This window comes from Salmonella sp. 3C, assembly GCF_025426275.1.
GTDB lineage: Bacteria > Pseudomonadota > Gammaproteobacteria > Enterobacterales > Enterobacteriaceae > Salmonella > Salmonella enterica.
Genome location: NZ_CP104858.1, coordinates 1,787,437 through 1,845,107 on the forward strand (window position 1 = coordinate 1,787,437; position 57,671 = coordinate 1,845,107).

Annotated in this window: 51 protein-coding genes, 7 tRNA genes, 3 rRNA genes and 3 pseudogenes (2 of these 64 only partly in view); 48 read left to right on the forward strand and 16 right to left on the reverse strand. The window is 53.4% G+C overall.

The window, feature by feature from the left end:
• The 5 genes from rbsA to rbsR form a co-directional block, all read left to right on the forward strand.
• Positions 1–195 carry the final stretch of a ribose ABC transporter ATP-binding protein RbsA gene (gene rbsA, locus N7E69_RS08485; RefSeq protein ID WP_000339359.1) on the forward strand. The gene continues 1,311 nt to the left of window position 1, outside the view, so the window shows 195 of its 1,506 coding nt (coding positions 1,312–1,506); the start codon falls outside the window, past its left edge; its stop codon occupies positions 193–195.
• 5 nt (positions 196–200) lie between these two features.
• Positions 201–1,166: a ribose ABC transporter permease gene (gene rbsC / locus N7E69_RS08490; RefSeq protein WP_000211345.1), complete on the forward strand. Its 966-nt coding sequence runs from the start codon at positions 201–203 to the stop codon at positions 1,164–1,166.
• A gap of 24 nt (positions 1,167–1,190) precedes the next feature.
• Positions 1,191–2,081, forward strand: a complete 891-nt coding sequence (gene rbsB, locus N7E69_RS08495) for a ribose ABC transporter substrate-binding protein RbsB (RefSeq protein WP_001056263.1) — start codon at positions 1,191–1,193, stop codon at positions 2,079–2,081.
• 132 nt (positions 2,082–2,213) lie between these two features.
• Positions 2,214–3,143 (forward strand): ribokinase, encoded by a 930-nt coding sequence (rbsK, locus tag N7E69_RS08500; RefSeq protein ID WP_000844728.1) that lies wholly within the window; start codon positions 2,214–2,216, stop codon positions 3,141–3,143.
• A gap of 3 nt (positions 3,144–3,146) precedes the next feature.
• Positions 3,147–4,145, forward strand: coding sequence for a ribose operon transcriptional repressor RbsR (rbsR, locus tag N7E69_RS08505; protein WP_000224487.1), 999 nt, complete (start codon positions 3,147–3,149; stop codon positions 4,143–4,145).
• Here rbsR and mdtD read toward each other — a convergent pair.
• Both mdtD and N7E69_RS08515 read right to left on the reverse strand, forming a co-directional pair.
• On the reverse strand, positions 4,111–5,538 hold the full coding sequence (gene mdtD, locus N7E69_RS08510; protein WP_000202071.1) for a multidrug transporter subunit MdtD: 1,428 nt from the start codon (positions 5,536–5,538) through the stop codon (positions 4,111–4,113). The genes rbsR and mdtD overlap by 35 nt on opposite strands.
• An 11-nt stretch (positions 5,539–5,549) precedes the next feature.
• Positions 5,550–6,254 (reverse strand): FadR/GntR family transcriptional regulator, encoded by a 705-nt coding sequence (locus tag N7E69_RS08515; RefSeq protein WP_001131148.1) that lies wholly within the window; start codon positions 6,252–6,254, stop codon positions 5,550–5,552.
• A gap of 480 nt (positions 6,255–6,734) precedes the next feature.
• On the opposite strand from N7E69_RS08515, the gene N7E69_RS08520 reads away from it, so the two are divergent.
• From N7E69_RS08520 to N7E69_RS08545, 6 genes are all read left to right on the forward strand, one after another.
• A 16S ribosomal RNA gene (locus tag N7E69_RS08520) occupies positions 6,735–8,276 on the forward strand.
• An 85-nt stretch (positions 8,277–8,361) separates the two neighbouring features.
• Positions 8,362–8,437, forward strand: a tRNA-Glu gene (locus tag N7E69_RS08525).
• Positions 8,438–8,630: 193 nt separating this feature from the next.
• Positions 8,631–11,538 (forward strand): 23S ribosomal RNA (locus N7E69_RS08530).
• Between the two features lie 196 nt (positions 11,539–11,734).
• Positions 11,735–11,850, forward strand: a 5S ribosomal RNA gene (gene rrf, locus N7E69_RS08535).
• The 16S, 23S and 5S rRNA genes sit together here with 3 tRNA genes alongside, the layout of an rRNA operon.
• A 54-nt stretch (positions 11,851–11,904) precedes the next feature.
• Positions 11,905–11,981, forward strand: a tRNA-Asp gene (locus tag N7E69_RS08540).
• A gap of 8 nt (positions 11,982–11,989) precedes the next feature.
• Positions 11,990–12,065: transfer RNA gene (locus N7E69_RS08545), tRNA-Trp, on the forward strand.
• Between the two features lie 101 nt (positions 12,066–12,166).
• On the opposite strand, the gene hdfR is transcribed toward N7E69_RS08545, so the two are convergent.
• Positions 12,167–13,015: an HTH-type transcriptional regulator HdfR gene (gene hdfR, locus N7E69_RS08550; protein WP_001575186.1), complete on the reverse strand. Its 849-nt coding sequence runs from the start codon at positions 13,013–13,015 to the stop codon at positions 12,167–12,169.
• Positions 13,016–13,121: 106 nt separating this feature from the next.
• Here hdfR and maoP point away from each other — a divergent pair, with 106 nt between their 5' ends.
• Positions 13,122–13,460, forward strand: coding sequence for a macrodomain Ori organization protein MaoP (maoP, locus tag N7E69_RS08555; RefSeq protein ID WP_000840996.1), 339 nt, complete (start codon positions 13,122–13,124; stop codon positions 13,458–13,460).
• A 24-nt stretch (positions 13,461–13,484) separates the two neighbouring features.
• On the opposite strand, the gene N7E69_RS08560 is transcribed toward maoP, so the two are convergent.
• Positions 13,485–15,005, reverse strand: coding sequence for a YifB family Mg chelatase-like AAA ATPase (locus tag N7E69_RS08560; RefSeq protein WP_000050219.1), 1,521 nt, complete (start codon positions 15,003–15,005; stop codon positions 13,485–13,487).
• Positions 15,006–15,356: 351 nt separating this feature from the next.
• On the opposite strand from N7E69_RS08560, the gene ilvL reads away from it, so the two are divergent.
• The 9 genes from ilvL to N7E69_RS08605 all read left to right on the forward strand — a co-directional run bounded on the left by ilvL (position 15,357) and on the right by N7E69_RS08605 (position 22,943).
• Positions 15,357–15,455 (forward strand): ilv operon leader peptide, encoded by a 99-nt coding sequence (gene ilvL / locus N7E69_RS08565; RefSeq protein WP_001311244.1) that lies wholly within the window; start codon positions 15,357–15,359, stop codon positions 15,453–15,455.
• Positions 15,456–15,541: 86 nt separating this feature from the next.
• The gene (gene ilvX, locus N7E69_RS08570; protein ID WP_192930503.1) at positions 15,542–15,592 is read left to right on the forward strand and encodes a peptide IlvX; all 51 of its coding nucleotides are present in this window, start codon (positions 15,542–15,544) and stop codon (positions 15,590–15,592) included.
• 2 nt (positions 15,593–15,594) lie between these two features.
• Positions 15,595–17,241, forward strand: a complete 1,647-nt coding sequence (gene ilvG / locus N7E69_RS08575) for an acetolactate synthase 2 catalytic subunit (RefSeq protein WP_001012569.1) — start codon at positions 15,595–15,597, stop codon at positions 17,239–17,241.
• On the forward strand, positions 17,238–17,501 hold the full coding sequence (gene ilvM / locus N7E69_RS08580; RefSeq protein ID WP_000983260.1) for an acetolactate synthase 2 small subunit: 264 nt from the start codon (positions 17,238–17,240) through the stop codon (positions 17,499–17,501). Before ilvG ends, ilvM begins: the two co-directional genes overlap by 4 nt.
• Before the next feature lie 17 nt (positions 17,502–17,518).
• Entirely contained in the window at positions 17,519–18,448 is a 930-nt protein-coding gene (gene ilvE, locus N7E69_RS08585) for a branched-chain-amino-acid transaminase (protein WP_000208532.1), read from the forward strand.
• Positions 18,449–18,607: 159 nt separating this feature from the next.
• The gene (gene ilvD / locus N7E69_RS08590) at positions 18,608–20,458 is read left to right on the forward strand and encodes a dihydroxy-acid dehydratase (RefSeq protein ID WP_001127431.1); all 1,851 of its coding nucleotides are present in this window, start codon (positions 18,608–18,610) and stop codon (positions 20,456–20,458) included.
• Between the two features lie 2 nt (positions 20,459–20,460).
• Positions 20,461–22,005, forward strand: a complete 1,545-nt coding sequence (ilvA, locus tag N7E69_RS08595; protein ID WP_001675535.1) for a threonine ammonia-lyase, biosynthetic — start codon at positions 20,461–20,463, stop codon at positions 22,003–22,005.
• Positions 22,006–22,287: 282 nt separating this feature from the next.
• Positions 22,288–22,605: a type II toxin-antitoxin system RelE/ParE family toxin gene (locus N7E69_RS08600; protein ID WP_000535852.1), complete on the forward strand. Its 318-nt coding sequence runs from the start codon at positions 22,288–22,290 to the stop codon at positions 22,603–22,605.
• Positions 22,602–22,943 (forward strand): helix-turn-helix domain-containing protein, encoded by a 342-nt coding sequence (locus N7E69_RS08605; RefSeq protein ID WP_000560824.1) that lies wholly within the window; start codon positions 22,602–22,604, stop codon positions 22,941–22,943. The genes N7E69_RS08600 and N7E69_RS08605 overlap by 4 nt, the downstream gene beginning before the upstream one ends.
• Positions 22,944–22,945: 2 nt before the next feature.
• On the opposite strand, the gene ilvY is transcribed toward N7E69_RS08605, so the two are convergent.
• Positions 22,946–23,833: an HTH-type transcriptional activator IlvY gene (gene ilvY, locus N7E69_RS08610; protein WP_000365797.1), complete on the reverse strand. Its 888-nt coding sequence runs from the start codon at positions 23,831–23,833 to the stop codon at positions 22,946–22,948.
• Between the two features lie 164 nt (positions 23,834–23,997).
• Between ilvY and ilvC the strand changes: the two genes are divergently transcribed.
• Positions 23,998–25,473, forward strand: coding sequence for a ketol-acid reductoisomerase (gene ilvC / locus N7E69_RS08615; protein ID WP_000024940.1), 1,476 nt, complete (start codon positions 23,998–24,000; stop codon positions 25,471–25,473).
• Between the two features lie 91 nt (positions 25,474–25,564).
• Here the strand turns inward: ilvC and ppiC are convergent, their stop codons facing one another.
• Positions 25,565–25,846, reverse strand: a complete 282-nt coding sequence (gene ppiC / locus N7E69_RS08620; RefSeq protein WP_001096806.1) for a peptidylprolyl isomerase PpiC — start codon at positions 25,844–25,846, stop codon at positions 25,565–25,567.
• Between the two features lie 193 nt (positions 25,847–26,039).
• On the opposite strand from ppiC, the pseudogene N7E69_RS24475 reads away from it, so the two are divergent.
• The 3 genes and pseudogenes from N7E69_RS24475 to rep form a co-directional block, all read left to right on the forward strand.
• Positions 26,040–26,195, forward strand: a pseudogene (locus N7E69_RS24475) (Crp/Fnr family transcriptional regulator); the annotation flags it as partial.
• Positions 26,147–26,284: pseudogene (locus N7E69_RS08625) on the forward strand (nicotinamide riboside transporter PnuC); the annotation flags it as partial. The pseudogenes N7E69_RS24475 and N7E69_RS08625, both read left to right, overlap by 49 nt.
• Before the next feature lie 99 nt (positions 26,285–26,383).
• Complete coding sequence (gene rep / locus N7E69_RS08630) at positions 26,384–28,408, forward strand: DNA helicase Rep (protein WP_001238842.1); 2,025 nt, start codon at positions 26,384–26,386, stop codon at positions 28,406–28,408.
• Between the two features lie 39 nt (positions 28,409–28,447).
• On the opposite strand, the gene gppA is transcribed toward rep, so the two are convergent.
• Both gppA and rhlB read right to left on the reverse strand, forming a co-directional pair.
• Positions 28,448–29,929 carry a guanosine-5'-triphosphate,3'-diphosphate diphosphatase gene (gene gppA, locus N7E69_RS08635; RefSeq protein WP_001089454.1) on the reverse strand — a complete coding sequence of 494 codons (1,482 nt, stop codon included), beginning with the start codon at positions 29,927–29,929 and terminating at the stop codon, positions 28,448–28,450.
• 136 nt (positions 29,930–30,065) lie between these two features.
• Complete coding sequence (rhlB, locus tag N7E69_RS08640; RefSeq protein WP_000047531.1) at positions 30,066–31,331, reverse strand: ATP-dependent RNA helicase RhlB; 1,266 nt, start codon at positions 31,329–31,331, stop codon at positions 30,066–30,068.
• A 143-nt stretch (positions 31,332–31,474) separates the two neighbouring features.
• Between rhlB and trxA the strand changes: the two genes are divergently transcribed.
• From trxA to N7E69_RS08740, 20 genes are all read left to right on the forward strand, one after another.
• Positions 31,475–31,804, forward strand: a complete 330-nt coding sequence (gene trxA, locus N7E69_RS08645) for a thioredoxin TrxA (RefSeq protein ID WP_001280776.1) — start codon at positions 31,475–31,477, stop codon at positions 31,802–31,804.
• Positions 31,805–32,051: 247 nt separating this feature from the next.
• Complete coding sequence (locus tag N7E69_RS08650; protein ID WP_134820045.1) at positions 32,052–32,135, forward strand: rho operon leader peptide; 84 nt, start codon at positions 32,052–32,054, stop codon at positions 32,133–32,135.
• Between the two features lie 87 nt (positions 32,136–32,222).
• The gene (gene rho, locus N7E69_RS08655; protein WP_001054532.1) at positions 32,223–33,482 is read left to right on the forward strand and encodes a transcription termination factor Rho; all 1,260 of its coding nucleotides are present in this window, start codon (positions 32,223–32,225) and stop codon (positions 33,480–33,482) included.
• Positions 33,483–33,711: 229 nt separating this feature from the next.
• Positions 33,712–34,815: a UDP-N-acetylglucosamine--undecaprenyl-phosphate N-acetylglucosaminephosphotransferase gene (gene wecA, locus N7E69_RS08660; RefSeq protein ID WP_000771937.1), complete on the forward strand. Its 1,104-nt coding sequence runs from the start codon at positions 33,712–33,714 to the stop codon at positions 34,813–34,815.
• Between the two features lie 11 nt (positions 34,816–34,826).
• Complete coding sequence (gene wzzE / locus N7E69_RS08665) at positions 34,827–35,873, forward strand: ECA polysaccharide chain length modulation protein (protein WP_000193413.1); 1,047 nt, start codon at positions 34,827–34,829, stop codon at positions 35,871–35,873.
• Between the two features lie 55 nt (positions 35,874–35,928).
• Positions 35,929–37,059, forward strand: coding sequence for a non-hydrolyzing UDP-N-acetylglucosamine 2-epimerase (gene wecB / locus N7E69_RS08670; protein ID WP_000866685.1), 1,131 nt, complete (start codon positions 35,929–35,931; stop codon positions 37,057–37,059).
• The gene (gene wecC / locus N7E69_RS08675) at positions 37,056–38,318 is read left to right on the forward strand and encodes a UDP-N-acetyl-D-mannosamine dehydrogenase (protein ID WP_000011238.1); all 1,263 of its coding nucleotides are present in this window, start codon (positions 37,056–37,058) and stop codon (positions 38,316–38,318) included. The genes wecB and wecC overlap by 4 nt, the downstream gene beginning before the upstream one ends.
• Positions 38,318–39,385, forward strand: a complete 1,068-nt coding sequence (rffG, locus tag N7E69_RS08680) for a dTDP-glucose 4,6-dehydratase (protein ID WP_000822143.1) — start codon at positions 38,318–38,320, stop codon at positions 39,383–39,385. The genes wecC and rffG overlap by 1 nt, the downstream gene beginning before the upstream one ends.
• Positions 39,328–39,642 carry a sugar phosphate nucleotidyltransferase gene (locus N7E69_RS08685; protein ID WP_223151143.1) on the forward strand — a complete coding sequence of 105 codons (315 nt, stop codon included), beginning with the start codon at positions 39,328–39,330 and terminating at the stop codon, positions 39,640–39,642. Before rffG ends, N7E69_RS08685 begins: the two co-directional genes overlap by 58 nt.
• Positions 39,620–40,297 carry a dTDP-4-amino-4,6-dideoxy-D-galactose acyltransferase gene (rffC, locus tag N7E69_RS08690; protein ID WP_001145156.1) on the forward strand — a complete coding sequence of 226 codons (678 nt, stop codon included), beginning with the start codon at positions 39,620–39,622 and terminating at the stop codon, positions 40,295–40,297. Before N7E69_RS08685 ends, rffC begins: the two co-directional genes overlap by 23 nt.
• 4 nt (positions 40,298–40,301) lie before the next feature.
• Positions 40,302–41,432, forward strand: a complete 1,131-nt coding sequence (gene rffA, locus N7E69_RS08695; protein ID WP_000612080.1) for a dTDP-4-amino-4,6-dideoxygalactose transaminase — start codon at positions 40,302–40,304, stop codon at positions 41,430–41,432.
• 1 nt (position 41,433) lies between these two features.
• A complete protein-coding gene (gene wzxE / locus N7E69_RS08700) occupies positions 41,434–42,684 on the forward strand; it encodes a lipid III flippase WzxE (RefSeq protein ID WP_000050305.1) in 1,251 nt (416 codons plus the stop codon).
• Complete coding sequence (locus tag N7E69_RS08705) at positions 42,681–43,760, forward strand: TDP-N-acetylfucosamine:lipid II N-acetylfucosaminyltransferase (protein ID WP_000217198.1); 1,080 nt, start codon at positions 42,681–42,683, stop codon at positions 43,758–43,760. The genes wzxE and N7E69_RS08705 overlap by 4 nt, the downstream gene beginning before the upstream one ends.
• Entirely contained in the window at positions 43,757–45,115 is a 1,359-nt protein-coding gene (gene wzyE, locus N7E69_RS08710) for an ECA oligosaccharide polymerase (protein WP_000055605.1), read from the forward strand. Before N7E69_RS08705 ends, wzyE begins: the two co-directional genes overlap by 4 nt.
• Positions 45,112–45,852, forward strand: coding sequence for a lipopolysaccharide N-acetylmannosaminouronosyltransferase (gene wecG / locus N7E69_RS08715; RefSeq protein ID WP_000183621.1), 741 nt, complete (start codon positions 45,112–45,114; stop codon positions 45,850–45,852). Before wzyE ends, wecG begins: the two co-directional genes overlap by 4 nt.
• Before the next feature lie 206 nt (positions 45,853–46,058).
• On the forward strand, positions 46,059–47,444 hold the full coding sequence (gene thrP / locus N7E69_RS08720; protein ID WP_001751838.1) for a bifunctional threonine/serine APC transporter ThrP: 1,386 nt from the start codon (positions 46,059–46,061) through the stop codon (positions 47,442–47,444).
• Positions 47,445–47,546: 102 nt separating this feature from the next.
• A tRNA-Arg gene (locus N7E69_RS08725) sits at positions 47,547–47,623 on the forward strand.
• A 54-nt stretch (positions 47,624–47,677) separates the two neighbouring features.
• Positions 47,678–47,753, forward strand: a tRNA-His gene (locus N7E69_RS08730).
• Between the two features lie 20 nt (positions 47,754–47,773).
• A tRNA-Leu gene (locus N7E69_RS08735) sits at positions 47,774–47,860 on the forward strand.
• Between the two features lie 42 nt (positions 47,861–47,902).
• Positions 47,903–47,979: transfer RNA gene (locus N7E69_RS08740), tRNA-Pro, on the forward strand.
• Between the two features lie 581 nt (positions 47,980–48,560).
• On the opposite strand, the gene hemY is transcribed toward N7E69_RS08740, so the two are convergent.
• The 4 genes from hemY to hemC are packed head-to-tail and all read right to left on the reverse strand — an operon-like array spanning position 48,561 to position 52,629.
• Positions 48,561–49,757, reverse strand: coding sequence for a protoheme IX biogenesis protein HemY (hemY, locus tag N7E69_RS08745; RefSeq protein ID WP_001546072.1), 1,197 nt, complete (start codon positions 49,755–49,757; stop codon positions 48,561–48,563).
• A 2-nt stretch (positions 49,758–49,759) separates the two neighbouring features.
• Positions 49,760–50,929 (reverse strand): uroporphyrinogen-III C-methyltransferase, encoded by a 1,170-nt coding sequence (gene hemX, locus N7E69_RS08750; protein ID WP_000138949.1) that lies wholly within the window; start codon positions 50,927–50,929, stop codon positions 49,760–49,762.
• Positions 50,930–50,950: 21 nt separating this feature from the next.
• Positions 50,951–51,691 carry a uroporphyrinogen-III synthase gene (hemD, locus tag N7E69_RS08755; protein ID WP_000025494.1) on the reverse strand — a complete coding sequence of 247 codons (741 nt, stop codon included), beginning with the start codon at positions 51,689–51,691 and terminating at the stop codon, positions 50,951–50,953.
• A complete protein-coding gene (hemC, locus tag N7E69_RS08760; RefSeq protein WP_001521319.1) occupies positions 51,688–52,629 on the reverse strand; it encodes a hydroxymethylbilane synthase in 942 nt (313 codons plus the stop codon). Before hemC ends, hemD begins: the two co-directional genes overlap by 4 nt.
• Positions 52,630–53,005: 376 nt before the next feature.
• On the opposite strand from hemC, the gene cyaA reads away from it, so the two are divergent.
• Positions 53,006–55,552, forward strand: a complete 2,547-nt coding sequence (gene cyaA, locus N7E69_RS08765) for a class I adenylate cyclase (protein ID WP_000281718.1) — start codon at positions 53,006–53,008, stop codon at positions 55,550–55,552.
• A 77-nt stretch (positions 55,553–55,629) separates the two neighbouring features.
• Here the strand turns inward: cyaA and cyaY are convergent, their stop codons facing one another.
• From cyaY to N7E69_RS08785, 4 genes and pseudogenes are all read right to left on the reverse strand, one after another.
• On the reverse strand, positions 55,630–55,950 hold the full coding sequence (gene cyaY, locus N7E69_RS08770; protein WP_000999925.1) for an iron donor protein CyaY: 321 nt from the start codon (positions 55,948–55,950) through the stop codon (positions 55,630–55,632).
• A 69-nt stretch (positions 55,951–56,019) separates the two neighbouring features.
• Positions 56,020–56,409, reverse strand: a complete 390-nt coding sequence (locus N7E69_RS08775; RefSeq protein ID WP_001125566.1) for a DUF3021 family protein — start codon at positions 56,407–56,409, stop codon at positions 56,020–56,022.
• Positions 56,397–56,699 (reverse strand): annotated as a pseudogene (locus tag N7E69_RS08780) (hypothetical protein); the annotation flags it as partial. The pseudogene N7E69_RS08780 and the gene N7E69_RS08775, both read right to left, overlap by 13 nt.
• A complete protein-coding gene (locus N7E69_RS08785; RefSeq protein ID WP_001594384.1) occupies positions 56,669–56,920 on the reverse strand; it encodes a hypothetical protein in 252 nt (83 codons plus the stop codon). The pseudogene N7E69_RS08780 and the gene N7E69_RS08785, both read right to left, overlap by 31 nt.
• 185 nt (positions 56,921–57,105) lie before the next feature.
• Here N7E69_RS08785 and lptM point away from each other — a divergent pair, with 185 nt between their 5' ends.
• Positions 57,106–57,309 carry an LPS translocon maturation chaperone LptM gene (gene lptM / locus N7E69_RS08790; protein ID WP_000799903.1) on the forward strand — a complete coding sequence of 68 codons (204 nt, stop codon included), beginning with the start codon at positions 57,106–57,108 and terminating at the stop codon, positions 57,307–57,309.
• Positions 57,310–57,345: 36 nt separating this feature from the next.
• Positions 57,346–57,671 carry the 5' end (the start) of a diaminopimelate epimerase gene (gene dapF / locus N7E69_RS08795; RefSeq protein ID WP_001160674.1) on the forward strand. Its footprint extends 499 nt past the window's final position, so only the first 326 of its 825 coding nucleotides appear in the window; its start codon is at positions 57,346–57,348; the stop codon falls past the right edge of the window.

The window sequence follows — 57,671 nt, forward strand, 5'->3', positions numbered from 1 at the left end:
ATCAACCAGTTTAAGGCCGACGGCCTGAGCATCATTCTGGTCTCATCTGAGATGCCAGAAGTATTAGGCATGAGCGATCGCATCATCGTCATGCATGAAGGGCATCTCAGCGGTGAATTTACTCGCGAGCAGGCCACCCAGGAAGTGTTAATGGCTGCCGCAGTGGGCAAGCTTAATCGCGTGAATCAGGAGTAAAAAAGATGACAACCCAGGCTGTTTCTGGTCGCCGTTATTTCACTAAAGCGTGGCTTCTTGAGCAGAAGTCGCTCATTGCCCTGCTGGTGTTGATCGCGATTGTTTCGACGTTGAGCCCCAACTTTTTTACCGTTAATAATCTGTTCAATATTCTTCAACAGACCTCCGTCAACGCCATTATGGCGGTGGGGATGACGTTGGTGATTCTGACATCGGGGATCGATCTGTCCGTCGGTTCCCTGCTGGCGCTCACCGGCGCGGTTGCCGCTTCAATCGTCGGCGTTGAAGTGAATGCGCTGGTCGCGGTTGCCGCCGCGCTGGCGCTGGGCGCTGCGATTGGCGCCGTCACTGGCGTTATCGTCGCGAAAGGCCGCGTACAGGCGTTTATCGCTACGCTGGTGATGATGCTGCTACTGCGCGGTGTAACGATGGTTTACACCGACGGTAGCCCGGTCAACACCGGCTTTACCGATAACGCCGATCTGTTTGGCTGGTTCGGTATCGGCCGTCCGCTGGGCGTTCCTACGCCGGTCTGGATCATGGCTATCGTCTTTATCGCCGCCTGGTATATGCTGCATCACACCCGTCTGGGACGCTATATCTACGCGCTGGGCGGTAACGAAGCGGCGACGCGCCTGTCTGGCATTAGCGTGAGCAAAGTGAAAATTATCGTCTATTCACTTTGCGGCCTGACAGCGTCGCTGGCGGGCATCATTGAAGTGGCGCGCCTCTCTTCCGCGCAGCCGACGGCGGGTACCGGCTATGAGCTGGATGCTATTGCCGCCGTGGTGCTGGGCGGCACCAGCCTTGCAGGCGGTAAAGGACGCATTGTTGGGACATTGATCGGCGCATTGATTCTCGGCTTCCTTAATAATGGTTTGAATTTGTTAGGTGTTTCCTCCTATTACCAGATGATCGTCAAAGCGGTGGTGATTTTGCTGGCGGTACTGGTAGACAACAAAAAGCAGTAACAACGACTACAGGACATCTGAAATATGAACATGAAAAAACTGGCTACCTTGGTATCTGCTGTTGCGCTGAGCGCCACCGTGAGCGCGAATGCAATGGCGAAGGACACCATTGCGCTGGTGATCTCTACCCTCAATAATCCCTTCTTCGTGTCGTTAAAAGACGGGGCGCAAAAAGAGGCGGATAAACTGGGTTATAACCTGGTGGTGCTGGACTCCCAGAACAACCCTGCCAAAGAGCTGGCGAACGTGCAGGATTTAACCGTTCGCGGGACCAAAATTTTGCTGATCAACCCGACTGACTCCGATGCGGTGGGTAACGCGGTGAAGATGGCTAACCAGGCGAAGATTCCGGTTATCACGCTTGACCGCCAGGCAACCAAAGGCGATGTCGTCAGCCATATCGCGTCTGATAACGTGCTGGGCGGTAAGATCGCTGGCGACTATATCGCGAAAAAAGCTGGCGAAGGCGCCAAAGTGATTGAGTTGCAAGGCATTGCCGGAACATCTGCGGCGCGTGAGCGTGGCGAAGGTTTCCAGCAGGCGGTAGCCGTCCACAAATTTAATGTCCTGGCCAGCCAGCCTGCCGATTTCGACCGTACTAAGGGTCTGAACGTCATGCAGAACCTGCTGACCGCGCATCCGGATGTTCAGGCTGTCTTCGCCCAGAACGATGAAATGGCGCTGGGCGCACTGCGCGCGCTGCAAACTGCCGGTAAAGCAGATGTGATGGTGGTTGGATTTGACGGTACGCCGGATGGCGAAAAGGCCGTAAAAGATGGCAAACTGGCAGCGACTATCGCTCAGTTACCGGATCAAATCGGCGCCAAAGGCGTTGAAGTGGCGGATAAGGTGCTGAAAGGCGAAAAAGTTCAGGCCAAATATCCGGTTGACCTGAAACTGGTCATCAAGCAGTAATAAACGACACGGGTCAACTATGGCCTGATGGCGACAGAAATACGCGAGCCTCCGCTGAGGTGAACGTAAAAAAAGAAAAGCAGGGCACGCGCCACCCTAACCGGTGGCGCACTTTGACGTGGAACCCCGAATATGAAAACCGCAGGTAATCTCATCGTCCTTGGCAGCATTAATGCCGATCATATCCTTAATCTTGAGTCCTTCCCTACCCCGGGTGAAACGGTAACCGGTAGCCATTATCAGGTCGCGTTTGGCGGGAAAGGCGCGAATCAGGCGGTTGCTGCGGGACGTAGCGGGGCAAATATTGCGTTTATCGCCTGCACGGGCGATGACGATATTGGCGACAGTATTCGTAAACAATTAGTCAGCGATCGTATTGATATCGCGCCAGTTAGCGTTATTAAAGGCGAGTCTACCGGGGTGGCGCTGATTTTCGTTAACGGCGAAGGCGAGAACGTCATCGGTATTCATGCCGGAGCGAATGCCGCGTTATCGCCGGCGTTGGTTGATGCGCAACGTGAACGTATCGCGCAGGCGGATGCGTTACTGATGCAGCTGGAATCGCCGCTGGAAAGCGTACTGGCGGCGGCGAAAATCGCCCATCAACATCATACTACTGTTGCGCTGAACCCGGCGCCTGCCCGTGAGCTACCGGATGAACTGCTGGCGCTGGTGGACATCATCACGCCAAATGAAACGGAAGCTGAAAAGCTGACGGGCGTGCGTGTGGAAAATGACGACGATGCCGCGAAAGCTGCGCAGGTTTTGCATGATAAAGGCATTCGAACCGTATTAATTACCTTAGGAAGCCGTGGCGTCTGGGCCAGCGTAGACGGCGAGGGCCGCCGCGTTCCTGGATTTAGCGTTGAGGCTGTCGATACCATTGCCGCCGGAGATACGTTTAACGGCGCCTTTATCACCGCGATACTGGAGGAGACGCCGTTGCCGGAAGCGATTCGCTTTGCCCATGCCGCCGCCGCGATTGCCGTAACGCGTAAAGGCGCGCAACCTTCCGTTCCGTGGCGCGAAGAGATAGAAGCGTTTTTACATCAGCAGGGGTAACGCTTGGCTACTATGAAAGATGTTGCCCGCCTGGCGGGAGTCTCTACATCGACGGTCTCTCACGTTATTAACAAAGATCGCTTTGTGAGTGAGACGATTACTGAAAAAGTTGAAGCGGCGATTAAATCACTTAACTATGCGCCTTCCGCGCTGGCGCGAAGCCTCAAGTTAAACCAGACCCGCACGATTGGTATGCTAATTACCGCCAGTACCAACCCTTTTTATTCCGAACTGGTGCGCGGCGTTGAGCGAAGCTGTTTTGAGCGCGGTTATAGTCTGGTGCTGTGCAATACCGAAGGCGACGAGCAACGGATGAACCGCAACCTGGAGACGCTGATGCAAAAACGGGTAGACGGTTTACTGCTGCTGTGTACCGAAACGCATCAGCCTTCTCGTGAAATCATGGAGCGTTATCCGTCTATTCCTACCGTCATGATGGACTGGTCGCCGTTTGATGGTGAGGGCGATAGCGATCTCATTCAGGATAATTCGTTGTTAGGCGGTGATCTTGCCACCCAACACCTTATCGATAAAGGATTTACCCGAATAGCCTGTATTACCGGCCCGCTGGACAAAACGCCAGCGCGTTTGCGGCTGGAAGGGTATCGGGCGGCGATGAAACGCGCAGGGCTGGCTATTCCGCAAGGCTATGAGATCACCGGCGATTTTGAATTTGGCGGCGGCTTTGACGCCATGCAGGCGTTACTCGCCCATCAACAGCGACCGCAAGCGGTTTTTACCGGAAACGATGCGATGGCTGTCGGCGCCTATCAGGCGCTATATCAGGCGGGGCTTCGTATCCCGCAGGATATGGCAGTCATTGGCTATGATGATATTGAGCTGGCGCGCTATATGACGCCGCCGCTGACGACTATCCATCAGCCGAAAGATGAATTGGGCGAGCTGGCTATTGATGTGTTGATTCATCGGATGGCGCAGCCCGCCTTGCAACAACAGCGACTTCAGCTTACTCCGGTTTTGACGGTGCGTGGGTCGGTTTAGATTTATGCCGTTCTTTAATCAGATTGTTGCCGTCTTTGGCTCTTAGCAGCATAAACATCAGCGCGGACACGATAGTGATCGCCCCCATCGTGATAAAGGTATAGTGGAACTGTTCCACGGTACTGGTGCCCGCAAAACCTTCATAAATACGTAACACCGCCGCGCTGATCGCCACGCCTAAACTGATAGACAATTGCTGCGTAACCGCCAGAACGCTGTTGCCGCTGCTGGCGTTATCGTCTGTCAGATCCGCAAGAGTAATCGTATTCATTGCCGTAAATTGAGTGGACATCGCCATTCCAAGAATGAATAGCGGCAGTACGAGCATCCAGATCGGCATGGCGGGAGATTGAAACGAAAACTGGGCAATCATCAGACCGATAAATACCGTAATGCCGACCAGAGTCTTCCGGTATCCCAAACGTCGTAAAACCTGCGTTACGGTCGATTTCGCGATAATAGAACCCAAAGCCGTCGGCGCCATCATGCAGCCGGCGATCAGAGCCGGGTAGCCAAAACCAACCTGTAGCATTAACGGCATCAAAAAAGGTACGCAGCCTGTCCCCAGACGCGTGGCGAGGTTGCCGGCAATACCGACGGAAAATGTGCGTGTCTTAAACAGCGATAGTGATATTAACGGTGTCGGATGACGGCGGGCGTGGCGGATATAGGCCAATAGTAGAACGATACTGCAAAAAATAATGGCGGATGCGATCCATGTCGCCACAATCTTTTCGCCAAACAGTTCCATTCCGCTGGAAAATAAAACCAGACTTAACCCAAAAAGAAAGAAGCCGGTCATGTCAAACTTGCGACGCGGCGTGGTGAAGTTGGGCATATATTTGCGGGCATACAGAATGCCTGCAACACCAATGGGAATATTAATCAGGAAGATCCAGTGCCAGCTTGCCCAGGTCACCAGTACGCCGCCTAATACCGGCCCCAGAATCGGACCTACCAGCCCCGGCATAGTGACAAAGTTAAGAACGGGCAGCAGCTCACTACGCGGATAGGCTCGCAATAACGCCAGCCGCGCCACTGGCATCATCATCGCTCCGCCGACGCCTTGTACGACGCGAAAAATAACCAATTCAGATAGTGAACTGGAGAGCGCGCAGGCCAGCGAGCCTAACGTAAACAGACTTACGGCAACCATAAAAACGCGACGCGTACCAAAGCGGTCAGCCAGCCAGCCGCTTACCGGAATTAACATAGCTACTGTCAGGGTATAACTGATAATAGCGGACTGCATGGCGAGTGGTGAACGGTTAAGACTATGCGCAATAGCCGGTAAAGCGGTATTCAAAATGGTGGCGTCTAGCGCCTGCATAAAGAAGGCCATCGCCGCGATCCACGGCAGGCCAGCCATACTGCGCGCTTTTTTGCTGGTCATTCAATATCCTGTTAATTATCTGGTCTCTCATTGGGCGCTATTAACAACGCCTGGCAGGCCTGGAAAGCGCGTTCGCCGTCGCCATCAGCGATGGCATCAACAATGGCCTGGTGCAAATCCAGCTTTACCACCTCGTTATAGGTGATTGAGGTAAAGTAAGTGTGATAAACCGAATGAAATAGCGTCGCAAAAGAGATTAGAAAGGGATTGGCGCTCATTTCGTAGATATGCTCGTGCCACGCCATATCCACTTCAATCCAGCGTTCACGCTTAAAATGCTTTTTCAGCGCGACCATCTCTTCCATTAAGGCATTAAGCCGCGCTTTCTGCTCCGGTGTGCCAAGAGTCGCCGCCAGCAGGCAGGCTTGCGGCTCCAGGCTAATACGCATCACCAGAAAATGCTCTACCACCTGATGAAAATTTTCTTCCGTCATCCACCAGGTCAGCAGCTCTTGATCCAGAAAGTTCCAGTTTCCCTGCGGCATCACCCGCGTACCAATGCGCGGACGAGGTAGCACCATACCTTTAGCCGTCAACGTTTTCACCGCTTCGCGAACTGCCGTTCGACTTACGCCGTACTGCTCGCCCAGTTCTATTTCGCCGGGAAGAATAGTACCGGGGGCGTAGTCACCCTTTAATATCCGCTGCGCCAGCTTTTCAGCCAGAACATAGGATAGATTTTTCTGTGCGGCTAATTGTTGTGCGCTTAAAGGCATGAATGTTCTTCCTTTCTCTTTCGTTTGGTTATTAGTATGCCACCTGGAAGTGTGATTGCAGTTGCAATAACGGCAATTTGCTTATTTTATGGCACGTTAAGCACGCTATTGATGAAAAAAGAGACACTCAGAAAATTATTTTAAATTTCCTCTTGTCAGGCAGAAATAACTCCCTATAATGCGCCACCACTGACACGGAACAACGGCACACAGGCCGCCGGGTCAGCGGGGTTCAGACCAGAACCTCACGGAGAAAAGCGAAAATAATCGCTTGACTCTGAAGCGGGAAAGCGTAATATGCACACCCCGCGCCGCTGAGAAAAAGCGAAGCGGCACTGCTCTTTAACAATTTATCAGACAATCTGTGTGGGCACTCGAAGATACGGATTCTTAACGTCTTCGGACGAAAAACGAATACCAAGTCTCAAGAGTGAACACGTAATTCATTACGAAGTTTAATTCTTTGAGCATCAAACTTTTAAATTGAAGAGTTTGATCATGGCTCAGATTGAACGCTGGCGGCAGGCCTAACACATGCAAGTCGAACGGTAACAGGAAGCAGCTTGCTGCTTTGCTGACGAGTGGCGGACGGGTGAGTAATGTCTGGGAAACTGCCTGATGGAGGGGGATAACTACTGGAAACGGTGGCTAATACCGCATAACGTCGCAAGACCAAAGAGGGGGACCTTCGGGCCTCTTGCCATCAGATGTGCCCAGATGGGATTAGCTTGTTGGTGAGGTAACGGCTCACCAAGGCGACGATCCCTAGCTGGTCTGAGAGGATGACCAGCCACACTGGAACTGAGACACGGTCCAGACTCCTACGGGAGGCAGCAGTGGGGAATATTGCACAATGGGCGCAAGCCTGATGCAGCCATGCCGCGTGTATGAAGAAGGCCTTCGGGTTGTAAAGTACTTTCAGCGGGGAGGAAGGTGTTGTGGTTAATAACCGCAGCAATTGACGTTACCCGCAGAAGAAGCACCGGCTAACTCCGTGCCAGCAGCCGCGGTAATACGGAGGGTGCAAGCGTTAATCGGAATTACTGGGCGTAAAGCGCACGCAGGCGGTCTGTCAAGTCGGATGTGAAATCCCCGGGCTCAACCTAGGAACTGCATTCGAAACTGGCAGGCTTGAGTCTTGTAGAGGGGGGTAGAATTCCAGGTGTAGCGGTGAAATGCGTAGAGATCTGGAGGAATACCGGTGGCGAAGGCGGCCCCCTGGACAAAGACTGACGCTCAGGTGCGAAAGCGTGGGGAGCAAACAGGATTAGATACCCTGGTAGTCCACGCCGTAAACGATGTCTACTTGGAGGTTGTGCCCTTGAGGCGTGGCTTCCGGAGCTAACGCGTTAAGTAGACCGCCTGGGGAGTACGGCCGCAAGGTTAAAACTCAAATGAATTGACGGGGGCCCGCACAAGCGGTGGAGCATGTGGTTTAATTCGATGCAACGCGAAGAACCTTACCTGGTCTTGACATCCACAGAAGAATCCAGAGATGGATTTGTGCCTTCGGGAACTGTGAGACAGGTGCTGCATGGCTGTCGTCAGCTCGTGTTGTGAAATGTTGGGTTAAGTCCCGCAACGAGCGCAACCCTTATCCTTTGTTGCCAGCGATTAGGTCGGGAACTCAAAGGAGACTGCCAGTGATAAACTGGAGGAAGGTGGGGATGACGTCAAGTCATCATGGCCCTTACGACCAGGGCTACACACGTGCTACAATGGCGCATACAAAGAGAAGCGACCTCGCGAGAGCAAGCGGACCTCATAAAGTGCGTCGTAGTCCGGATTGGAGTCTGCAACTCGACTCCATGAAGTCGGAATCGCTAGTAATCGTGGATCAGAATGCCACGGTGAATACGTTCCCGGGCCTTGTACACACCGCCCGTCACACCATGGGAGTGGGTTGCAAAAGAAGTAGGTAGCTTAACCTTCGGGAGGGCGCTTACCACTTTGTGATTCATGACTGGGGTGAAGTCGTAACAAGGTAACCGTAGGGGAACCTGCGGTTGGATCACCTCCTTACCTTAAAGAAGCGTACTTTGCAGTGCTCACACAGATTGTCTGATGAAAAGTAAATAGCAAGGCGTCTTGCGAAGCAGACTGATACGTCCCCTTCGTCTAGAGGCCCAGGACACCGCCCTTTCACGGCGGTAACAGGGGTTCGAATCCCCTAGGGGACGCCACTTGCGCGGTAATGTGTGAAAGGCGTTGCCATCAGTATCTCAAAACTGACTTACGAGTCACGTTTGAGATATTTGCTCTTTAAAAATCTGGATCAAGCTGAAAATTGAAACACAGAACAACGAAAGTTGTTCGTGAGTCTCTCAAATTTTCGCAACACGATGATGAATCGTAAGAAACATCTTCGGGTTGTGAGGTTAAGCGACTAAGCGTACACGGTGGATGCCCTGGCAGTCAGAGGCGATGAAGGGCGTGCTAATCTGCGATAAGCGCCGGTAAGGTGATATGAACCGTTATAACCGGCGATACCCGAATGGGGAAACCCAGTGTGATTCGTCACACTATCATTAACTGAATCCATAGGTTAATGAGGCGAACCGGGGGAACTGAAACATCTAAGTACCCCGAGGAAAAGAAATCAACCGAGATTCCCCCAGTAGCGGCGAGCGAACGGGGAGGAGCCCAGAGCCTGAATCAGCATGTGTGTTAGTGGAAGCGTCTGGAAAGGCGCGCGATACAGGGTGACAGCCCCGTACACAAAAGCGCATGTGCTGTGAGCTCGATGAGTAGGGCGGGACACGTGGTATCCTGTCTGAATATGGGGGGACCATCCTCCAAGGCTAAATACTCCTGACTGACCGATAGTGAACCAGTACCGTGAGGGAAAGGCGAAAAGAACCCCGGCGAGGGGAGTGAAAAAGAACCTGAAACCGTGTACGTACAAGCAGTGGGAGCACAGGTTTACCTGTGTGACTGCGTACCTTTTGTATAATGGGTCAGCGACTTATATTCTGTAGCAAGGTTAACCGAATAGGGGAGCCGGAGGGAAACCGAGTCTTAATTGGGCGTTAAGTTGCAGGGTATAGACCCGAAACCCGGTGATCTAGCCATGGGCAGGTTGAAGGTTGGGTAACACTAACTGGAGGACCGAACCGACTAATGTTGAAAAATTAGCGGATGACCTGTGGCTGGGGGTGAAAGGCCAATCAAACCGGGAGATAGCTGGTTCTCCCCGAAAGCTATTTAGGTAGCGCCTCGTGAATTCATCTCCGGGGGTAGAGCACTGTTTCGGCTAGGGGGCCATCCCGGCTTACCAACCCGATGCAAACTGCGAATACCGGAGAATGTTATCACGGGAGACACACGGCGGGTGCTAACGTCCGTCGTGAAGAGGGAAACAACCCAGACCGCCAGCTAAGGTCCCAAAGTCATGGTTAAGTGGGAAACGATGTGGGAAGGCCCAGACAGCCAGGATGTTGGCTTAGAAGCAGCCATCATTTAAAGAAAGCGTAATAGCTCACTGGTCGAGTCGGCCTGCGCGGAAGATGTAACGGGGCTAAACCATGCACCGAAGCTGCGGCAGCGACGCTTATGCGTTGTTGGGTAGGGGAGCGTTCTGTAAGCCTGTGAAGGTGGCCTGTGAGGGTTGCTGGAGGTATCAGAAGTGCGAATGCTGACATAAGTAACGATAAAGCGGGTGAAAAGCCCGCTCGCCGGAAGACCAAGGGTTCCTGTCCAACGTTAATCGGGGCAGGGTGAGTCGACCCCTAAGGCGAGGCCGAAAGGCGTAGTCGATGGGAAACGGGTTAATATTCCCGTACTTGGTGTTACTGCGAAGGGGGGACGGAGAAGGCTATGTTGGCCGGGCGACGGTTGTCCCGGTTTAAGCGTGTAGGTGTGTGTTCCAGGTAAATCCGGTTCACTTTAACACTGAGGCGTGATGACGAGGCACTACGGTGCTGAAGTAACAAATGCCCTGCTTCCAGGAAAAGCCTCTAAGCATCAGGTAACATCAAATCGTACCCCAAACCGACACAGGTGGTCAGGTAGAGAATACCAAGGCGCTTGAGAGAACTCGGGTGAAGGAACTAGGCAAAATGGTGCCGTAACTTCGGGAGAAGGCACGCTGACACGTAGGTGAAGTGATTTACTCATGGAGCTGAAGTCAGTCGAAGATACCAGCTGGCTGCAACTGTTTATTAAAAACACAGCACTGTGCAAACACGAAAGTGGACGTATACGGTGTGACGCCTGCCCGGTGCCGGAAGGTTAATTGATGGGGTCAGCGCAAGCGAAGCTCCTGATCGAAGCCCCGGTAAACGGCGGCCGTAACTATAACGGTCCTAAGGTAGCGAAATTCCTTGTCGGGTAAGTTCCGACCTGCACGAATGGCGTAATGATGGCCAGGCTGTCTCCACCCGAGACTCAGTGAAATTGAACTCGCTGTGAAGATGCAGTGTACCCGCGGCAAGACGGAAAGACCCCGTGAACCTTTACTATAGCTTGACACTGAACATTGAGCCTTGATGTGTAGGATAGGTGGGAGGCTTTGAAGCGTGGACGCCAGTCTGCGTGGAGCCGACCTTGAAATACCACCCTTTAATGTTTGATGTTCTAACGTGGACCCGTGATCCGGGTTGCGGACAGTGTCTGGTGGGTAGTTTGACTGGGGCGGTCTCCTCCTAAAGAGTAACGGAGGAGCACGAAGGTTGGCTAATCCTGGTCGGACATCAGGAGGTTAGTGCAATGGCATAAGCCAGCTTGACTGCGAGCGTGACGGCGCGAGCAGGTGCGAAAGCAGGTCATAGTGATCCGGTGGTTCTGAATGGAAGGGCCATCGCTCAACGGATAAAAGGTACTCCGGGGATAACAGGCTGATACCGCCCAAGAGTTCATATCGACGGCGGTGTTTGGCACCTCGATGTCGGCTCATCACATCCTGGGGCTGAAGTAGGTCCCAAGGGTATGGCTGTTCGCCATTTAAAGTGGTACGCGAGCTGGGTTTAGAACGTCGTGAGACAGTTCGGTCCCTATCTGCCGTGGGCGCTGGAGAACTGAGGGGGGCTGCTCCTAGTACGAGAGGACCGGAGTGGACGCATCACTGGTGTTCGGGTTGTCATGCCAATGGCACTGCCCGGTAGCTAAATGCGGAAGAGATAAGTGCTGAAAGCATCTAAGCACGAAACTTGCCCCGAGATGAGTTCTCCCTGAGACTTAGAGTCTCCTGAAGGAACGTTGAAGACGACGACGTTGATAGGCCGGGTGTGTAAGCGCAGCGATGCGTTGAGCTAACCGGTACTAATGAACCGTGAGGCTTAACCTTACAACGCCGAAGATGTTTTGGCGGATGAGAGAAGATTTTCAGCACTGATTCAGAGTTGAGTACGCAATACTTTGCGCAGCAGCAAGGCGGCAAGCGAAGGAAAGGAAGGAGCATACAGAAGTATGTGACTGAGTTTACGAGCGCAGGCAACGCCGCTGATGCGATAAAGAATTGCGTACAGAGCACAAAGAATTTGCCTGGCGGCAGTAGCGCGGTGGTCCCACCTGACCCCATGCCGAACTCAGAAGTGAAACGCCGTAGCGCCGATGGTAGTGTGGGGTCTCCCCATGCGAGAGTAGGGAACTGCCAGGCATCAAATTAAGCAGTAAACTGATGTAAAAATCAGTGGTTGTAAAAGAATTCGGTGGAGCGGTAGTTCAGTTGGTTAGAATACCTGCCTGTCACGCAGGGGGTCGCGGGTTCGAGTCCCGTCCGTTCCGCCACCCTAATTAGGGGCGTAGTTCAATTGGTAGAGCACCGGTCTCCAAAACCGGGTGTTGGGAGTTCGAGTCTCTCCGCCCCTGCCAGAAATAATCCTTAGCATCTGCTAAGGATTTTTTTTTGCCTAAAATTACCTGATTATCTGATCAGGTAATCGTAAGTTCCCTTCTTTTTCTTTTCATCATTTTCATTGTTCATCCAGCACATCCGTTTTTAACAGATCGCAGATCAGCGAGTATCTATCGCTGTTTTGCAGCCAAATAGCGTATAGTGGCCGTGAAAGCGTTGCGCTGTCGGCAACGGTATGTAATCCGCCCTTTTCATTTGCCCAGTTTACAGGAAGCCAGCTACAGCCATTTAATGCGCTAAGCTGCTGTCGGGCGAGTTCGGCTGAGCTGGTTGTTAATACCGGCACTTCATCTGCTGCGATCAGCCCTGTTTCATGCTGTTGGAAGTCTGGTCCCCACTCCAGCCGCAGATAATTGAGTTCTGATTTCTTACGGGCAGGGCTGCTGCAATATAACGCCAAAGTGAAGTGCCCTAACAGCTGACTGCTGAACTCATCCATTTTGGGCGCTTCGGTAGTAATGAGGAGATCAAGCTGGCGTTCATGAAGTTGCTTCACAAGCGATTGCCGTTGAGCGATTCTGGCTTCGAACTGCAGGCCGCTTTGCGGCTCCTGTAGTTGGTACAGTCGCCCCAGCCAGGCGTTAAGCATACACTCCCATAAAGACGCGCTGGCGCCGATGGAAAACTCGTTATGGCGTGAGGTATGCGCCACCTCTTTACGTGCCGCCTGCCACGTATTCATCAGCGTTTCCGCATACGGTAAAAGTTTTTCGCCAGCCGTGGTTAAACGGATATTGTTTCTGTGCCGCGTAAAAAGGTTTACGCCCAGTTGATTCTCCAGTTGCCTGATACGAAAGCTCACCGCGGATTGCGTCAGGTAAAGTGCTTCTGCGGCCCGCCCGAAATGGCGTGTCCGGCTAACTTCCAGGAAAGTTTTTAACAATTCCGTATCCACTGTGCTCTCCACAAAATTATTTGTCGTTATGATTTAAATGTTTTGTTTTACACTCTGTCAAGCGTAACTAATACTCCGCGCCATAAATAGCTCAGACAAAGAATTAGGAGCGTGCAGGATGGCGGAAAGCTTTACGACGACTAATCGATATTTTGACAATAAACATTATCCACGTGGATTCTCTCGTCACGGTGATTTCACGATTAAAGAGGCACAACTGCTTGAGCGTCATGGTCATGCCTTTAATGATCTGGATCTTGGCAAGCGTGAGCCTGTGACTGAAGAAGAGAAGCTGTTTGTAGCGGTATGTCGCGGTGAACGCGAGCCGGTAACGGATGCAGAACGCGTCTGGTCCAAGTATATGACGCGTATCAAGCGTCCAAAACGCTTCCACACCTTGTCTGGCGGCAAGCCGCAAGTTGAAGGCGCAGAAGACTACACCGAAGCTGATGATTAATAAAAAGGGCGTAATGCCCTTTTTTTACGCCAGCAGCTTTTGCAAATGAATTAACAACCTGTCTATCGCCCGATAGCTTACCGCCTCCTGCAAATGCTGACGCGAGATCTGGTCAGCCAGTTCTATGTCGGCAATGGTTCTGGCCACTTTTAGTAAACGCTGCCAGGCGCGAATGGATAATCCAAGATGCACCAGCGTGTCTTCAAGCCAGCGGGCGTCATCGTGGTGCAAAACACAATATTTTTGGATTTCGCGACCCTCCAGACGCGCGTTTAACTTCTTCTGGCGTCGGTACTGCCGTTCATGGGCGGCGATGACCCGCTTTTTTACCGTAGCGCTGCTCTCACCCTTTGAGGCGTGTTGGCTAAGAATCCCGGGCGGTGGAAGCGGTATCTCAAGCGAAAGGTCAAAACGATCAAGAAACGGGCCTGACAACCGATTAAGGTAACGTAGTGTCTGTTCTGGCGTGCAGCGATTATGGTTTCCCTGATAATGTCCGGTCGGGCTGGGATTCATTGCGGCGATTAACTGGAACCTGGCAGGGTACGTTATTTTCGCTCTGGTACGGGATAAATGAATTTGACCGGATTCTATAGGTTCACGTAGCGCATCCAGTGTGCGTCGTTCAAATTCAGGCAATTCATCAAGGAACAAAATTCCGTTGTGCGCCAGCGATATCTCTCCCGGGGCGGGTATTGCGCCGCCGCCGACCATAGCAGTAAGTGAGGCGCTATGATGAGGTGAGCGAAAGGGACGTTGCTGCCATCGTTTTTGTACCGTATCGGCATTAACCAGACTGAGGATCGCGGCGCTTTCCAACGCCTCTTCATTGCTTAATGGTGGAAGAATCCCGCTCAGTCGACTGGCCAGCATGGTTTTACCCGTACCCGGCGGGCCGATCAATAGCAGATTATGTCCCCCTGCCGCTGTAATCTCCAGGCCGCGTTTACCCTGCTCCTGACCGATCACATCGCGAAGATCGGCAGTTGCGGTAGACGATGCCATATCCTGAGCTAAAGGTCTTTCCAGGGCGTGTTTCCCTTCCAGAAAGGCGCAGACGGTTTGTAGATGATCGGCGATAAAACATCCTTCTTTGCTGATAAGCCCAACCTCCGCCGCGTTCTCTGTTGCGACGATAATATTTCTGCCGGCCCTGATGGCTTCCGTTGCACTTGATATTGCGCCAGGAACGCCGCGTAATGCGCCTGTAAGCGCTAACTCACCCACCAGCTCATATGCCTCAAGATTCGACGCTGTAAGCTGCTCAGACGCGGCCAGAAGCGCAACAGCAATAGGCAGGTCATACCTTCCGCCCTCTTTCGGTAGATCGGCTGGAGCAAGGTTAATGGTTATTTTTTTAGCCGGAAATTCATATCCGCTATTAATAATCGCACTACGTACCCGGTCACGCGCCTCTTTTACCGTGGTTTCCGGTAGGCCAACCATGGTTAATCCCGGTAATCCATTACTGATATGCACCTCTATAGTGATAGGCGGCGCATTGACGCCAAGTGCGGCGCGAGTATGAACAATCGCCAGTGACATAATCCCTCCTGTTACGTGGATTATGCGGAATAGAAGAGAAAATCGAATTACTGACTTTTTGTTTTTTAGCGGCTGATTCCCGAATTTTGGCGTCATTTTCAGGTAAGAAACATCAAACTGGGAGAACGCTCGCAGAAGCGAAAAGAAGGAAAACAGGGTGTAGAGTGCGCCAAAAGGGGGAGGAAAACGTGAAAATTTTTCAGTTGCTAATTTTTCTTATAAAAAACAAAGCACTTTTAGGCATTCACCTGCATTATCTGAAACGTGGTTAAAAAAATATCTTGTGCTATTGGCAAAACCTATGGTAACTCTTTAGGTATTCCTTCGAACAAGATGCAAGAATAGACAAAAATGACAGCCCTTCTACGAGTGATTAGCCTGGTCGTGATTAGCGTGGTGGTGATTATTATCCCACCGTGCGGGGCTGCACTTGGACGAGGAAAGGCTTAGAAATCAAGCCTTAACGAACTAAGACCCCCGCACCGAAAGGTCCGGGGGTTTTTTTTGGCCTGAAAAACTTAAGCGAGGAGCAGAGCGTGAATAACAGCATAAAGTTCTGTTTCTCAAGATTTACGACGGGGATGTAACTATGAACGGGGCACAGTGGGTGGTACATGCTTTGCGAGCGCAGGGGGTGAAAACCGTATTTGGTTATCCTGGCGGCGCAATTATGCCGGTTTACGACGCGTTGTATGACGGTGGTGTGGAGCATTTGTTGTGCCGACACGAGCAGGGTGCGGCAATGGCGGCAATCGGTTATGCCCGTTCTACCGGCAAAACCGGTGTTTGTATCGCCACCTCCGGCCCTGGCGCCACTAACCTGATCACTGGCCTGGCGGATGCGTTGTTAGATTCGGTCCCCGTCGTCGCGATCACGGGTCAGGTTTCCGCCCCGTTCATCGGCACCGATGCGTTCCAGGAGGTGGATGTGTTAGGCCTGTCGCTGGCCTGTACCAAACACAGCTTCCTGGTGCAGTCGCTGGCAGAGCTGCCTCGTATCATGGCAGAGGCTTTTGAAGTTGCCAACGCTGGCCGTCCTGGCCCGGTTCTGGTGGATATCCCGAAAGATATCCAGTTGGCCAGCGGTGAGCTGGAACCCTGGTTTACTACCGTTGATAACGAAGCGACCTTCCCGCAGGCTGATGTTGAACAGGTGCGCCAGATGCTGGAACAGGCGAAAAAACCCATGCTGTACGTCGGCGGTGGTGTTGGTATGGCGCAGGCGGTTCCGGCGCTGCGTAAATTTATCGCGGTAACGCAAATGCCAGTTACCTGCACGCTGAAAGGGCTAGGGGCTGTTGAAGCTGATTATCCGTACTATCTGGGCATGCTGGGAATGCACGGTACTAAAGCGGCTAATTTCGCGGTGCAAGAGTGTGATTTACTGATCGCAGTGGGTGCACGTTTTGATGACCGGGTGACCGGTAAGCTGAATACGTTTGCGCCGAACGCCAGCGTAATCCATATGGATATCGACCCGGCGGAAATGAACAAACTGCGTCAGGCACACGTCGCGTTGCAGGGCGATTTAAATTCGCTGTTGCCGGCATTACAGCAACCGCTGAAGATCGACGCATGGCGTCAGTCCTGTGCAGAGCTGCGCGCAGAACACGCCTGGCGCTATGATCATCCTGGCGAGACTATCTATGCGCCGTTGTTGTTGAAGCAATTGTCGGAACGCAAACCCGCAGACAGCGTGGTGACGACGGATGTGGGGCAGCATCAGATGTGGTCAGCCCAGCATATGACTTACACCCGCCCGGAGAACTTCATCACCTCCAGCGGTCTGGGGACGATGGGATTCGGCTTACCGGCGGCCGTTGGCGCGCAGGTAGCGCGACCGAATGATACCGTTATCTGTATCTCCGGTGACGGCTCCTTCATGATGAATGTTCAGGAGTTGGGCACCGTAAAACGCAAGCAGTTACCGTTGAAGATAGTCTTACTCGACAACCAGCGGTTAGGGATGGTTCGACAATGGCAGCAACTGTTTTTCCAGGAGCGATATAGCGAAACCACCCTGACCGATAACCCCGATTTCCTCATGCTGGCCAGCGCCTTCGGCATTCCAGGCCAGCACATTACTCGTAAAGACCAGGTTGAAGCGGCACTCGACACTATGTTGGCAAGCGAAGGGCCGTACCTGCTTCACGTCTCAATCGACGAACTTGAAAATGTCTGGCCGTTGGTGCCGCCTGGCGCCAGTAACTCTGAAATGCTGGAGAAATTATCATGATGCAACATCAGGTCAATGTATCGGCACGCTTTAATCCAGAAACCTTAGAACGTGTTTTACGCGTGGTGCGCCATCGTGGTTTTCAGGTGTGCTCCATGAATATGGAAGCCGCGACCGATGCGCAGAATATAAATATTGAATTGACCGTTGCCAGTCCCCGGTCGGTCGACTTACTGTTTAGTCAGTTAAGTAAACTGGTAGATGTTGCGCATGTCGCGATCTGCCAGAGCGCTGCCACATCACAACAAATCCGCGCCTGAGCGCAAAAGGAAGAAAAATGACGACGAAAAAAGCTGATTATATTTGGTTCAATGGAGAGATGGTGCGCTGGGAAGACGCGAAGGTTCACGTAATGTCTCACGCGCTGCACTACGGTACGTCGGTATTTGAAGGGATTCGGTGCTACGACTCTCACAAAGGCCCGGTAGTGTTTCGTCATCGTGAACATATGCAGCGCCTGCGCGACTCAGCAAAAATTTATCGTTTTCCGGTTTCCCAGAGTATTGATGAGCTGATGGAAGCCTGCCGCGAAGTGATCCGCAAAAACAACCTGACCAGCGCCTATATCCGTCCGTTGGTATTTGTCGGCGATGTCGGTATGGGCGTTAACCCGCCCCCGGGATACACCACTGACGTCATCATCGCCGCGTTCCCGTGGGGGGCATACCTGGGTGCCGAAGCGCTGGATCAGGGGATCGATGCGATGGTTTCTTCCTGGAATCGCGCTGCGCCGAACACCATTCCAACCGCCGCCAAAGCGGGCGGGAACTATCTTTCCTCACTGCTGGTGGGTAGCGAAGCGCGCCGCCACGGCTATCAGGAAGGCATCGCCCTGGATGTAAACGGCTATATCTCCGAAGGCGCAGGTGAAAACCTGTTTGAGGTAAAAGATGGTGTGCTGTTTACTCCGCCGTTTACCTCTTCCGCGCTGCCAGGCATTACTCGCGATGCGATCATCAAACTGGCGAAAGAGCTGGGTATTGAAGTGCGCGAGCAGGTGCTGTCCCGTGAGTCGCTGTATCTGGCCGACGAAGTGTTTATGTCCGGAACCGCGGCAGAAATTACTCCGGTACGCAGCGTTGATGGTATCCAGGTAGGCGAAGGCCGCTGCGGTCCTGTCACCAAGCGTATCCAACAAGCCTTCTTTGGTCTCTTCACTGGAGAAACCGAGGATAAATGGGGCTGGTTGGATCCGGTAAATTCATAATAAATAAAATTAATATTTTCCCAAAATAATTTGCGTCACAGGAAGGCGGTAACGCAGCGAATCCCCAGGGCTTACTGTAGTAAGTGACTGGGGTGAGTGAGGCAGCCAACGCACCTGTGGCGTGAAGTATGAAGGGAAAAGATGGGGAGTAAATAAAGCATGCCTAAGTACCGTTCCGCCACCACCACCCATGGTCGTAATATGGCGGGTGCCCGCGCGCTGTGGCGCGCCACCGGAATGACCGACAGTGATTTTGGCAAACCGATTATCGCCGTGGTGAACTCATTCACTCAGTTTGTGCCGGGTCACGTTCATCTGCGCGATCTCGGTAAGCTGGTCGCCGAACAGATTGAAGCTTCCGGCGGGGTGGCGAAAGAGTTCAACACTATTGCCGTGGATGACGGGATTGCCATGGGGCACGGGGGTATGCTCTATTCACTGCCGTCGCGCGAGCTGATCGCCGACTCCGTTGAGTACATGGTGAACGCTCACTGCGCTGACGCGATGGTGTGTATCTCCAACTGCGACAAAATCACCCCAGGGATGCTCATGGCCTCGCTGCGCCTGAATATTCCGGTGATCTTTGTCTCTGGCGGACCGATGGAAGCCGGGAAAACCAAGCTTTCAGACAAAATTATCAAGCTGGATCTGGTTGATGCCATGATTCAGGGAGCGGACCCGAAAGTCTCTGACGATCAAAGTAACCAGGTTGAACGCTCCGCCTGTCCAACCTGCGGCTCCTGCTCCGGCATGTTTACCGCTAACTCCATGAATTGCCTGACCGAAGCGCTGGGCCTGTCGCAGCCGGGCAACGGCTCGCTGCTGGCAACTCACGCTGACCGTAAGCAGTTGTTCCTCAATGCCGGTAAGCGGATTGTTGAACTGACTAAACGCTATTACGAGCAAAACGACGAAAGTGCACTGCCGCGTAACATCGCCAGCAAAGCCGCGTTTGAAAACGCGATGACGCTGGATATCGCGATGGGCGGTTCGACCAACACCGTTCTTCACCTGCTGGCGGCGGCGCAGGAAGCGGAAATCGACTTCACCATGAGTGATATCGACAAGCTGTCCCGCAAGGTGCCGCAGCTGTGTAAAGTGGCGCCAAGTACCCAGAAATATCATATGGAAGATGTTCACCGTGCCGGCGGTGTGCTGGGTATTTTAGGCGAGCTGGATCGCGCCGGGCTGCTGAACTGCAACGTGAAAAACGTATTAGGCCTGACGCTGCCGCAAACGCTGGAACAGTACGACATCACGGTTACGCAGGACGAAGCGGTTAAAAAAATGTTCCGTGCTGGCCCTGCCGGTATCCGTACTACCCAGGCGTTCTCGCAGGATTGTCGCTGGGATTCGCTGGATGACGACCGCGCAGCGGGTTGCATCCGCTCGCTGGAATATGCCTATAGCAAAGACGGCGGTCTGGCGGTGCTGTATGGCAACTTCGCCGAAAACGGCTGCATTGTGAAAACCGCAGGCGTGGATGACAGCATCCTTAAATTTACCGGCCCGGCTAAAGTGTATGAAAGCCAGGACGACGCGGTAGAGGCGATTCTCGGCGGCAAAGTAGTGGAAGGCGATGTAGTCGTGATCCGCTACGAAGGGCCGAAAGGCGGGCCGGGAATGCAGGAAATGCTCTATCCGACCAGTTTCCTGAAGTCGATGGGGCTGGGCAAAGCCTGCGCGCTCATCACCGATGGGCGTTTCTCCGGCGGTACTTCGGGTCTTTCCATCGGCCACGTCTCGCCGGAAGCGGCCAGCGGCGGCACTATTGCGTTGATTGAAGATGGCGACACTATTGCGATTGATATCCCGAACCGCAGCATTCAGTTGCAGTTGAACGAGGCTGAAATCGCCGCACGCCGTGAGGCGCAGGAGGCTCGTGGCGACAAAGCCTGGACGCCGAAAAATCGTCAGCGTCAGGTTTCGTTTGCCCTGCGTGCCTACGCCAGCCTGGCGACCAGCGCCGATAAAGGCGCGGTGCGCGATAAATCGAAACTGGGAGGTTGATGATGGCGGAATCTCAACCACTGTCAGTCGCGCCGGAAGGGGCGGAGTATCTGCGCGCGGTGCTACGCGCGCCAGTATACGAAGCGGCGCAGGTGACGCCGCTGCAAAAAATGGAAAAGCTCTCGTCACGTCTGGATAACGTTATTCTCGTCAAACGCGAAGACCGGCAGCCGGTACATAGCTTTAAGCTGCGCGGCGCTTACGCGATGATGGCCGGATTGACCGAAGAACAAAAAGCCCACGGCGTGATTACCGCGTCGGCGGGGAACCATGCACAGGGCGTGGCGTTTTCCTCCGCGCGGCTTGGCGTGAAGTCTCTGATCGTCATGCCAAAAGCAACGGCGGATATTAAAGTCGATGCGGTACGCGGTTTTGGCGGCGAAGTGCTGTTGCACGGCGCTAATTTTGATGAAGCGAAAGCGAAAGCTATTGAACTGGCGCAGCAGCAGGGTTTTACCTGGGTGCCGCCGTTTGATCACCCAATGGTGATCGCCGGGCAGGGCACGCTGGCGCTGGAGCTGCTTCAGCAGGATTCGCATCTCGATCGTGTCTTTGTGCCGGTTGGCGGCGGCGGCCTGGCGGCGGGCGTAGCGGTACTGATCAAACAATTGATGCCGCAAATCAAAGTGATTGCCGTCGAAGCGGATGATTCCGCCTGCCTGAAAGCGGCGTTGGAAGCCGGTCATCCAGTGGATCTCCCGCGCGTTGGGTTATTTGCTGAAGGCGTGGCGGTAAAACGCATCGGCGACGAAACCTTCCGCCTGTGCCAGGAATATCTCGACGACATTATTACAGTCGATAGCGACGCTATCTGCGCGGCGATGAAAGATCTGTTTGAAGATGTGCGTGCGGTGGCGGAGCCGTCCGGCGCGCTGGCGCTGGCGGGGATGAAAAAATATATCGCCCTGCACAATATTCGCGGCGAACGCCTGGCGCACGTCCTTTCCGGCGCCAACGTCAACTTCCACGGCTTGCGCTATGTGTCTGAACGCTGCGAGCTGGGGGAACAGCGCGAAGCGTTACTGGCGGTGACCATTCCGGAAGAAAAGGGGAGCTTTCTCAAATTCTGCCAGTTGCTTGGCGGGCGTATGGTCACCGAATTTAACTACCGTTTTGCCGACGCGAAAAATGCCTGTATTTTTGTCGGCGTACGCGTCAGTCAGGGGCTGGAGGAGCGAAAAGAGATTATCACCCAACTGTGCGACGGCGGTTATAGCGTAGTGGATCTCTCCGACGATGAAATGGCGAAGCTGCATGTGCGCTATATGGTCGGCGGGCGTCCATCCCATCCGCTACAGGAACGCCTCTACAGCTTTGAATTTCCGGAGTCGCCCGGCGCGTTGCTCAAATTCCTGCATACGCTTGGCACGCACTGGAATATTTCGCTATTCCATTACCGCAGCCACGGTACCGATTATGGCCGCGTGCTGGCGGCGTTCGAGTTAGGCGATCATGAGCCGGATTTCGAAACCCGGCTGCATGAGCTGGGCTATGAATGCCATGATGAGAGCAATAACCCGGCGTTCCGGTTCTTTCTGGCGGGTTAATTCAGCGTTTAGTTTTTCAGGCCCACAAAGTAAAGTGGGCCTGATATCCAGATATGATCTTCCCTCAGTTATTGGGCTTTTCTGCCAGCCCGGAGCATCCACTCATTTAATTTTGCGAGACGTTTTCCAGAAGGCGCCCAATCTGCTTGTGGTGAAACTCGGCTCACCATATCGTTAGCACCGCCATCATTTGCACCTGTTAAAAGCAATGTATAAAATTTTATACACAAGGGTGTTATGTTACTCACCCGAGCTCTCTCCAATGAAAAAGAAATTCGATGGGTGGGATCTTCTCTGGAGGATCTCCTGGCTTTTCCCATAACGGTACGTAAAGCAGTCGGTTATCAGCTTCACAAAATTCAGTATGGAATTGAACCCGATGACTGGAAACCGTTTTCAGAAATTGGGGCTGGGGTAAATGAAATTCGTATTCGTGACAACAATGGTATCTATCGCGTTATGTATGTCGCTAAGTTTGAAGAAGCACTCTACGTTTTGCATAGTTTCCAAAAACAGACGCAACAAACCAGTCAGCATGATAAAAACATCGCCAGAACGCGTTATAACCGGGTGGTGCAACAACGGAGAAACAGCTTGTGATTGCCAAAACTGATAGTGATATTCGCCATGTGACGCCATCTGGCGGTAATGTTTTTGCTGATTTGGGGTTTCATAAGCAGGACGCAGAAAAGTTTTACGCTGATTCCCTGAATGAAATCGAAAACACGTTAGCCATTAAACAACAGCTAATGGAAGAAATTACCCTCTGGATTACGCAAAACCAGATGAAGCAAGCCGAGGTTGCTACAGTTTTGCATATATCCCGACCGCGCGTTTCGGATGTCGTCAACAAGAAATGCAGCAAATTCACCATTGATGCTCTGGTGAATATGCTTAGCCGTATTGGGAAGCCTGTTCGGGTAATGGTAGGGCCGTAAAACTAATTCGGTAAAATCTTCCAGAACGCATCAATTAGCGGCTCATGCAGCCGCTTTTTTTGCGCGCAGACGCCGAGTTCAAACGGCGTTTTTTCATCGCTGCGTTCTAAAATCATCACCCGGTTGCGCACTGGCTCCGGGCTGTTTTCCAGCACCACTTCCGGCAGCAGCGCCACGCCGCAGCCCAGCGCCACCATTGAGACCATCGCTTCGTGACCGCCGACGGTGGCGTAAATCTGCGGATTGCTGATTTTATGCCGGCGGAACCATAGCTCAATGCGACGGCGTACCGGCCCCTGGTCGGCCATGATAAACGGCACCGTCGACCAGTCTGGCTTGTCGACCGAAACCTGATTACGCACCGGGCAGGGCAGCGCCGGGGCGATCAGCACCACTGCCAGATTCTCCAGCATCGAAAACGCCACCGCACCGGGCAGCGTTTCCGGCTTACCGGCAATCGCCAGATCGGCCTCGCCGGTGACCACTTTGTCCATGGCGTCGGCGGCGTCGCCGGTGGTGAGCTTAATTTCCACCGAGGGATGTTCGGCGCGGAAGCGGTCGAGGATCGGCGGCAGATGACTGTATGCCGCGGTCACCGAGCAGAAAATATGCAGTTCGCCGGAAAGGGATGGCCCCTGCTGATCGAGGGTATGGCGCAACTGCTGATATTGCAAAAGCGTCTGTTGGGCAAACACTCGCAGCTCTTCACCCGCTTCGGTCAGCGTGACCGTGCGGTTATCACGCACAAACAGCGGCTGGCCGAGATCTTCTTCCAGCCGCTGAATCTGCCGGGAGAGCGTGGAGGGGCTGACGTGCATCGCCCGCGCGCTGCGGCCAAAGTGGCGGCTTTCCGCCAGATGCAGGAAGGTTTTTAGATCGCGTAAATCCACAGACAGACCTCCGGTTTTTGACGTTGCATAAACCGCAACATAACGTTGTGAATATATCAATTTCCGCAATAAATTTCCTGTTGTAATGTGGGTTCATTCGCACAGATAGCAATCTGTAAACCGAACAATAAGCGCGACAACACAACATCACGGAGTACACCATCATGGCTAACTACTTTAATACACTGAATCTGCGCCAGCAGCTGGCGCAGCTGGGTAAATGTCGCTTTATGGGCCGCGACGAATTCGCCGACGGCGCGAGCTACCTTCAGGGTAAAAAAGTGGTCATCGTCGGCTGTGGCGCTCAGGGTCTGAACCAGGGCCTGAACATGCGTGACTCCGGTCTGGATATTTCCTACGCCCTGCGTAAAGAAGCTATTGCTGAGAAGCGCGCCTCCTGGCGTAAAGCGACCGAAAACGGCTTCAAAGTAGGCACCTACGAAGAGCTGATCCCGCAGGCTGACCTGGTGGTTAACCTGACGCCGGACAAACAGCACTCCGACGTTGTACGTTCTGTACAGCCGCTGATGAAAGACGGCGCAGCGCTGGGCTACTCCCACGGCTTCAACATCGTGGAAGTGGGAGAGCAGATCCGTAAAGACATCACCGTGGTGATGGTGGCGCCGAAGTGCCCGGGGACCGAAGTGCGTGAAGAGTACAAACGTGGTTTCGGCGTGCCGACGCTGATCGCCGTTCACCCGGAAAACGATCCGAAAGGCGAAGGCATGGCGATTGCTAAAGCCTGGGCGGCGGCCACCGGTGGTCACCGTGCGGGCGTACTGGAATCTTCTTTCGTGGCGGAAGTGAAATCCGACCTGATGGGCGAGCAGACTATTCTGTGCGGTATGCTGCAGGCCGGTTCTCTGCTGTGCTTCGACAAGCTGGTGGCAGAAGGCACCGACCCGGCATACGCGGAAAAACTGATTCAGTTCGGCTGGGAAAACATCACCGAAGCGCTGAAGCAGGGCGGCATCACCCTGATGATGGACCGTCTGTCTAACCCGGCGAAACTGCGTGCTTACGCGCTGTCCGAACAGCTGAAAGAGATCATGGCGCCGCTGTTCCAGAAACACATGGATGACATCATCTCCGGCGAATTCTCTTCCGGCATGATGGCTGACTGGGCGAACGACGATAAGAAACTGCTGACCTGGCGTGAAGAGACCGGTAAAACCGCGTTCGAAACCGCACCGCAGTTTGAAGGTAAAATCGGCGAGCAGGAGTACTTCGATAAAGGCGTGCTGATGATCGCGATGGTGAAAGCGGGCGTTGAGCTGGCGTTCGAAACCATGGTCGATTCCGGCATCATCGAAGAATCCGCTTACTACGAATCACTGCACGAACTGCCGCTGATCGCGAACACCATCGCCCGTAAGCGCCTGTACGAAATGAACGTGGTTATCTCCGATACCGCAGAATACGGTAACTACCTGTTCTCTTACGCTTGCGTACCGCTGCTGAAACCGTTTATGGCGGAATTGCAACCGGGCGATCTGGGTAGTGCTATCCCGGAAGGCGCGGTAGACAACGCACAGCTTCGCGACGTGAACGACGCGATTCGTAGCCATGCGATTGAGCAGGTAGGTAAGAAACTGCGCGGCTATATGACGGATATGAAGCGTATTGCGGTAGCGGGTTGATATACCTTGTCGGGTGGTGCTAGCGCTTACCCGACCTACAAAATCAAGCAGACGATGTAGGCCGGGTAAGGCGTAGCCGCTACCCGGTTTTTTATTTGCGATACAATACTTTAATGATGTGGTAACCGAACTGGGTATGCAGCGGGCCGGTTGGCTCCAGTACCGGGCAGGAAAAGACTACTTTATCGAATGCCGGAACCATCTGGCCCTGACGAAATTCGCCTAAATGACCGCCTTTTTTACCGGATGGGCAGATAGAATGCTTCTTCGCCAGCTTCTCAAAATCGCCGCCGTTTTTAATTTGCTCCAGAAGATCTAAAGCCAGTTTCTCTTCTTTTACAAGGATATGCAGTGCTGCTGCCATTTTTGCCATTATTGTGTTCTCACGTCGCAAAGATTGGCCGTCACTTTATCACTCCTTAGGCCGTCAGACATATACTCTTCGCCATTACAGGACAGATGTCCCGCCTGATTTAATGAACTGGGAGATAAGCGGCATTTTTAGCAGGCGTATTTCGGATGTGCGGGACGGCGGTCCTGTCCTTTCTGACAAGGGGCGAGATACCATGAACATAATGAAAAACGCAGAATTTCCAGACGACTGGCTTTTAGGGCTACGCCAGGTCGTACGCGACCCAGTGCTCTATGAATTACTCAAATACTGCCCGTTGGAAATCATGCAGTACAGGGCGTTTATGCGATGTCGCTTGAGTATGTTCTGCTGACGGCGATCGCGCTAATGGGTTCTTTCAGTTGGATCAAGAGCGCACAGCGTAATGGCTATACGCCGCTTGCCGCCAGAGCCTGCTGATTGACCTTTTCCAGGCTGCCTGAAAAAGCAGCCTGGTCTTCTCTGGGCCTCGCTTTCTGCTACAATCCCTCCCCCGTTCGAAGATTGAGCACTATTCCCATGCGTTTAAATCCCGGCCAACAACACGCTGTCGAATTCGTCACCGGACCCTGCCTGGTGCTGGCAGGAGCGGGTTCTGGTAAAACTCGCGTAATTACCAATAAAATCGCCCACCTGATCCGCGGATGCGGCTATCAGGCCCGGCATATTGCGGCGGTGACGTTTACCAACAAGGCAGCGCGTGAGATGAAAGAACGCGTCGGGCAGACGCTCGGCCGTAAGGAAGCGCGCGGTTTGATGATCTCCACCTTTCATACGCTAGGGCTGGATATTATTAAGCGCGAGTACGCTGCGCTGGGGATGAAATCGAACTTTTCATTGTTTGACGATACCGACCAGGTCGCCTTGCTCAAAGAGCTGACCGAAGGCCTGATCGAAGACGACAAGGTTCTGTTGCAACAGCTGATCTCCACGATCTCCAACTGGAAAAACGATCTCAAAACGCCTGCACAGGCAGCGGCGGGGGCGAAAGGTGAACGCGATCGTATTTTTGCCCACTGCTACGGGCTTTACGACGCCCATATGAAGGCATGCAACGTTCTCGATTTTGATGATTTGATTTTGCTGCCGACGCTGCTGCTGCAACGCAATGACGAGGTGCGCGAGCGCTGGCAGAATAAAATTCGTTATCTACTGGTGGATGAATATCAGGATACTAACACCAGCCAGTATGAGTTGGTTAAGCTGCTGGTTGGGCAACGCGCGCGCTTTACGGTCGTAGGCGATGACGATCAGTCTATCTACTCCTGGCGCGGGGCGCGTCCGCAAAACCTGGTGTTACTGAGCCAGGACTTTCCGGCGCTGCAGGTGATTAAACTGGAGCAAAACTATCGTTCTTCGGGCCGCATCCTGAAAGCGGCGAATATTCTCATCGCCAACAATCCGCACGTCTTTGAAAAGCGCCTCTTTTCCGAACTCGGTTACGGCGCGGAACTCAAAGTGTTAAGCGCAAACAATGAAGAGCATGAAGCTGAGCGCGTTACCGGCGAACTGATTGCCCATCACTTTGTGAACAAGACCCAGTACAAGGATTACGCCATTCTGTATCGCGGGAATCATCAGTCGCGGGTATTTGAAAAATTCCTCATGCAGAACCGCATTCCGTACAAAATTTCCGGCGGCACCTCATTCTTCTCCCGTCCGGAGATTAAAGACCTGCTGGCCTACCTGCGGGTGTTGACCAACCCGGATGATGACAGCGCTTTCCTGCGCATCGTGAATACGCCAAAACGCGAAATCGGTCCGGCCACGCTGCAAAAGCTGGGTGAATGGGCAATGACGCGTAATAAAAGCCTGTTTACCGCCAGCTTTGATATGGGGCTTAGCCAAAAGCTGACCGGGCGTGGTTACGATTCATTGACGCGTTTTACCCACTGGCTGGGGGAAATCCAGCGTCTGGCCGAACGCGAGCCTGTCGCCGCCGTGCGCGATCTCATCCACGGTATTGACTATGAATCCTGGTTGTACGAAACCTCGCCGAGCCCCAAAGCGGCGGAAATGCGTATGAAAAACGTTAACCAGCTCTTTAGCTGGATGACTGAGATGCTGGAAGGCAACGAACTCGATGAGCCGATGACGCTCACCCAGGTGGTTACACGCTTTACGCTGCGCGATATGATGGAGCGCGGCGAGAGCGAAGAAGAGCTGGATCAGGTACAGTTGATGACGCTTCATGCGTCGAAAGGACTGGAATTCCCGTATGTCTATATGGTGGGAATGGAAGAAGGATTTTTGCCGCATCAAAGCAGCATTGACGAAGACAATATTGAGGAAGAGCGTCGGCTGGCCTATGTCGGGATCACTCGTGCGCAGAAAGAGCTCACCTTTACATTATGTAAAGAGCGCCGTCAGTATGGGGAACTGGTGCGCCCGGAACCCAGTCGCTTCCTGTTAGAACTGCCGCAGGATGATTTAATCTGGGAGCAGGAGCGCAAAGTGGTAAGCGCTGAGGAGCGAATGCAAAAAGGGCAAAGTCACCTGGCTAATCTGAAAGCCATGATGGCGGCAAAGCGAGCGAAATCGTAGGCCGGATAAGCGAAGCGTCATCCGGCAATCAAACTACGGTTAGCGAACGTCCAGCGGCCAGTGTACATAGCTTTGCCACTGGCTTTCCTGATCAATCAACTCTTTACCCAGCGGGTGATGTGCCAGCCAGTCGCCAGGCAAGGTTAACGTCAGATTTTCATTTAGCGCCTGTAGCGTAATTTCTGGTACCAGATCGTCACGACGGCGACCGGCAAAAAGAATCGCCAGTCGCAGCAAACGGCATAGCTGTTCCGCAACACGGGGCGGTACCGCGTTTTGCTGATGAAGCGAAGAGAGATCGACCGGATTGGTCTGATTCAGTAAGAGGGTGGCGAGCAATTTTTTCTGAGCGGGCGTATAGCCAGGCAGATCCAAATGGCGTACTAAATAGGCGGCATGATAGGGCGCCTGTTTAAAATCAACGCTCAGACCGATCTCATGCAACTGGCAAGCGCTAAGCAACAGTTCACGACTGATAGGCTCAATATGCCAGGCATTTTCTACCTGTTTGAGGAAGTTATCTGCCAGCTTCGCCACGCGATTTGCCTGATCGGTATCGACGATAAACCGACGCTGAATGTTTCGCAGCGTGCGGCTGCGGATATCCTGATCTACCGCCAGATGCAACATCCCATACACCAGCCCTTCGCGTAACGCGCCGCCTGCCAGCGTCATGCTCTGGATGTTCAGCTCGGTAAATATCGCGATCAGAATAGCCAGCCCGCTTGGGAAAACCAGCGCGCGCTCCAGCGTCAGGCCTTCGATTTCCAGCTCTTCCAGACGCCCGCACTGTATCGCGCGTTGTTTTAGCTGCTGCAGTTTGGCGAGCGTAATGCGCTCGTCCATCCCCTGCGCCATCATGATTTCCTGCAATGCCTGTACGGTGCCGGAGGCACCCACGCAGACCTTCCAGCCATGAAAACGCAGTTCATCGGCGACCGGACGCAGTACATCGCGCGCGGCCTTCTCCGCATCATCAAAGTTTTCTTGCGCCAGATTACGATCGCTAAAATAGCGTTCAAGCCACGTTACGCAGCCCATCGACAGGCTAAATAGCGACGTGGTTTGCGCGCCAGTGCCGGTAACCAGTTCAGTGCTGGCGCCGCCGATATCCACCACCAGTCGCTGATCTGCGCCGCCGGTGGTATGAGCGACCCCCTGATAAATCAGCCGCGCCTCTTCTTCGCCGCTGATAACCTGCACCGGACAACCAAGGATAGTCTGCGCTTTCGCGATAAATTCACCCGCATTGACGGCGAGACGCAATGTTGCGGTGGCAACCACGCGGATTTGCGGCTGCGGGATATCCTGCAAACGTTCAGCAAACAGACGCAGGCATTGCCAGCCGCGTTCCATCGCTTCGGCTGAAAGGTGGTTGTCGTTGTTCAGACCCGCGGCCAGACGCACCTTACGTTTTATTCGGGTCAGCGTCTGGATGCTTCCCGACGCCTCGCGCACGACCAGCATATGAAAACTATTGGAACCGAGATCAATGGCGGCATACAACGAGGTGGAATTCATACACTTCATCCTTCAACCTGTATCCGTGTTGGCTGCGTACTCTCCCCTGAATCATTTACTAAAGTAAGCTCATCGGGATTTGTTTTCTTGCCGCCTTGATACAGGCTAATTGATTTTGTGTATGGCATAACTTTTCTTAACCTGAACGACGACGATTACGCGGAGCGCCAGCGCGGCGCGGACCATTGCCAGGACGCGAACGCGTCAGACGCAACGGCTTGGGCAGATCGTTCATGAGCGCTTCCGGATTGTATTTGCTGACCGGAATCGAGTGGCCGATATAGCTCTCAATGGCGGGCAGATTCAGCGCATACTCTTCGCAAGCCAGGCTGATGGAATGCCCGCTGGCGCCAGCGCGACCGGTACGACCGATACGGTGAACATAGTCTTCACAATCGTCTGGCAGATCGTAGTTAAAGACGTGCGTTACGGCAGGGATATGCAACCCGCGCGCCGCGACATCGGTCGCCACAAGAATATCCAGATCGCCGCGGGTGAACTCATCCAGAATCCGCAGGCGCTTTTTCTGCGCGACGTCGCCGGTCAGCAGACCAACACGATGGCCATCTGCCGCCAGATGTCCCCAGATATCTTCGCAACGATGCTTGGTGTTGGCGAAAATAATGGCGCGATCCGGCCACTCTTCTTCGATCAGCGTTTGCAGTAAACGCATTTTCTCTTCATTAGAGGGGTAGAAAAGCTCTTCTTTAATGCGGTGGCCGGTCTTTTGCTCCGGTTCCACTTCAACATATTCGGCGTTGTTCATCTGTTCAAACGCCAGCTCGCGAACCCGATAAGACAGGGTGGCGGAGAACAACATGTTCAGACGCTGCGCAGCCGGCGGCATACGGCGGAACAGCCAGCGGATATCTTTAATAAAGCCCAAATCGTACATGCGATCGGCTTCATCGAGTACGACGACCTGAATGGCGCCGAGGTTAATGTGATTTTGTTTGGCGTAGTCGATCAGTCGGCCCGTCGTACCAATAAGAATATCAACGCCGCTTTCCAGCACTTTAAGCTGCTTGTCGTAACCATCGCCGCCGTAAGCCAGGCCTAATTTTAAGCCTGTCGCTTGCGCCAACGGCTCCGCGTCTGCGTGAATTTGTACGGCTAATTCACGCGTCGGCGCCATGATCAGCGCGCGCGGCTGGTTCACCTTGCGATCGTCGATCGCGGGATGAGAAAGTAAATAATGAAACGTTGACGTCAGAAACGCCATCGTTTTCCCGGTACCGGTTTGCGCCTGCCCTGCAACGTCACGACCCGCCAGCGTTAGCGGAAGGGCCAGTGCCTGAATGGGCGTACAATTATAAAACCTTTTTTTTTCAAGGGCTTCAACCACCTGTGGGTGCAGGGCGAAGTCGGAAAACTTCTGTTCTGTTAAATGTGTTTTGCTCATAGTGTGGTAGAATATCAGCTTACTATTGCTTTACGAAAGCGTATCCGGTGAAATAAAGTCAACCTTTGTTGGCGAAGTTAACATCAGCACCTCGTTGGTTAATGCTACACCAACACGCCAGGCTTATTCCTGTGGAGTTATATATGAGCGATAAAATTATTCACCTGACTGACGACAGTTTTGACACGGATGTACTCAAAGCGGACGGGGCTATCCTCGTTGATTTCTGGGCAGAGTGGTGCGGGCCGTGTAAAATGATCGCTCCGATTCTGGATGAAATCGCTGACGAATATCAGGGCAAATTGACCGTTGCCAAACTGAACATTGACCAGAACCCAGGTACTGCGCCTAAATATGGCATCCGCGGTATTCCGACTCTGCTGCTGTTTAAAAACGGCGAAGTGGCGGCAACCAAAGTAGGCGCACTGTCTAAAGGTCAGTTGAAAGAGTTTCTCGACGCCAATCTGGCGTAATACCTTTTATACGTCGAATGACAAAGGCGCTGTATAGTCAGGCGTCTGTCATTCGACGAATGATTAAGGTATCAGGCAGTTTCGTGGCGTCTGTTGTCCTTACGTTATTCTTAAATTGTCAGGATCTCTGGACGCCCGGTCTGAGTCGTGCTAAGTTAGTATTGACTTCGAATTAAACATACCTTATTAAGTTTGAATCTGGTTTTATCCGTCACTTCCCGTTTTTTCTCGCACGAGAAGTGGAAAGATTCCTGGCTCTTCGCTCATTCCGTCTTGTCGTTTCAGTTCTGCGTACTTTCCTGTGACCAGACAGCGAACAGACATGAGTTGATAGCCGTAAACAGGCATGGATGACCCTGCCATACCATTCACAACATTAAGTTCGAGATTTACCCCAAGTTTAAGAACTCACACCATTATGAATCTTACCGAATTAAAGAATACGCCGGTTTCTGAGCTGATCACTCTCGGCGAAAGTATGGGGCTGGAAAACCTGGCCCGTATGCGCAAGCAGGACATTATTTTTGCCATCCTGAAGCAGCACGCAAAGAGTGGCGAAGATATCTTTGGCGACGGTGTGCTGGAGATATTGCAGGATGGATTTGGTTTCCTCCGTTCTGCAGACAGCTCCTACCTCGCCGGTCCTGATGATATCTACGTTTCCCCCAGCCAAATCCGCCGTTTCAACCTCCGCACTGGTGATACCATTTCTGGTAAGATTCGCCCGCCGAAAGAAGGTGAACGCTATTTTGCGCTGTTGAAAGTTAACGAAGTTAACTACGACAAACCGGAAAACGCCCGTAACAAAATCCTCTTTGAGAACTTAACCCCGCTGCACGCAAACTCTCGTCTGCGTATGGAGCGTGGTAACGGTTCTACCGAAGACTTAACGGCGCGCGTTTTGGATCTGGCTTCGCCGATCGGTCGCGGCCAGCGCGGTCTGATTGTCGCGCCGCCGAAGGCGGGTAAAACCATGCTGCTGCAGAACATCGCGCAGAGCATCGCGTATAACCACCCAGACTGCGTGCTGATGGTGCTGCTGATTGACGAACGTCCGGAAGAAGTGACCGAGATGCAGCGTCTGGTGAAAGGCGAAGTGGTTGCCTCTACCTTTGACGAACCGGCATCCCGCCACGTTCAGGTTGCCGAAATGGTTATCGAGAAGGCGAAACGTCTGGTTGAACACAAGAAAGACGTTATCATCCTGCTCGACTCCATCACCCGTCTGGCGCGTGCCTACAACACCGTGGTGCCGGCTTCCGGTAAAGTATTGACCGGTGGTGTGGACGCTAACGCCCTGCATCGTCCGAAGCGTTTCTTCGGCGCGGCGCGTAACGTGGAAGAGGGCGGTAGCCTGACTATCATCGCGACGGCGCTAATCGATACCGGTTCCAAGATGGACGAAGTTATCTACGAAGAGTTTAAAGGCACCGGTAACATGGAGCTGCATCTCTCGCGTAAGATCGCTGAAAAACGTGTCTTCCCGGCTATCGACTACAACCGTTCCGGTACCCGTAAAGAAGAGCTGCTCACCACTCAGGAAGAGCTGCAGAAAATGTGGATCCTGCGTAAAATCATCCATCCGATGGGTGAAATTGACGCGATGGAATTCCTCATTAACAAACTGGCGATGACCAAAACTAATGACGACTTTTTCGAGATGATGAAGCGCTCATAACCTGGTCTTTACCTGAAAACGCCACGTTTTTACGTGGCGTTTTTGTTTTGCGATTCATCCTGGCGTCATGTCATATAAACTGGTCATCGGGATATGCGCTACAGAGTAACACCATGCACAATACACATTGTTTGCGGTAAAAAGTGTAATGTTCTAACAGGTCTCTTCTAGGAGCTGGCGTAACGCATTATACTTTAAGGAAATGATATATGCTGAGAGCACATACACTGTGAAGTTACTCACCGCTTTATCTGAGCTAATCAGTATTTTTTTATTCACGACCATTTTTATTTTTCTTGCGCGAAAAGTAGCCATAAAAATTGGTTTAGTGGATAAACCAAACTTTCGTAAACGACATCAGGGCGTTATCCCATTAGTCGGCGGGATTTCTGTGTTTGCAGGAATCTGCTTTATGTTTGGCCTCTCGGATTACTACATACCGCACTTATCGCTATATCTTATTTGCGCTGGTGTATTGGTTTTTGTTGGTGCGATGGATGACCGTTTTGATATCAGTGTAAAAATTCGTGCTGTGGTTCAGGCTGTTATTGCGGTTGTAATGATGGTTATCGCAAAACTTCACTTAGGTAGCCTTGGTTACATCTTTGGGCCTTGGGAGTTAGTGCTTGGCCCCTTTGGCTATTTCCTTACTCTGTTTGCGGTATGGGCGGCGATCAACGCTTTCAATATGGTGGACGGTATTGACGGCCTGCTGGGTGGGTTATCCAGCGTCTCATTTGCGGCGATGGGGCTGATTTTATGGTTTGATGGTCAGACTAGTCTGGCAATGTGGTGCTTTGCCATGATCGCCGCGATTCTGCCTTACATTATGCTTAATCTCGGTATTTTGGGGCGGCGTTATAAAGTCTTTATGGGCGATGCCGGTAGTACACTGATTGGCTTTACCGTCATCTGGCTTTTACTGGAAACGACGCAGGGGAAAACTCACTCTATCAGCCCGGTTACCGCGCTATGGATTATCGCTATTCCATTGATGGATATGGTGGCGATTATGTATCGCCGTCTGCGTAAAGGGATGAGCCCCTTTTCCCCTGATCGCCAACATATTCATCATTTGGTTATGCGAGCAGGGTTTACTTCCCGCCAGGCATTTGTTCTTATTACGCTCGCAGCGGCGATTCTGGCGGGAGTAGGCGTAACGGCAGAATACTCTCATTTTGTTCCTGAATGGGTTATGTTGGTGCTCTTTTTGCTAGCATTCTTCCTCTATGGCTACTGCATTAAGCGGGCCTGGAAGGTGGCGAGATTTATTAAGCGTGTGAAGCGTCGCCTGCGCAGGCAACGTGAGAACCGGCCAAACTTAACCAAGTAAATGAGGATACGATGACACAACCATTACCGGGGGCACGCGCGGTGAGCGCTGAAAATGAACTGGATATTCGCGGGTTGTTTCGTACTTTATGGGCTGGCAAATTCTGGATTATCGGCATTGGCCTGCTATTTGCCCTTATCGCGTTAGCCTATACCTTTTTTGCTCGTCAGGAGTGGAGTGCGACGGCGATCACCGATCGCCCAACCGTAAATATGTTGGGCGGTTATTACTCCCAGCAGCAGTTTCTGCGCAACCTGGATATTAAGACCGATCCTGCTTCTTCTGATAAGCCCTCGGTGATGGATGAAGCGTATAAAGAGTTCATCATGCAACTTGCCTCCTGGGATACGCGTCGCGATTTCTGGTTACAGACGGACTATTACAAGCAGCGAATGGTCGGGAATAGCAAAGCTGATGCGGCGATGCTTGATGAACTGATCAATAACATACAGTTTACGCCCGGCGATTTTACACGCGCCATCAACGACAATGTGAAGCTGATTGCTGAAACTGCGCCGGACGCCAATAATCTGCTGCGTCAGTATGTCGCATTCGCCAGCCAGCGGGCGGCGAGCCATCTGAATGATGAATTAAAAGGTGCCTGGGCTGCGCGTACCGTGCAGATGAAAGCCCAGGTCAAACGGCAGGAGGAGGTTGCGAAAGCGATCTATTCGCGTCGTGTAAACAGTATTGAGCAGGCGCTCAAAATTGCGGAACAACATAATATTTCTCGTAGCGCGACGGATGTCCCGGCGGATGAATTACCGGACTCAGAGCTTTTTTTACTCGGTCGCCCTATGTTGCAGGCGCGTCTTGAAAATCTGCAAGCGGTTGGCCCTGCGTTCGATTTGGACTACTTTCAAAATCGGGCAATGTTGAATACGCTTAATGTGGGGCCGACCCTGGACCCTCGTTTTCAGACCTATCGTTATTTGCGTACGCCGGAAGAACCGGTAAAACGTGATAGCCCACGCCGAGCCTTCCTGATGATCATGTGGGGTATCGTTGGGGCGCTAATCGGTGCGGGCGTTGCCTTAACCCGTCGCCGCACGATTTAGCAACACCTCTGCAGTAGGGGGCTGGGCCCCTACTGTCTATTCGAAGAGAATCGATGTGAAAGTACTGACTGTATTTGGTACACGACCGGAGGCCATTAAGATGGCGCCTCTGGTCCATGCGCTGGAAAAAGATCCTCATTTCGAGGCCAAAGTATGCGTTACTGCGCAGCATCGGGAGATGCTTGATCAGGTATTAACTCTTTTTTCTATTGTGCCTGATTACGATCTCAACATTATGCAGCCGGGACAGGGGTTGACGGAAATTACCTGCCGAATTCTGGAGGGATTAAAGCCGATCCTGGCAGATTTTAAACCTGATGTGGTGCTGGTTCATGGCGATACCACCACTACGATTGCTACCAGCCTGGCGGCTTTCTATCAACGAATTCCGGTAGGGCACGTAGAAGCCGGGTTGCGAACCGGCGATCTCTATTCCCCCTGGCCGGAAGAGGCAAACCGCACGCTGACCGGACATCTGGCGATGTACCACTTTGCGCCGACGGAAAACTCGCGGCAGAATCTGTTGCGGGAGAACATTCCGGATGAGCGCATTTTTGTCACTGGCAATACCGTTATTGACGCGCTGATCTGGGTACGCGATCGCGTTCTGACGAGCGATACATTACAGGCTGAACTGGCCGAGCAGTATCCTTTCCTCAACGCGAATAAGAAGATGATTTTGGTGACCGGTCATCGGCGTGAAAGCTTTGGTCAGGGCTTTGAGCATATCTGCCAGGCGCTGGCGGAAATCGCCGCCGCGAACCAGAATGTGCAAATTGTCTATCCGGTGCATCTCAATCCCAACGTCAGCGAACCTGTCAACCGTATCCTCGGCCATGTTGAAAACGTGGTACTGATTGAGCCGCAGGACTACTTACCTTTTGTCTGGCTGATGAATCACGCCTGGCTCATTCTGACCGATTCCGGCGGTATTCAGGAAGAAGCGCCGTCATTAGGTAAGCCGGTATTGGTCATGCGTGAAACCACAGAGCGTCCGGAAGCCATTACCGCTGGTACGGTAAGACTGATCGGCACGGACTCCCGGCGCATTGTGGCGGAAGTTATGCGTCTGCTGCACGACGAAAATGAATATCAAACCATGAGCCGCGCCCATAATCCTTATGGTGACGGGCAATCATGCGCGCGCATTTTACAGGCGTTAAAAAGTTATCGGGTATCGTTATGAGTTTTACGACCATTTCTGTTATTGGGCTGGGGTATATCGGATTACCGACTGCGGCCGCTTTTGCTTCCCGCCAGAAGCAGGTTATCGGCGTGGATATCAACCAACATGCGGTAGACACCATAAATCGCGGTGAAATTCACATCGTGGAGCCGGCGTTGGGCAATGTGGTGAAGATGGCGGTGGAAGGCGGCTTTCTGCGTGCGACGACGACACCTGTCGAGGCCGATGCGTACCTGATTGCCGTGCCGACGCCATTCAAAGGCGATCACGACCCTGACATGGCCTATGTGGAAGCCGCGGCGAAATCCATTGCGCCGGTATTAAAAAAAGGGGCACTGGTGATTCTGGAATCAACATCGCCGGTCGGCGCAACGGAGCAAATGGCTGGCTGGCTGGCCGGGATGCGCCCGGATCTGACCTTTCCCCAGCAGGCGGGCGAGCAGGCCGACGTGAATATCGCCTATTGTCCGGAGCGTGTGCTGCCGGGTCAGGTGATGGTGGAACTCATTAAAAATGACCGCGTGATTGGCGGTATGACGCCAGTATGTTCGGCTCGCGCCAGCGCGCTGTACAAAATTTTCCTTGAGGGCGAATGCGTTGTCACCAACTCGCGCACCGCAGAGATGTGCAAGCTGACGGAAAATAGCTTCCGTGATGTGAATATCGCCTTTGCGAATGAATTGTCGCTGATTTGCGCCGAACAGGGGATTAACGTCTGGGAATTGATCCGTCTGGCGAACCGCCATCCGCGCGTCAATATTTTGCAGCCGGGCCCAGGCGTTGGCGGGCACTGCATTGCGGTCGATCCGTGGTTTATTGTGGCGCAAAATCCGCAGCAGGCGAGACTGATTCGCACCGCGCGTGAAGTGAACGACGGCAAACCGCACTGGGTGGTCGATCAGGTAAAAGCCGCGGTCGCAGATTGCCTGGCGGCCACCGATAAACGCGCCAGCGAAGTGAAAATCGCCTGTTTTGGGCTGGCCTTTAAGCCGAATATCGACGATCTGCGCGAAAGCCCGGCGATGGGGATCGCGCAAAGTATCGCCCGCTGGCACAGCGGCGAAACCCTGGTCGTCGAACCGAATATCCGTCAGTTGCCGAAAAAATTGGACGGACTTTGCACGCTGGCGAAACTGGACGCGGCGCTGACCGCCGCCGATGTGCTGGTGATGCTGGTCGATCACGACGAATTTAAAGCGATTCCCGGCGATGCGGTTCATCAACGTTATGTGGTTGATACCAAAGGAGTCTGGCGCTGATGAAACGCATTCTGGTGACCGGAGGCGCAGGCTTTATCGGATCTGCGGTGGTGCGGCATATCATCCATGAAACGGCAGACGCGGTGGTGGTGGTGGATAAACTCACCTATGCGGGCAACCTGATGTCTCTGGCGTCGGTGGCGCAAAGCGACCGTTTCGCCTTTGAGAAGGTGGATATCTGCGATCGGGCATCACTGGAGCGAGTTTTCCAGCAGTATCAGCCCGATAGCGTGATGCACCTGGCGGCGGAAAGCCATGTAGACCGTTCCATCGACGGCCCGGCGGCGTTTATTGAAACGAATATCGTTGGTACTTACACCTTGCTGGAAGCCGCTCGCGCTTACTGGTCCGCGCTTGACGCGGACGCTAAAGCGGCGTTCCGCTTCCACCATATCTCCACCGATGAAGTGTATGGCGATCTGCATACTGCAGACGATTTCTTCACCGAAACCACGCCATATGCGCCAAGCAGCCCTTATTCCGCCTCCAAAGCCAGCAGCGACCATCTGGTACGCGCCTGGTTACGTACCTACGGTCTGCCTACGCTTGTCACCAACTGCTCTAATAACTACGGGCCCTACCATTTCCCGGAAAAACTGATCCCGCTGATGATTCTGAACGCGCTGGCGGGTAAACCATTGCCGGTCTATGGCAACGGTCAGCAAATTCGCGACTGGCTGTATGTAGAGGATCATGCCCGTGCGTTGTATCACGTGGTGACGAACGGCGCGGTGGGCGAAACGTATAATATCGGCGGTCATAACGAACGTAAAAATCTGGATGTGGTCAGGACGATCTGCGCTCTGCTGGAAGAACTGGCCCCACAAAAACCGCAGGGTGTGGCGAATTATCACGATCTGATTACCTTCGTCGACGATCGACCCGGCCATGACTTACGTTATGCCATCGACGCGTCGAAAATCGCCCGCGAGCTGGGCTGGACGCCGCAGGAAACCTTCGAAAGCGGGATGCGAAAAACCGTTCAGTGGTATCTCGCCAATGAGGCCTGGTGGAAACCCGTGCAGGATGGCAGTTATCAGGGCGAACGCTTAGGACTGAAACGCTAAACGGCAGGTTCTTACTCCTGGAGGAGAAACGAATGAAAGGCATCATTCTGGCGGGAGGTTCCGGTACCCGGTTGCATCCCATTACGCGCGGCGTATCAAAGCGCCAGGGCTTCAAAATTGCCTGTCTGGAGGAGATTGCCTGGCGCAACGGCTGGCTGGATGATGATGGTTTGAAACGCGCCGCCAGTCAGCTTGAAAAAACCGGCTATGGCCAATATTTACTGGAGTTGCTCCGTGCCCGTCCGCGCCAGTATTGAACCGTTACTCTGGGAAAATACGTTTTTTGGCGTGAATAGCGGCATTGTGCGTATCGATGCCTCAGCGCCCGAATTAACGCCAGAAGCGCTGCAGGCGTGGCAACGTGTGCAGGTAAAAGTGCCGGCTGAAAACATCGCCTGGCTGTCGGCGTTGCAATCGCTGGGATTCTCTTTGGTTGAAGGCGAGGTGGATTTTGCGTTGCCGGTAAAAGGGCATCGCGACCAGCATGGCGCGGAAATTGCACACCTTACGGACATTCCTGCTTTGCGTCAGTTGGCCGGAGAGGCGTTTACGCAGAGTCGTTTTCGCGCGCCGTGGTATGCGCCCGACGCCAGCGCCCGTTTTTACGCCCAGTGGATTGAGAATGCGGTACGCGGCACGTTTGATCACCAATGCCTGGTGCTTCGCACGGAGACAGGCGCTATCCGCGGTTACGTCTCGCTGCGGGAATTGAATGATACCGACGCGCGCATTGGCCTGTTGGCCGGACGCGGCGCGGGAGCGGAACTTATGCAGGCGGCGATCTGTTGGGCGCAGAGTCGCGGCAAAGCAACATTGCGGGTGGCGACCCAGTTGGGCAACACCGCCGCGCTTAAACGTTACATACAAAGCGGTGCCAACATCGAAAGCACTGCGTACTGGTTATACAGGTGACAACATGATTCCTTTTAATGCGCCGCCGGTGGTGGGAACCGAACTCGAATACATGCAGTCTGCAATGAGCAGCGGCAAACTGTGTGGCGACGGCGGCTTTACGCGTCGTTGCCAGCAGTGGCTGGAGCAACATTTCGGCAGCGCGAAGGTGTTGCTAACGCCTTCCTGTACCGCATCGCTGGAGATGGCGGCTCTGTTGTTGGATATTCAGCCCGGCGATGAAGTGATCATGCCGAGCTTTACGTTTGTCTCCACTGCTAACGCTTTTGTCCTGCGCGGCGCGAAAATTGTGTTTGTCGATATTCGTCCGGATACGATGAATATTGACGAAACGCTGATTGAGGCGGCGATTACTGATAAAACCCGCGCTATCGTGCCGGTACACTACGCTGGCGTCGCTTGTGAAATGGACGTCATCATGGCGCTGGCGGATAAGTATAATCTGTTCGTTGTCGAGGATGCCGCCCAGGGTGTGATGTCCACGTACAAAGGGCGCGCATTAGGGACGATCGGTCACATCGGCTGTTTTAGCTTCCATGAAACCAAAAATTACACCGCTGGCGGCGAAGGCGGCGCGACGCTGATCAACGATCGTACGCTAATTGAACGCGCGGAGATCATCCGCGAAAAAGGCACCAACCGTAGCCAGTTCTTCCGTGGTCAGGTGGACAAATACACCTGGCGGGATATCGGCTCCAGTTATTTGATGTCCGATCTGCAGGCTGCCTATCTGTGGGCGCAACTGGAGGCCGCCGATCGTATCAATCAACAGCGTCTGTCGCTGTGGCAGACTTACTACGATGCGTTAACGCCGCTGGCGCGCGCCGGGCGTATCGAGCTGCCTTCTATTCCGGAAAACTGCGGGCATAATGCCCACATGTTTTACATCAAACTGCGGGATATCGCCGATCGCAGCGCGCTGATTAATTTCCTGAAAGAGGCGGAAATCATGGCGGTATTCCATTACATTCCGCTGCATGATTGTCCGGCGGGCGATAAATTCGGCGAGTTTATCGGGGACGATGTCTACACCACAAAAGAGAGCGAACGTTTGTTGCGTCTGCCGCTGTTTTATAACCTTGCGCCCGTCGATCAACGAACGGTGATTACTACCTTGCTAAATTATTTCTCCTGATATGTCGCTTGCTAAAGCCTCCCTGTGGACGGCGGTCAGTACGCTGGTAAAAATTGGCGCCGGACTGCTGGTGGTGAAACTACTGGCCGTCTCTTTTGGTCCGTCGGGCGTCGGACAAGCGGGTAACTTCCGCCAGATGATTACCGTGCTGGGCGTATTGGCTGGCGCCGGGATATTTAACGGCGTTACCAAACTTGTCGCACAACATCATGATAACCCGGCGCAGTTACGTACCGTGGTGGGAACCTCCTCCGCGATGGTATTGGGGTTCTCTACGCTGCTGGCGCTGGTCTTCTTGCTGGCGGCGGCGCCGATTAGCCAGGGATTGTTCGGTCACACGGACTATCAAGGGCTGGTGCGTCTGGTTGCGCTGGTACAAATGGGGATCGCCTGGGCGAACCTGCTGCTGGCGCTAATGAAGGGCTTTCGTGACGCGTCGGGTAATGCCTTATCGTTAATTGTCGGCAGCTTTTTGGGCGTCGCCGCTTGGTATCTCTGCTACCGTGTCGGCGGCTATGAAGGTGCTCTGCTTGGTCTGGCGCTGGTGCCGGCGCTGGTAGTAGTACCAGCCGGTATGATACTGATTAAGCGCGGCACCGTCCCGCTACGCTATCTCAAGCCCTCCTGGGACAATGGTCTGGCAGGGCAGCTCAGTAAATTTACCCTGATGGCGCTGATTACCTCCGTTACGATGCCGGTCGCCTATGTGATGATGCGAAACCAACTGGCCGCGCACTATAGCTGGAGCGATGTCGGGATCTGGCAGGGCGTAAGCAGTATTTCTGACGCCTATCTGCAATTTATCACCGCCTCCTTCAGCGTTTACCTGTTACCCACGCTCTCACGCCTGACGGAAAAACAGGACATTACGCGTGAAGTGGTAAAAGCGCTGAAATTTGTTTTACCAGCGGTTGCGGCGGCGAGTTTTACCGTCTGGCTACTGCGCGATTTTGCTATCTGGCTGCTTTTTTCCGCCAAATTCACCGCGATGCGCGATCTGTTCGCCTGGCAGTTAGTGGGCGACGTGCTGAAAGTTGGCGCCTATGTTTTCGGTTATCTGGTGATTGCCAAAGCGTCGTTGCGATTTTACATTCTGGCCGAAATTAGCCAGTTCATTCTGTTAACGGCGTTCGCTCACTGGCTGATTCCCGCTCACGGCGCGCTGGGTGCGGCACAGGCTTATATGGTCACCTATATTGTCTATTTTTCACTTTGTTGCGGCGTATTTTTACTCTGGCGTAGGCGAGCATGACTGTACTGATTCACGTCCTGGGATCGGATATCCCTCACCATAACCACACCGTGCTGCGGTTTTTCAATGATACGCTGGCCGCCACAAGCGAGCACGCGCGCGAATTTATGGTTGCCGGTGAAGATAACGGCTTCACGGAAAGCTGCCCGGCGCTCTCGCTTCGTTTTTATGGCAGTAAGAAAGCGCTGGCGCAGGCGGTCATCGCCAAAGCGAAAGCAAATCGTCGACAGAGATTCTTCTTTCACGGTCAGTTCAACACCAGCCTGTGGCTGGCGCTGTTAAGCGGCGGTATTAAGCCAGCTCAGTTTTACTGGCATATCTGGGGCGCGGATCTCTACGAAGTGTCCAACGGGCTGAAATTCCGCCTTTTCTACCCGCTTCGTCGTATCGCGCAGGGGCGAGTAGGGTGCGTATTCGCGACGCGCGGCGATCTCAGCTATTTTGCGCGCCAGCATCCGAACGTACGCGGCGAGTTGCTCTATTTCCCGACGCGCATGGATCCTTCCCTGAATGCTATGGCAAAAGAGTGCCAACGTGCGGGGAAATTGACCATTTTAGTAGGGAACTCCGGCGATCGCAGTAACCAACATATTGCGGCGTTACGGGCGGTGTATCAGCAGTTTGGCGATACGGTAAACGTGGTGGTGCCGATGGGCTATCCGGCCAATAACCAGGCCTATATTGATGAGGTTCGCCAGGCCGGCCTGGCGCTATTTAGCGCCGAAAATCTACAAATTCTTAGCGAAAAAATGGAATTTGATGCCTATCTTGCGCTTTTGCGCCAGTGCGACCTCGGTTATTTTATTTTTGCCCGCCAACAGGGGATCGGGACGTTGTGTCTGCTAATTCAGGCCGATATCCCGTGCGTACTGAACCGCGACAATCCTTTCTGGCAGGATATGGCGGAACAGCATCTGCCCGTCCTGTTTACCACGGACGATCTTAATGAGCAGGTCGTGCGCGAGGCGCAGCGTCAGCTCGCATCGGTAGATAAAAGCGGCATCACCTTCTTTAGCCCCAACTACCTGCAGCCGTGGCATAATGCGTTGAGAATCGCCGCAGGAGAAGCCGAATGAGTTTAATGCAATTCAGCGGGCTGCTGGTGGTCTGGCTGCTCTCTACGCTGTTTATCGCCACGCTGACCTGGTTTGAATTCCGCCGCGTGCGTTTTAACTTCAACGTTTTCTTTTCGTTGCTGTTTTTGTTGACCTTCTTTTTTGGTTTTCCGCTAACCAGCGTGCTGGTATTTCGTTTCGACGTTGGCGTCGCGCCGCCGGAAATCTTATTGCAGGCTCTATTATCCGCCGCCTGTTTCTACGGCGTGTATTACGTGACCTATAAAACGCGTTTACGCAAACGCGTTGTGGATGTACCACGCAAGCCGCTATTTACCATGAACCGGGTGGAAACCCACCTTACCTGGGTGATCCTGATGGGCATCGCGCTGGTGAGCGTGGCGATTTTCTTTATGCATAACGGCTTTTTGCTGTTCCGGCTGCACTCCTACAGCCAGATATTTTCCAGCGAAGTCTCCGGCGTGGCGTTAAAACGGTTCTTCTATTTCTTCATTCCGGCGATGCTGGTGGTCTATTTCCTGCGCCAGGACAGCAAAGCGTGGCTGTTCTTTCTGGTGAGCACCGTCGCGTTTGGTCTGTTGACCTACATGATTGTCGGCGGCACGCGCGCTAACATCATTATTGCGTTTGCTATCTTCCTGTTTATCGGCATTATTCGGGGCTGGATCAGCCTGTGGATGCTGGCGGCGGCGGGCGTGCTGGGGATTGTCGGTATGTTCTGGCTGGCGCTCAAACGCTACGGATTAAATGTGAGCGGCGATGAGGCGTTCTATACGTTTCTTTATCTGACGCGCGATACCTTTTCGCCGTGGGAGAATCTGGCGCTGCTGTTGCAAAATTACCACAATATCGATTTTCAGGGGCTGGCCCCTATCGTGCGTGATTTCTACGTCTTTATTCCCACCTGGTTATGGCCGGGACGACCCAGTATTGTGCTGAACTCTGCGAATTACTTCACCTGGGAAGTCCTGAACAACCATTCTGGCCTGGCGATATCGCCAACGCTTATCGGATCGCTGGTGGTCATGGGCGGGGCGCTGTTTATTCCGCTCGGCGCGATCGTCGTCGGGCTGATTATCAAATGGTTCGACTGGCTGTATGAACTGGGTAACCGGGAGCCCAATCGCTATAAGGCGGCGATTCTGCACAGTTTCTGCTTTGGCGCCATCTTTAATATGATTGTGCTGGCGCGAGAAGGGCTGGATTCGTTTGTTTCGCGCGTGGTTTTCTTCCTGGTGGTTTTTGGCGCCAGCCTGCTGGTCGCTAAGCTTCTGTTCTGGTTATTTGATAGCGCCGGGCTGATTCATAAACGTACAACTTCGCTCCCTCAGGCACAGGTGGAAGGAAAACTATGACCAATAATGCCGCTGCGCCCCTTTACTCGCTGCGTGGATTACCTCTGATTGGCTGGCGCGACATGTCACACGCGCTGAATTATCTGTTTGCCGATGGTCAACTGAAGCAAGGCACGTTGGTGGCGATCAACGCCGAAAAGCTGCTGACGGCGGAAGATAATCCGGAAGTCCGCGCGTTGATAGCGGCGGCGGAATTTAAATATGCCGATGGCATCAGCGTGGTGCGTTCAATACGTAAAAAATTTCCGCAGGCGCAGGTTTCTCGCGTGGCTGGCGCCGACCTTTGGGAAGCGTTAATGGCGCGCGCGGGGAAAGAAGGCACACCGGTATTTCTTGTCGGCGGCAAGCCTGAGGTGCTGGCGCAGACGGAAGCAAAACTGCGGACGCAGTGGAACGTCAATATTGTGGGTAGCCAGGACGGTTACTTTACGCCGGAGCAGCGTCAGGCGCTATTTGCGCGTATCCATGCCAGCGGCGCGAAAATTGTCACCGTCGCGATGGGATCGCCAAAACAGGAATTACTCATGCGCGATTGTCGGGAAGTGCATCCCCATGCGCTATATATGGGGGTGGGCGGTACCTATGATGTGTTTACCGGTCACGTCAAACGCGCCCCAAAAATATGGCAGAACCTGGGGCTGGAGTGGTTGTATCGTCTGCTTTCTCAACCGAGGCGTATTACCCGCCAGATGCGCCTGCTGCGCTATCTTCGCTGGCACTATACTGGCGATCTCTAATTCTCCCTTCTGATGACTTGAGCAGCGGATTGTGCTTATGGTGCTGCTCATTTACAACATAATCGATGATTTCTTACACAATAAGTGCATTTTTTTAATGCTCCATTTGCCATTTGTCCAAATTTAAGAAAATATTCGCAACAATCGATGTACCCATAACAATAACCGGTACTACCGGAACCGTTGCAAACACGACATGAGGATTTATGGCAGAGAAAAAACCGGAGCTACAGCGTGGGCTGGAAGCTCGTCATATTGAATTGATTGCCCTCGGGGGCACCATCGGCGTCGGACTCTTTATGGGCGCCGCCAGTACGCTGAAATGGGCGGGCCCGTCAGTGCTGCTGGCGTATATCATCGCCGGATTGTTCGTCTTTTTCATCATGCGTTCGATGGGGGAGATGCTCTTTCTGGAACCTGTTACCGGCTCCTTTGCCGTGTACGCCCACCGGTATATGAGTCCTTTTTTTGGCTATCTTACCGCCTGGTCATACTGGTTTATGTGGATGGCGGTCGGGATCTCGGAAATTACCGCCATTGGGGTCTACGTCCAGTTCTGGTTTCCGGAGATGGCGCAGTGGATACCGGCGCTGATTGCCGTCGGACTTGTTGCGTTGGCGAATTTGGCTGCGGTGCGCCTGTATGGTGAAATCGAGTTCTGGTTTGCGATGATCAAAGTCACCACGATTATTGTGATGATCATCATCGGTCTGGGGGTGATTTTCTTCGGCTTTGGTAACGGCGGCCAGGCGATTGGCTTTGGTAATCTGACCGAGCATGGCGGCTTTTTTGCCGGCGGCTGGAAAGGCTTTCTGACCGCATTATGTATCGTGGTGGCCTCTTATCAAGGGGTTGAGTTGATCGGTATTACCGCCGGTGAAGCGAAGAATCCACAGGTGACGTTGCGTAGCGCGGTGGGTAAGGTGCTGTGGCGTATCCTGATTTTTTATGTTGGCGCGATTTTCGTGATCGTCACCATTTTCCCGTGGAATGTGATTGGCAGCAACGGCAGTCCCTTTGTGCTCACCTTCGCGAAAATCGGCATCACCGCCGCGGCAGGCATTATCAACTTTGTCGTGCTGACGGCGGCGCTCTCCGGCTGTAACAGCGGAATGTATAGCTGTGGGCGTATGCTTTACGCGCTGGCGAAAAACCGTCAACTGCCGGCGGCAGTCGCGAAAGTCTCTCGCCACGGCGTGCCGGTCGCGGGCGTGGCGCTCTCTATTTTGATTTTGCTGGTAGGTTCTTGCCTGAACTACATCATCCCCAATCCGCAGCGCGTCTTTGTTTACGTTTATAGCGCCAGCGTACTGCCGGGGATGGTGCCGTGGTTTGTCATTCTGATTAGCCAACTGCGCTTTCGTCGGGCGCATAAAGAAGCGATTGCGGATCATCCTTTTCGTTCCATTATGTTTCCGTGGGCGAACTATTTGACGATGGCGTTTCTGGTTTGCGTTTTAATCGGCATGTACTTTAATGAAGATACGCGCATGTCGCTGTTTGTCGGCGTCATCTTCCTGCTGGCCGTCACGCTGGTCTACAAAGTTTTCGGTCTGAATCGTCACGGAACCGCCCACAAGGTGGGGGAATAAGCGCCAAAATGCGCAAAGCATAACCAAACGCGCATTTTATTTAAAAAGGCACTGGACAGCGGGGTGTGAAGTCCGTATTATCCACCCCCGCAACGGCGCTAAGCGCCCGTAGCTCAGCTGGATAGAGCGCTGCCCTCCGGAGGCAGAGGTCTCAGGTTCGAATCCTGTCGGGCGTACCATTTATTTAGGTGCTTGAGCTGCGGTGGTTTAATACCGCGTAAAAAGTTTCAGTGGTGGCTATAGCTCAGTTGGTAGAGCCCTGGATTGTGATTCCAGTTGTCGTGGGTTCGAATCCCATTAGCCACCCCATTAATATAGAGTTGTGAAACGCGAAGGTGGCGGAATTGGTAGACGCGCTAGCTTCAGGTGTTAGTGTCCTTACGGACGTGGGGGTTCAAGTCCCCCCCCTCGCACCACGACTCAATGAATTGAACTAAAAATTCAAAAAAGCAGTATATCGGCGAGTAGCGCAGCTTGGTAGCGCAACTGGTTTGGGACCAGTGGGTCGGAGGTTCGAATCCTCTCTCGCCGACCAATTTTGAACCCCGCTTCGGCGGGGTTTTTTGTTTTCTGTTCATTTTCAACCCCTTATCCCGCACGTGTTGCCATTATGGTTTATTGGCGATATCCCAGTCTTCATTTGTCGCTATTCGGTGACGAATAATCTATTGATTTATAATCACTTTGTAAAAAGCATCCTGTTCTGTCTCCGCCGGGCGACACGCTAAAACCTCGCCAGCGGTGGGGGGATGACAATCGCGTGAATTGTCTACGTTTTTTTAATGCCTGCGCCTGTTTTTTAGCGGTGCAAAGATGGCACGTTATGTGCAATAATGTACGGGTAGATGCTCATTCCATCTCTTATGTTCGCCTTCTGGCCTCATAAACTCAGGAATGATGCAGAGCCGTTTACGGTGCTTATCGTCCACTGACAGATGTCGCTTACGCCTCATCAAACACCCTGGACACAACGTTGAGTGAAGCACCCCTTTATGTTGTCATACAGACCTGTTTTGACGCCAGCCCCTTAACCGGGCAGGCGTTTTTTTATGCATCCCGAATGATTTTGTGTAGGCGGTAGGCCCGGTAAGCGAAGCGCCACCGGGCAAGAGGGAATTACTGCGGGGGATTGTTCTGTAATGTCAGCATCAAGCCATCGCGCCGCATGGCGGCGGCCTCTTCCGGTTGATGCAGTCGATCAAGCGCATCGGCAAGCCAGGCATAATCATACGCGTCCGGGCGTTGTTTTAGCGCGGCGCGGAAAGCCAGGGTTGCCTCCTGCCATTCACCGTGTTTCATTAGCGACTGGCCGAGCGTGCTCCATAACAGCGGGCGATCGCCTACCGTCTTGATTTGCTGACGCAGCACTTTCTCCAGTTGTTCCGGATTATTGGTTCTGAGGCGAGGAATGGGCAGCACCAGCCGATCGTCATACTGGCGTTTCAGACCGTCGATGATAATCTGCTGCGCCATATCATGATCGTCACATTCGATCAGATGCTCGGCCATCGCGACCTGCAGCGCCACCTGATGGCGGGTTTTACGGCTTTGGTTTTTCCACCAGGTGCGTAATCCTTCGCTGCCCTGCTCGGCGCGCGCCTGATCCATGAGTCCTATCCACGCCTGTTGTTCGAGCATGGCGCGATGCGCTTCATCGCCGACGTGCGCTTTCGCCATGGATGGGATGATATCCAGTAAAGAACTCCATGCGCTGGTGCGAATATAGGCCTGCTCCGCCAGACGCAGAACTTCCGGGTGACGCGGCGTGACCTCCAGCAGTTTGTCCACGCCGTGACGCGCTGCGTGATTTTCATTGCGCGCCAGCTGTAAGCGCACGCGCGTGATCTCGACCGGGATGGTGTCGTTCCCCGCCAGCTCTGCCGCACGTTCAAGGTGCTGATTAGCGCGTGCTTCATCGCCGCGCTGCTGCGCCGCTTCTGCCGCCAGCAGATAATTTACCACCGGTTGTTCAGCATGGTCGGCATTTTTTGACATCAGCTTTTCAACCTGCTGATAGTCGCCCTCCGCCAGCTTCAGCAGCGCCTGTTCGGTCTGCTTGCGGGCGCGACGGCGTTTACGACCGGCAAACCAACCGCGGGTGTGCGCGCCGGTACGAAACAGACGGCGTAGTAACCACTCAATGGCGAATAGCACCACCATAGCGACGATGAGAATGATCGCCAGGCCGGTGACGCTGGTTTCAATGTTGTAGTTATCGGTCTGGATTAACACATAGCCCTGGTGACCGGCTATCATCGGGCCGACCACGATACCCGCAAGCAACAACACAAAGAGCAATAATACTTTTAGCATCATTATTCTCCTTGCGGCGCGGCTGCCGGAGCGTCTGTCTGCGTGGCAGGCGCTGCCGTAGAGACTGTCGGTTGCGCCAGCAGATTACGCACGCGGGTTTGCATCAGTTTTTCAAGAATCGCCTGGCTTCCCAGAGTTTCCGGCAGATCCATCGTGATATTTTGCTGGCTTAATTTATCGACCTCCTCCAGGAAGGCTTTTGTCGCGGCGTCGTCAGTATCGTAATAAGCGCGAACCCAGGTCGAAACGTTATCCAGCGCCTGACGGTATGTTTCTTCCTGATGGCGTGGCACGGCCTGCGCGGCGACTAACAGGCGGGAGCGAATATTTTCGCGTAAATAGACGTCCTGGTTGGGCGCCAACAGCGGTACGGCGGTATCATCGCGGCGGCGAATGGTAATAAAGCTGTCCATAAAGTTCTGCCAGCTTTTTTGCAGGTTAACGCGCCATTCGCTTAGCGAGCTGGACAGCTCGCTGCTGTCTGAATCCATCGGCGAACCATCGGTATCGTTATCCGCCAGACGCAGGTTATCGATTTGGTTAGAGAGCTGATTGAGCTTGAGAATAATGCCGTCGTAGTCGATCTGCGCAACGGATGACAGGCTGGCGATATCGTCAGTAATCGCGCGTCGTGCGGTAATCAGGCTGGGGTCATTCATGTCCGCCAGACTGGCGTCAGCGCTTTTGAGCAGCGCAGCGGCGGTAGTGACGTCCTGATCGCTCCACAGCTTACGTCCGGCGAGTTTCACCAGGAAATCAGCCTGCGCCAGCAGCCAGGTTTTAGCATCGCTGCCGGAAATGGTGGCGACTTTTTGTTGTACTTCATCAAGCTGTTTCGCCAGCGCCGCCTGTTGGCGATTCGCGTCATCTAACTGCGCCGCTTGTTTTTTGATAATCCCTTCCAGCTCCGCTTTTTGGCTCTCCTGCGCCTTTTGCAAGGCGGTCAGTTGCGTCGCCAGCGCATCGCTGGTTTCCGTTTGCGCGGTTGCTTGCTGTTTCCCCCAGCCATAAAGCCCAATACCTGCCGCCAGGGCAATCGCAATCGCCACCGCGCTTAATACCAGCGCGGCGCCGTTCTTACTTTTTTTCTCGGTATTAACTGGCTGTGGCGTGGTTTCCACGCTCTCCCTGGTATCATCAACCACGGCGGAGGATTTTTCTTGTTCCGTCATTATGGCATCCCATTATGAGAGTTATTGTAATGCGCGCAACAGCGCATCGTTGTCGGCGTTATCAGCGACCTTAATATCTTGCCAGCCCAGCTCCCGGGCGAGGTGCGCCAGACGTTCACTGACGACCAATAGCCGACAGCGTAGTAACCAGTGCTCACGATACCACTCGGGAGTCAGCGACCAGAGCCGTTGCAACATCTCGCCGCTGGTAACAACAAGCGTTGTTACGCCGCGAGTATGCCAGCGCATCGCTTCTTCCGCGCCATCGTAATGTTTCGCACATCGTTGATAACATTCACAAAAACTGACTTCGGCTCCGCGAGCTGTCAGGGTTTCGCCCAGCAGTTCGCGGCCGCCATTGCCACGCAAAATCAGCGCGCGTTTGCCCGCAATATTTTGTAATTCAGGTAATTGTAGCAAGGCTTCGCTGATTTCCCGATCCAATGGATAACGAATATCGAACCCGCTAACGGTATGAAGGGCGAGCGCCGTGGTGCGGCCAATCGCGAAATAGCGCGGCGACGCAGGCCAGTTTCGGCCATCCCGCTGGAGCTGGGCGTGAGCAAAGGCGACGGCGTGCTGTGAAAGGGCAAAAACCAGATCGTTTTCCGTCAGTGTCGCCAGGCGGTCGGCCAGGGTGGGTAGCTCCCGGCCGGCGACAAATTCAATCAGTGGAAAACTCCAGGCCACCTGCCCCAGTGCGCGCAGACGGCTCACTAACGCTTCCCCTGCGGGAGAGGGGCGGGTGATCAGAATACTCATGCGGGCGTCTCGCCGTTATAAACTTCCGTCAGAATCGCGCGTGCGCCGTTTTCCAGCAGTTCCTCTGCAAGCGAGATGCCCATTTGCTCCGCCTGCTCGGGAGAACCACGACGTTCGCCGCGCACCATCACCGAACCGTCCGGCGCGCCAACCAGCGCGCGTAGCCAAATTTCACCGTTGATGATTTCTGCATAGCTGCCAATCGGCACCTGACAACCGCCTTCCAGGCGGGTGTTCATAGCGCGTTCCGCCGTTACGCGCAGCGCGGTTTGCGAGTGATTCAACGGTGCGAGCAGCGCCTGTGTTCGCGCGTCGTCAAGACGACACTCAATCCCGACGGCGCCCTGGCCTACGGCAGGAAGTGAAACGTCGGGCGGCAAGGCTGTGCGAATGCGCGACTCCAGACCTAAGCGTTTCAGACCGGCCACGGCCAGGATAATGGCGTCATAATCGCCGTTGTCCAGCTTGCCGAGACGTGTGCCAACGTTGCCACGCAACGAACGGATAATGAGGTCCGGACGGCGTTCCGCCAGTTGACACTGACGACGCAAACTGGACGTCCCGACGATACTACCCGCGGGCAGATCGTCCAGACTGTGATATTTATTCGAGACAAACGCGTCGCGCGGATCTTCGCGCTCGCAAATGGTCACCAGACCGAGACCGTCCGGGAAGGCCACCGGAACGTCTTTCATAGAGTGCACGGCGATATCAGCGCGTTTTTCCAGCAGCGCGATTTCAAGCTCTTTAACAAACAGTCCCTTACCGCCCACTTTCGCCAGGGGAGTATCGAGAATCACGTCGCCGCGTGTGACCATCGGCACCAGTTCTACCGTCAGTCCCGGATGGGTTGCCATCAATGCGTCTTTGACATAATGTGCCTGCCAAAGCGCAAGGGGACTTTGGCGTGTGGCAATTCTTAAAACATTGTCTAACATGCTTGTTACCGTCATTATCAATCATTGACCATCCTAACATCCTTATAGAGAGTATGTTAGTTTTCCGGTCACCGTGAGTGAGAGGATAAGGCGCAGTGTCGTCAAGGACAGTGAATAATGACGAGAAACCGCCAGCCCGTATTTAAGAATTTACACGCAGCGAACGGTGCTACACTTGTATGTAGCGCATCTTTCTTTACGGTCAATGAGCAAGGTGTTAAATTGATCACGTTTTAGACCATTTTTTCGTCGGTATTAGATAAAAATATGCAGGCGAGAAAGGGTAACGGTTATTTTTGACATACGGTTTATCCCGAATGGCGACGGTCAAGTACTGACCTGCACCATGACGGGTAGCAACATCAGGCGATACGTCTTGTACCTCTATATTGAGACTCTGAAACAGAGACTGGATGCCATAAATCAACTGCGTGTGGATCGCGCGCTTGCTGCCATGGGACCCGCTTTTCAGCAGGTTTACAGTCTTCTGCCGACATTATTGCACTATCACCATCCACTGATGCCGGGTTACCTTGATGGTAACGTTCCCAGCGGTATTTGCTTCTACACGCCTGATGAAACCCAACGCCACTATCTGAACGAACTTGAGCTGTACCGCGGTATGACGCCGCAGGACCCGCCGAAGGGCGAGCTGCCGATTACCGGCGTTTACACCATGGGCAGCACCTCCTCGGTTGGGCAGAGCTGCTCGTCCGACCTGGATATCTGGGTGTGCCATCAGTCCTGGCTCGACGGTGAAGAGCGTCAGTTGCTGCAACGTAAGTGTAGCCTGCTGGAAAGCTGGGCCGCCTCGCTTGGCGTTGAGGTGAGCTTCTTCCTGATCGACGAGAACCGTTTCCGCCATAACGAAAGCGGCAGTCTGGGCGGGGAAGACTGTGGTTCTACGCAGCATATCCTGTTGCTTGATGAGTTTTATCGTACCGCTGTGCGCCTGGCCGGGAAACGTATCCTGTGGAGTATGGTGCCGTGCGACGAAGAAGAGCATTACGACGACTATGTCATGACGCTCTACGCGCAGGGCGTATTAACGCCAAACGAATGGCTGGATCTGGGGGGCTTAAGCTCGCTCTCCGCCGAAGAGTACTTTGGCGCCAGCCTGTGGCAGCTATACAAGAGCATTGACTCGCCGTACAAAGCGGTGCTGAAAACGCTGCTGCTGGAAGCCTATTCATGGGAATATCCTAACCCACGTCTGCTGGCGAAAGATATTAAACAACGTCTGCATGACGGTGAAATCGTATCGTTTGGACTCGATCCCTACTGCATGATGCTGGAACGGGTCACTGAATACCTGACGGCGATTGAAGATCCGACGCGGCTGGATTTAGTCCGCCGCTGCTTTTACCTGAAAGTGTGCGAGAAATTAAGTCGCGAGCGTGCCTGCGTAGGCTGGCGTCGGGAAGTATTAAGCCAGTTAGTCAGCGAGTGGGGATGGGACGACGCGCGTCTGACCATGCTCGATAATCGCGCAAACTGGAAAATCGATCAGGTGCGCGAAGCCCACAACGAATTGCTCGACGCCATGATGCAAAGCTATCGTAATCTGATTCGCTTTGCGCGGCGCAACAACCTCAGCGTGAGTGCCAGCCCGCAGGATATCGGCGTACTGACGCGTAAGCTGTACGCTGCTTTTGAAGCGTTGCCGGGTAAAGTCACGCTGGTGAACCCGCAGATATCGCCGGATCTGTCCGAGCCGAATTTAACCTTTATCCATGTGCCGCCGGGACGCGCCAACCGTTCAGGCTGGTATCTCTACAACCGCGCGCCGAACATGGATTCCATCATCAGCCATCAGCCGCTGGAATATAACCGTTATCTTAATAAGCTGGTCGCGTGGGCGTGGTTCAACGGCCTGCTGACGTCGCGAACGCATCTGTTTATTAAGGGCAACGGTATTGTCGACCTGCCTAAGTTGCAGGAGATGGTCGCCGATGTTTCGCACCATTTCCCGCTGCGCTTGCCTGCTCCGACGCCGAAAGCGCTCTACAGCCCCTGTGAAATTCGCCATCTGGCGATTATCGTTAACCTCGAATATGACCCGACGGCGGCGTTTCGCAATAAAGTGGTCCATTTTGACTTCCGTAAGCTGGATGTTTTCAGCTTTGGCGAAGAGCAAAACTGTCTGATAGGCAGTATCGACTTGTTATATCGCAACTCGTGGAACGAAGTGCGTACTCTGCACTTTAACGGCGAGCAGGCGATGATCGAAGCGCTGAAAACGATTCTGGGGAAAATGCACCAGGATGCCGCGCCGCCGGATAGCGTGGAGGTGTTCTGCTACAGTCAGCATCTTCGCGGTCTGATTCGCACCCGCGTGCAGCAACTGGTCTCCGAATGTATCGAGCTACGTCTTTCCAGCACCCGTCAGGAGACCGGTCGCTTCAAGGCGCTGCGGGTTTCCGGGCAGACGTGGGGACTATTCTTCGAACGCTTGAATGTCTCGGTGCAGAAGCTGGAGAACGCTATCGAATTCTACGGCGCGATTTCGCATAACAAGCTGCACGGGCTGTCGGTACAGGTGGAAACCAACCAGGTGAAATTGCCGTCAGTGGTGGATGGCTTCGCCAGCGAAGGGATTATCCAGTTCTTCTTTGAAGAAACGGGCGATGAGAAAGGCTTTAATATTTATATTCTGGATGAAAGTAACCGGGCGGAAGTGTATCACCACTGCGAAGGTAGCAAGGAAGAACTGGTGCGCGACGTCAGTCGCTTCTATTCATCATCGCACGATCGCTTCACGTATGGCTCCAGTTTTATCAACTTTAACCTGCCGCAGTTCTACCAGATAGTGAAAACCGATGGCCGCGCGCAGGTGATCCCATTCCGTACGCAGCCTATCAACACCGTGCCGCCAGCAAACCAGGATCATGACGCGCCGCTATTGCAGCAGTATTTTTCCTGAGGATTTTTGCCCGGTGGCGGCTACGCCTTACCGGGTCTACAGTAAGCCGGATAAGCAAAGCGCATCCGGCAAATAAATCAACGAAAACTCACCTTTTCACCCGCCTGCTGCGTTGCCGCCTGCTCCAGCAGATCCCAGAACGTTTCGCCGCTGCGATCGCAAACCCACTCGTCGCCTTTCAGATCGAAATGATAGCCGCCCTGTTTGGTCGCCAGCCACACCTGGTGCAACGGCTCCTGACGGTTAATAATGATCTTACTGCCGTTCTCAAAGCTGAGGGTCAGCACGCCGCCGTTGATTTCGCAGTCGATATCGCTGTCGCCGTCCCAGTTATCGAGGCGTTCTTCAATGGTGAGCCACAGGGCGTCAGCCAGGCGATGAAATTCACTGTCGTTCATTGTTTTATCCCGCTATTGAGTGATATCGCCAGTATAAGGGGAAGCGTCAGCTTCTGGAACCGATACGAATTACCGTTGTGAGCGGTAAAGGATAAAACTCAGCGGTAGGTAAATGACGATAAATAGCGCACTGGTGATAAGTATGACGGACGCGTTAACCGGGAAATGGTTCAGAGCCGACAGCATTGCCACCATCAGCGCGACGCAGCCGCCGCAGAGGAGAAAATGCAACAGGATTAAGGGGGCGCGCGGCTTTGCTTTGATATCCAAAAGAGCGCTAAGCAGACCGAGTACCGCGCTTATCGTCAGGACTCCGGCAGCTTCAACACCGTTTATCGTGCCGTGCATAACGCTTTCAACAATGACGTAAATGCATGAACCGATCCCCACGCCCCGAAGGGCGTTTTTCAGATGTTTATTCAAACGCGCAAAACGGTTTAGCGGCGTCATTTTTGGCATTCCTGCGCCTGCGTTATGATGATGATATCTTTATTATTGGTGTACATGACGTTCCTATTCAGAGTATGCGACTTATCCGGGCAGGGGGATGCTGTTCGGTAAAGCTGGCTGCCAATCCACGTATAAACATAGCGGTTGTCATACGCAAAACGCTCGGTGACTTTTAGCGGCCCATTGATGCTAAAGACATGAATACCCTGACCTTGCTGGCTATCACGCATAAAATAGCCATGCTCTTTTCCGGCGTTAATTTCCCGGTTCAGGAAGGGGGCTGGGCTATCCAGTTCCAGCCCTGATTTGCCGGGTTAATCAATGAATTGGGTAACCGACGCAGGCGTTTGAAATTCACCTCCGGCAACGAAAGATTGTTCTCCTCTTCTGGCTGGAGATAAACCACGCCGCTGCCTTGCCGTTGATAAACATTGTGCGGAGATTCACTCAGCCGGCATCCCCAGGCGGGAGGTAGCAGAAGTGAAAGCGAAAAAAGGCAAAACAAATTACGATATTGCATAAGGTCATCCGGACGTGGTACGTAAACCTAAAGTGATGAGCAAAGCATGTTTCCTGATGTAAATGCGCAATAATCATGGCAACGCGCCGCTTTTCAGATTTTATAAAGAGCCCCTAAACGCTTGCTTTTACGCCTTCTCCTGCGATGATAGAAAATAGAAAGCATGAACTTACAGGCAATCCATAATGAAAAACGTGTTTAAGACACTCGCTGTACTTCTGACTCTGTTCAGCCTGACGGGCTGCGGTTTGAAAGGGCCGCTTTATTTCCCGCCAGCCGATAAAAATGCGCCGCCGCCGACGAAAAAAGTCGATTCGCAAACGCAGTCCACGATGCCCGATAAGAACGATCGCGCAACGGGAGATGGCCCGTCCCAGGTCAATTACTGAGGATAGTTTTCTGTCCCCGCGTGAACGGAGTGAATGATGCAATTCTCTAAAATGCATGGCCTTGGCAACGATTTTATGGTCGTCGACGCGGTAACGCAGAATGTCTTTTTTTCGCCGGAACTGATTCGTCGGCTATCCGACAGACACCTGGGCGTAGGGTTCGATCAGCTGCTGGTGGTTGAGCCGCCCTATGATCCTGAGTTGGACTTTCATTACCGCATCTTCAACGCCGACGGCAGTGAAGTCTCGCAGTGCGGCAATGGCGCGCGCTGTTTCGCGCGATTTGTTCGCCTGAAAGGGCTAACCAATAAACGCGACATTCGGGTCAGTACCGCGAATGGCCGGATGGTACTGAGCGTCAC

Bases quoted from the DNA above. Each gene is read 5' to 3' on its own strand.
- rbsC (WP_000211345.1), top strand. From the start codon at position 201: ATGACAACCCAGGCTGTTTCTGGTCGCCGTTATTTCACTAAAGCGTGG.
- rbsB (WP_001056263.1), top strand. From the start codon at position 1,191: ATGAACATGAAAAAACTGGCTACCTTGGTATCTGCTGTTGCGCTGAGC.
- rbsK (WP_000844728.1), top strand. From the start codon at position 2,214: ATGAAAACCGCAGGTAATCTCATCGTCCTTGGCAGCATTAATGCCGAT.
- mdtD (WP_000202071.1), bottom strand. From the start codon at position 5,538: ATGACCAGCAAAAAAGCGCGCAGTATGGCTGGCCTGCCGTGGATCGCG.
- N7E69_RS08515 (WP_001131148.1), bottom strand. From the start codon at position 6,254: ATGCCTTTAAGCGCACAACAATTAGCCGCACAGAAAAATCTATCCTAT.
- maoP (WP_000840996.1), top strand. From the start codon at position 13,122: ATGGCGGAAAGCTTTACGACGACTAATCGATATTTTGACAATAAACAT.
- N7E69_RS08560 (WP_000050219.1), bottom strand. From the start codon at position 15,005: ATGTCACTGGCGATTGTTCATACTCGCGCCGCACTTGGCGTCAATGCG.
- ilvL (WP_001311244.1), top strand. From the start codon at position 15,357: ATGACAGCCCTTCTACGAGTGATTAGCCTGGTCGTGATTAGCGTGGTG.
- ilvG (WP_001012569.1), top strand. From the start codon at position 15,595: ATGAACGGGGCACAGTGGGTGGTACATGCTTTGCGAGCGCAGGGGGTG.
- ilvM (WP_000983260.1), top strand. From the start codon at position 17,238: ATGATGCAACATCAGGTCAATGTATCGGCACGCTTTAATCCAGAAACC.
- ilvE (WP_000208532.1), top strand. From the start codon at position 17,519: ATGACGACGAAAAAAGCTGATTATATTTGGTTCAATGGAGAGATGGTG.
- ilvD (WP_001127431.1), top strand. From the start codon at position 18,608: ATGCCTAAGTACCGTTCCGCCACCACCACCCATGGTCGTAATATGGCG.
- ilvA (WP_001675535.1), top strand. From the start codon at position 20,461: ATGGCGGAATCTCAACCACTGTCAGTCGCGCCGGAAGGGGCGGAGTAT.
- ilvC (WP_000024940.1), top strand. From the start codon at position 23,998: ATGGCTAACTACTTTAATACACTGAATCTGCGCCAGCAGCTGGCGCAG.
- ppiC (WP_001096806.1), bottom strand. From the start codon at position 25,846: ATGGCAAAAATGGCAGCAGCACTGCATATCCTTGTAAAAGAAGAGAAA.
- rep (WP_001238842.1), top strand. From the start codon at position 26,384: ATGCGTTTAAATCCCGGCCAACAACACGCTGTCGAATTCGTCACCGGA.
- gppA (WP_001089454.1), bottom strand. From the start codon at position 29,929: ATGAATTCCACCTCGTTGTATGCCGCCATTGATCTCGGTTCCAATAGT.
- rhlB (WP_000047531.1), bottom strand. From the start codon at position 31,331: ATGAGCAAAACACATTTAACAGAACAGAAGTTTTCCGACTTCGCCCTG.
- trxA (WP_001280776.1), top strand. From the start codon at position 31,475: ATGAGCGATAAAATTATTCACCTGACTGACGACAGTTTTGACACGGAT.
- rho (WP_001054532.1), top strand. From the start codon at position 32,223: ATGAATCTTACCGAATTAAAGAATACGCCGGTTTCTGAGCTGATCACT.
- wzzE (WP_000193413.1), top strand. From the start codon at position 34,827: ATGACACAACCATTACCGGGGGCACGCGCGGTGAGCGCTGAAAATGAA.
- wecC (WP_000011238.1), top strand. From the start codon at position 37,056: ATGAGTTTTACGACCATTTCTGTTATTGGGCTGGGGTATATCGGATTA.
- rffG (WP_000822143.1), top strand. From the start codon at position 38,318: ATGAAACGCATTCTGGTGACCGGAGGCGCAGGCTTTATCGGATCTGCG.
- rffA (WP_000612080.1), top strand. From the start codon at position 40,302: ATGATTCCTTTTAATGCGCCGCCGGTGGTGGGAACCGAACTCGAATAC.
- wzxE (WP_000050305.1), top strand. From the start codon at position 41,434: ATGTCGCTTGCTAAAGCCTCCCTGTGGACGGCGGTCAGTACGCTGGTA.
- N7E69_RS08705 (WP_000217198.1), top strand. From the start codon at position 42,681: ATGACTGTACTGATTCACGTCCTGGGATCGGATATCCCTCACCATAAC.
- wzyE (WP_000055605.1), top strand. From the start codon at position 43,757: ATGAGTTTAATGCAATTCAGCGGGCTGCTGGTGGTCTGGCTGCTCTCT.
- wecG (WP_000183621.1), top strand. From the start codon at position 45,112: ATGACCAATAATGCCGCTGCGCCCCTTTACTCGCTGCGTGGATTACCT.
- thrP (WP_001751838.1), top strand. From the start codon at position 46,059: ATGGCAGAGAAAAAACCGGAGCTACAGCGTGGGCTGGAAGCTCGTCAT.
- hemY (WP_001546072.1), bottom strand. From the start codon at position 49,757: ATGCTAAAAGTATTATTGCTCTTTGTGTTGTTGCTTGCGGGTATCGTG.
- hemX (WP_000138949.1), bottom strand. From the start codon at position 50,929: ATGACGGAACAAGAAAAATCCTCCGCCGTGGTTGATGATACCAGGGAG.
- hemD (WP_000025494.1), bottom strand. From the start codon at position 51,691: ATGAGTATTCTGATCACCCGCCCCTCTCCCGCAGGGGAAGCGTTAGTG.
- hemC (WP_001521319.1), bottom strand. From the start codon at position 52,629: ATGTTAGACAATGTTTTAAGAATTGCCACACGCCAAAGTCCCCTTGCG.
- cyaY (WP_000999925.1), bottom strand. From the start codon at position 55,950: ATGAACGACAGTGAATTTCATCGCCTGGCTGACGCCCTGTGGCTCACC.
- N7E69_RS08775 (WP_001125566.1), bottom strand. From the start codon at position 56,409: ATGCCAAAAATGACGCCGCTAAACCGTTTTGCGCGTTTGAATAAACAT.
- N7E69_RS08785 (WP_001594384.1), bottom strand. From the start codon at position 56,920: ATGCAATATCGTAATTTGTTTTGCCTTTTTTCGCTTTCACTTCTGCTA.
- lptM (WP_000799903.1), top strand. From the start codon at position 57,106: ATGAAAAACGTGTTTAAGACACTCGCTGTACTTCTGACTCTGTTCAGC.